This is a genomic window from Parabacteroides distasonis ATCC 8503 (assembly GCF_000012845.1).
GTDB lineage: Bacteria > Bacteroidota > Bacteroidia > Bacteroidales > Tannerellaceae > Parabacteroides > Parabacteroides distasonis.
The window spans coordinates 3,252,501-3,310,171 of sequence record NC_009615.1 but is presented as its reverse complement, the minus strand read 5'-3'; the positions used below and the strand labels follow the sequence as shown (position 1 = coordinate 3,310,171).

Genomic DNA, 57,671 nt, shown 5'->3' with positions numbered 1-57,671 from the left:
AGTCATTAACATTGATAGCCGGAACCAGCAACTCACCTTTCTCCATCATCTGATACAGACGGTGAACGCCGGTGGTCGTCTCTTCCGATACCCCTTTCATCTCGGCTACCGTACGGTGCCAACGGCTGTTATCTTCTTGAAGGATACGATTTAATGTATCCAGGATTACCTGTTCCTCATGATTTCCGCCTTTGCGGTTGATAGTCTCCGCATCGTTCTCCGCACGATAGCCCATGTGAATCAGCAAGGAAGCGTCGCCGCCATCGTCAACAATCATGTGAGGGCCTTTACCTTCCGGGAAACGAAGCGCCATGTCCGTACACCACCAATACTCCTCCAGCGTCTCGCCTTTCCAAGCGAATACCGGTACGCCGTCCGCTGCGATAGCGGCAGCGGCATGATCTTGTGTGGAGAAGATGTTACAGCTAGCCCAGCGAACGTCCGCTCCCAACGCAACTAATGTTTCGATTAACACCGCCGTCTGAATAGTCATATGCAGTGAGCCGGTGATACGTGCGCCTTTCAAGGGTTTCTGATCGGCGTATTTCTGGCGTAGCGCCATTAATCCCGGCATTTCGTGTTCGGCGATCTCGATCTCTTTGCGACCGAATTCAGCCAAACTCATATCTGCCACTTTATAAGGCAGATTAGTTGGAAATAATTGTGACATAAATTAATACTATAAATGGTTGAGACGCAAAGGTACGAAAAAGCGTTGATAGTAGGTGTTCTTTATCTATGAATTTCCATCTAGGGCAGAGGCTTGCCGAGGGGTAGGTGGGTTTGTTACTGCAACCTGCCTTGCAGTAGTTCTGCAACAGCCATGCAGCATTACTGCAACCTGCATTGCAGTATTGGACTCTCTGTAGTTTTGCGATTTAATGAATACTGAAGGCTCCATCTACCAATAGCGCGTGGCCATCTACGAAGCTCGCTTGCGGGCTGCATAGCTAAAGTACGGCGTTGGCGATCTCTTCCGGTTTGCCGAGCCGCCCTGCGGGAATGTCGCGCACCAGCTCCTTCTCCAAGGAAGGGTCACGCCGCATTAAGTCTTCCGCCATCGGCGTACGGATAACGCCCGGACATACGGCATTGATGCGGATATTCTTTGCCGCATAGTCGATAGCGGCGGTACGTGTCAGTCCGATAACGGCATGCTTACAGGCTATGTAGGCCGCTTGCCCCGGAAATCCCGTGACTCCACCTTGCGATGAGGTGTTGACGATGGCGCCGCCGCCTTGTTTCAGCATTTGCAGGATCTCATAACGCATGCAGTTCCAGACACCTTTCAAATCCACAGCCACGGTACGGTCGAATTCATCGTCGGTGATTTCCGCCATTGGGCGTTGCGGTGTTTGTATGCCTGCGTTGTTAAGAGCCGCATCCAGTCTTCCGTAGGTAGCTACGGTCCAGTCGATCATCTCTTTTACGGCTTGCGTGTTTGATACGTCGCACCGATATGCTACGGCCTTCTGTCCCTCGGCTACTAATTTCTCTACTTGTTCTCCCGGCTCACGGATGTCTGCCAATACGGTTATGTATCCAGCCTTGGCGAAGGCTTCAGCGCAAGCGAGTCCGATACCCATCGCTGAACCGGTTACTAAAGCTACTTTCTCTTCCATTGTCTTTGTCATGATCATTTGATTTACATTTTGTTATTATTTATGTCGCGAAGATAAGGAGGGAGTGGTATAGAGGCTTTGTTATGTGGTTCAAATAGCTTTGTTGTGTGGGCCATTATAAATATTATATATCCTCGGTTGGCGGTACGCCATACGCTATCTTATAGATTTTCGAGAAATGGGAAAGGTTCTTGAAGCCTACCTCGAAACAAATCTCCGAGACCTTACGCCCCCCCTTACGTATCAGCCCATGTGCGGCTTCAAGGCGGCGTCGGATGAGCCATTCCCGGGGCGAGAGAGCGCTACATTTCTTGAAATCACGTTTAAATGTGGAGAGACTGCGTCCCGTATAGTTGGCGATTTCTTCCATGGAAATATCGTTCATATAATTCCGCTCCATAAATTCCAGTATGTCTATCTTCCATGGATCGGTAAAATCGAAGATAGAGGCATATAGATTCTTGTCGGTATTGAGCAACACATAGACGCCCTCGACCATTTTTAGTTGAAGCAATTCGTCTGTCGGTTGGATCTTGGAATTGAAATAAGGGGTCATCGACTCAAACAAGCTTACGATATCGGGACGGTTGGACGGTAGCTTGTAAAGGCTTACCTGATCTCGCTTGGCGTCTTTAGGGAGAGTATTTCGATCTAATTTGCTGTAAAAGTCGCGTAGGAACTTCATGGTGAACATCAAGAAGATCGCCTTGAACTGCTCGCCATTCCATGCTTGTTTCGTCATCTGTACGCTGAAGTCCTTGCGGATGAAAGCGCATTCTCCTTTATGTAACCGGGTGATTTGGCCTTTCTCGTCGATTACCATCTCTCCGGAGTATACATACACCAACACATGCGAATGATTCCGGTGCAGGCAGCTCTTTCCGCCATCGAAATACATCGCTAAAAATAAATCCGAGTAACGCAGTGTGTTGATCCCGTCCATCGTTCTTTAGGAAAATGGGCGACACGGGAAGATCGTGCCGCCCATTATGAGGATTTTAAAGTAACTGTTAACTGTCCACTAAATCGTTAGGCCGGCGTGATACCTTGCTCTTGCAATAGTTTCAGCCCGAGGTCTTTCAACTTGAACTTCTGTATCTTTCCGCTTCCGGTCATCGGGAAGGTATCGACGAAGAAGATGTATTTCGGGATCTTATGCCGGGCGATCTTTCCGCGGCAGAAGTCTTTCACCTCTTCCTCCGTAGCCGTCACACCATCGTGAAGGATGATAAAGGCACCCACTTCCTCTCCATATTTCTTGGAAGGAACAGCAGCTACTTGCACGTCTTTCACGCCGGGGAAATGATAGAGGAACTCCTCCAGCTCACGGGGATAGATATTCTCGCCCCCGCGGATAATCATGTCCTTGATACGGCCGGTGATACGGAAGTTTCCATTCTCATCACGAACGCCCAAGTCGCCGGAATGCAGGAAGCCATCCTTGTCGATCGCCTCATTGGTGGCGGCTTCGTTTTTATAGTAACCTTTCATGTTATTATAACCGCGGTTACACATCTCGCCCTGTACGCCGACGGGGCATTCTTCGCCGGTCTCCGGATCGATAACCCGTACCTCGGTAAATTCGAACTCATGGCCTACAGTATTATAACGCACCTCGGCCGGATCTTCGATACGGGAGTGGGTCATACCCGGTGAGGTCTCTGTCAATCCATACACGCTGGTTACACGCATATGCATCTTCTCGTCCACGGTTTTCATGAGTTCAACCGGGCAAAGCGAACCTGCCATAATACCGGTACGTAACGACGTGAGGTCGAACATCTCGAACATCGGGTGGTTCAGCTCGGCAATGAACATGGTAGGCACGCCGTACACGGCCGTGCAACGCTCTTTATGTATAGAAGCTAATACCAATAGCGGATCGAATTTCTCGACCATCACTTGCGTACATCCATGCGTCAATACGTTCATGGAAGCTAATACCACACCAAAGCAATGAAAGAGAGGTACGCAGCAACAAAGCTTATCGTCGGCGGTGAATTTCATATGCTCACCCGTCAAGAAACCGTTGTTGGCGATGTTGTAGTGAGTCAACATGACCCCTTTCGGGAAGCCGGTCGTACCGGAAGTATATTGCATATTGACAACGTCGTGGCAATTTACTCTCGCTTTGGCAGCCTCTAAGGTCTCATCCTTGATATTTTGTCCGAGGAGCAACATCTCGGGCGTATTGTACATACCCCTGTATTTCTCCTGTCCGATATATACTACATTTCTCAAGCGTGGGAAACGCTTGCTTTTCAAATACCCCCGTTGAGAGGTCTTCAATTCCGGCAACATGGTATAGACCATGTCCACGTAACTTCCATCAAACACGCCGTCCGTGATACACATCGTATGGATATCGGCGTTCTCAACCAGATATTCCAGTTCGCTTTGTTTATAGTTGGTGTTGATCGTGACTAGTACGGCACCGATCTTGGCTCCGGCATATAAGAAAGTCAGCCAATCCGGTACGTTTGTCGCCCATACGCCGACATGTGTGCCATGAGTGATACCGATCGCCAGCATGCCTTTCGCCATGTCGTCCACACGCTTGTTGAATTCGCTCCAAGTGAAACGTAAGTCACGGTCCGAATAAACGATATATTCCTTGTCCGGTGTAGTCTCGGCCCAATGTTCCAGCCATTGGCCAAGGGTTCTGTTATGTAATTCCATAAAACGCTGGATTTAATAAGGTGTATAGACAACTCCTAGGATTCGGGCCTTGTTGTCGGCTGCCGCATGTACATGATGCGCCACGATGGAATCATAATAGATGCTATCGCCTTCCTCTAGGATATAGGTGTTCTTTCCGTAATTGATCTCTACGACGCCATTCAATACGTAGATAAACTCCTCTCCCTCATGCGTGGACAGGATGAAATCCTCGCCTTCCTCGGAGGGAGCGATCTCGATCAAGAAGGGTTCCATATGGCGGCCGGACTTATCTTGCGAGAGCGAGTGGTAATCCATATGCTTGTGCCCTTGTGTCGCGTTGTTCGTGAACCCGATACCATCGGCCTCGCTGTCCTTTTTGCGGCATACGACCGGGCCTAGCTCCGCTTGGTCATCCAAGAATGTACCCAAACGTACCCCTAATACCCGTGCTATTTTGATAAGAGGGGCCAAAGATGGAAAATCCAAGTTACCCTCGATACGTTCGATCTGTTCGATACCTAACCCGGAGCGTTCGGCTACCTCCTCGATAGAGAGTTGTTTCGATTCCCGGATATTTTTAATTTTCGCGCCTATAATTTTGTTGTTTCCCATGTGTATGATTTGTTATTTATAGTCCTGTAATGTTTGATAATTTGATACTAAACGGCGCAAATTTACATTAATATTTTATTATATCTAGGATTAAGACAAATAAAAAGGGCAATACCCATTTGGGATTGCCCTTTTTAATATTTTCGAGTAAGCTTTTTCTTACTTTCTGATACCAAGTTCTTTGATGATAGCGCGGTATCTCTCGATGTCAGTCTTGATCAGATAGTCCAATAAACGACGACGTTTACCTACCAACATCTTCAATGATCTTTCCGTAGCGTAATCTTTGTGATTCACTTTCAAGTGCTCTGTCAAGTGAGAGATACGGAATGTGAACAATGCGATTTGGCTCTCAGCAGAACCTGTGTTAGTAGCTGATTTGCCATACTTTTCAAATAATTCTTGTTTCTTTGCTGAATCTAAATACATGATTCTTTTTACTTTAATAAATTAATACTATGTTATCTAAGCGGTCGCAAAGGTAGGCATTCCTTTTTGATTTGCAATAGATTCTGCTATCTTTTTTGTGTTTTGAAGCATGAATGTCATATATATATCGTAAAAATATCGTATTTTTGCAGCCAATAAATTAGTCTTCAATGCAAAAGATCAGAAACATTGCGATTATCGCGCACGTAGACCACGGCAAAACGACGCTCGTGGATAAGATGTTATTAGCCGGTAAGCTTTTCCGTGAAGGACAGGCAGAACCGGATCAGTTCATGGATAACAATGATCTGGAACGGGAACGAGGTATCACGATTCTTGCCAAGAACGTGTCTATCAATTATAAGGGATATAAGATCAATATTATTGACACTCCGGGCCACGCCGACTTTGGTGGCGAGGTGGAGCGTGTCTTGAATATGGCGGATGGTTGTTTGCTATTGGTAGACGCCTTTGAGGGGCCTATGCCGCAGACTCGTTTTGTTTTGCAAAAAGCGATTCAACTGGGTTTGAAGCCGATCGTGGTAATTAATAAGGTGGATAAGCCGAATTGCCGCCCGTCGGAAGTGCAGGAAATGGTATTCGACTTGATGTTTAGTCTGGATGCTACCGAGGAGCAGCTTGACTTCCCTACTATTTATGGTTCCGCCAAGCAGGGCTGGATGTCCGAGGATTGGAAGGAGCCGAAAGAGGATATCGCGGCTGTGCTTGATGCGATCATCAAGTATATCCCCGAACCAAAGATGTTGGAGGGTACTCCGCAGATGTTGATTACTTCTTTGGATTATTCTAAGTATGTAGGTCGTATCGCCGTAGGACGTGTACACCGTGGCGAGTTGAAAGAGGGCCAAGATGTCATGCTTTGTAAGCGTGATGGTAGTATGGTGAAATCGAGGATCAAGGAAGTGGATGTATTCGAGGGCTTGGGACGTACGAAAGTTGATTCCGTGCAGTCCGGGGATATTTGCGCTATTATCGGTATCGATGGTTTCGAGATCGGTGAGACTATCGCCGACGTGAACGAGCCGGAGCCATTGCCAACGATCGCTATCGACGAGCCTACGATGTCTATGCTTTTCACGATCAACAATTCTCCGTTCTTTGGTAAGGATGGTAAGTTTGTTACTTCCCGTCATATTTTTGACCGTTTGCAGAAAGAATTGGATAAGAACTTGGCTTTACGCGTAGTTCCTACTGATTCCGCTGATTCTTGGTTGGTATATGGCCGTGGCGTGCTTCACTTGTCTGTATTGATCGAGACGATGCGTCGTGAGGGATACGAGTTGCAGGTAGGTCAGCCTCAGGTTATCATCAAGGAGATCGATGGTGAGAAATGTGAGCCGGTAGAGCAATTGACGGTGAATCTTCCGGAGGAATGCTCTAGCCGTATTATCGATATGGTAACGAAACGTAAGGGCGAGATGACCATGATGGAAAGCAAGAATGGTCGTATGCACTTGGAGTTCACGATTCCTTCCCGTGGTATTATCGGTTTGAACAACGCTGTATTGACCGCCTCTGCCGGTGAGGCTATCATGGCACACCGTTTCTTGGAATATCAACCGTGGAAGGGTGATATCGAACGACGTATGAATGGTTCGATTATCGCTATGGAGACAGGTCAGGCTTTCGCTTATGCCCTGAATAACTTGCAATCCCGCGGACGTTTCTTCATCGCCCCGGGCGAGGAGGTTTACGCTGGACAGGTGGTTGGTGAGCATACCAAGGACAATGACTTGGTGGTAAATGTTACCAAATCCAAGAAGTTGACGAATATGCGTGCCTCTGGTTCGGACGACAAAGTTTCCTTGGCTCCTCCTATCGTATTCAGCCTAGAGGATGCGCTTGAGTACATCAAGGGCGATGAGTACGTAGAGATCACCCCGAATAATATGCGTATGCGTAAGATCATCTTGGATGAGACAGAGCGTAAGCGCCAAGGTAGATAATATATTCTTCTATTAATAGATACAAAAAACGGCGGGCCTTTAAAAAGCCCGCCGTTTTTTATATGATGTTAGGATTTTAGAGATCCTTCAATGAGTGTGTATCCTTCATTCTTTATTTTCCGGATCTTTCTTCTCTTCATCCGGAGTGGTAAATTGTATCACTAACGATTCATCTTTAGGAGTCTCATACCAATCTCCATGTGCCTTTCGGTAATCTTGGTCAAAATTATAAGCTTCGTCGATGCTTTTATTCTCTATACACCAACGGAAAGGTTGACTTTCCGAATAAGGAATATCCAATACATATGGGTATAGATCCGTATTCTTGACGTTTTTACTTACCGGTCCCTTCCCGTTATCAATGTAAGGCATGATCAGCTGAGTCGCACTATATGTTAATGTCTTTGTAATCCCACTTTCCGGTTCCTTGTCGAATTTTCTCACATTGACATATCCATTGACATCGGAGAAAAAGGGAGTTAGTCCATTGGCGTCCTTAAATCCAAATTGGTTGTGGAATGTACAGCCTTTAGCCAGTAACTGGGCATAAACATCTGCGGTACTCTTATCGGTATATGCTGTGATATTATAATATATGACAGCGTCATTGAAATCGAAATCGCCTTGGTTTGGATAATTATCTTCGAACAAGAGGAATCCTTTCTTGTTCGTTTGCGATTCTATGACGGGAGGGGTTACCGGCTCTGCCGGCTCGATGGCAACGGGATTACTTTCGATTAGACAAAGCATATCGTTGTAGTCTCCATCATAGGCCCTATAGTTTGGGCAGCGATTTTCCATTCCCAGTACATTTCCTTCAAAATCACCTTCTTGAATGTGGTGAATGAAGCCGTTTGCTACGTTTTTCTCTATTTTGAAAGAGGAATTACCATATTTTAAGGTATGGCCTACGTAATTATGGGAGAATGTCCCATTATCTGGTACTTTATTGTTATCCGGCCCATTTAATGCCGGAGTGGAGAACTGTGGACGGTCTGTGCCTCGATATACGAAGCCGACGTTGAGCCCCTTGTCGAATCTTCCCAAGGGTATTCGGGTATATTCTCCTGCTTGGGCCTTTGGCTGTTCTTCTTTGGAGTAGAATATATAATTATCGCCTTGGTTGATCGTATTGAAGTCAGTGACTTGGATAGCACCATTAGTTTTTCCATAGAAGGTGCAGTCATCTAAAGTAAGGTTCTCCATCTTCTCGGAGGGATATGTATAGAACCAAATTTTACCATGCATATTACTGTTGCCTTTGGACATTCCTCCGTCGCTTATATAGGTTAGCCAAATATCCGCTTTCTCAAAGCTACTGGTAAAAACGGTTTCCGTGATTTTTAGATCAGAACATCTATATAAATCTTCGCTTTTCACATTGTATGACTTTTCCGGGAAGTATTTGTTATTGATCAGATGAAGGACTTCATCACTGATCGCATTTGTAGCCCGTAAACTGCTTTTGGTTCCGCTACCGATCGTGATATCCTTTACATCGCTCTCGATAAGTTCCCCATCCCCTCTTAGGATATAGAGTTTCTTTACGTGTGTAGGTACTTCCAGAGCCATAAGGATCGGAGTTTTACCAATTAAATAAGGATCTTTGACTAAAGAGCCTTCCTCATAAGGATATTCATAATAAATAGAATATAGGGTCCCTTCATGCTGAGAAGATATGTTAACCTGTATGTTCTCGAAATTCTCGAACTGGGCTATGTAATCTTCTTCTTTGGTAGGTTCTTGAGGATCTACCGAGGGGTCTTCTCCTTGATAAATGTCATGCTTAACGCATGATTCCATAAGGAAGAGCAGACAAAATACCCACACCATTTGTTTCCAGATTTGTGATCTCATAATTTCTTTACCCTATTTGATTAATATTTACAACAACTTTATTGAATTTTGCAAATCTACGGATTTATTTTATAAAAAGTCATTGATAATCAATATTTATTTTGAAGTGTTGCAATATTCTGAAATATAGGCTTGAGTGGGTGGAATATAAAAAAACCCCATCCAAAAGGATGAGGTCTTTTTCTTATTTAGAAAGAATATTTTCTAATTATTTTACTAAAGCTGAGAAGTCAGAGTTAGTCGCATATTTAGCGAACTCTAAGTCGATAGCAGCTTCCTTAGCCAAGCTCTTGTCAGCAGCGATAGCGGCCTTCAAGTTGCTTACTACACCGTTAGCGTCGTTTGTACGAGCAGCAACAACAGCCTTCAAGTAAGAGGTGATAGCATCAGGTTTAGCAACACCGTTCAAAGTCTGAGAAGCCTTGCTGTAATCCTTAACCAAGATCTGAGCCAAAGCAGCGTTGTTAGTCTTAACAGAACCGAAAGAGTTAACAGCCTTAGCATATTCGCCTTGCTCTAAGTAAAGAACGCCAAGAGCCTCGCTCAATTCGTTTACGCCGGCAGCGTTACCGAACAATTGTTGAGCCTTAGCTTGGTCACCCTTCGTTAATGCGATCAAACCTAAGTTCATGTTAGCGGAAGCGTTATTCTTAACAGAGTTAGACTTGTTAAACATTTGCTCAGCCTTAGCCAAATCACCAGCCTTGAATGCCATCATACCGATGTTGTTCCAAGTGCGGTAGCAGTTAGGATACAATTCAGAAGCTTTTGTATAGATAGCCATCTTCTCACCGTCGTTGTTAGTCAATGTAGCGGCGTAAAGGATTTCCTCGATATTCAACTCAGAAGGATTGCTCTTAGCCAAAGCGCTGATCTCGTCGTCAGACTTACCGATGATCTCGATGTTAGCGGTCAAACGAGAACGACGTAATTGCGGAAGGATAGTCTCAGCCAAGTCAGAGTAAACAGCGGAGATATTCTTGATTTCTTTCTCTCTTGTCTCAGGATCTTGGTACATAGAGATCACACGCAATACTAAGTCTTTATCTTGCAAGTTAGAAGCAGAAACTAATTCCTTGAAGCCTTCCCAGTCTTGAGCTGTGTAACGAGCGTCAACCGGAGCGTCAACTTTCATCTTCTTCAATTCCTTGTTCAAATATTTCGTAGTGTTTCCTTCACGATTCTCAGCCAACGTGTTGTTCAATTTGAAACCACCATCAGGAGAAGCGTAAGCGCTGATCTCGATAGCTACATTCTGGTTCGGAGCCTCGTCTGCGTTCTTAACAAGATCTTTCCATTCTTTGATAGCGTCAGAATTCAATTCTTGAGCGCGAAGGTTAGCTTGTTGGATCAAGAACATGATGTTAGCGTCATGAGCCTCTTTGATAATACGTTGGAATTTATCAGCTGCGATAGCTGCTGTAGCAGTAGCTGCGTCTGCCAATTCGGAAGTAGCGATAACGCCTTCACCGATCTTTACGTCCGGCAATTTAACAGTCTTGTTTTTGATCTTCGCGTCGAAAGTCAAATACAATTCTGATTTTTTCATCTCGGGTTTGTAAGTGAAAGAAGACTTCATAGTTACGTTAGCGCCTTCTTTTTGAGGGATTACTTGGTTGTTACCTTTTACTTTCTCACCTTGGTAAGTGTAAGAAGTGCCCCAAGCTTCGCCACCCTGGTAACGCAATACCGGAGTTACAGTTACAACAGCTTTCTTGTTGAACCATTTAGCGGGGAAAGTCGCGTTGATCGTTACAGGAACTTTGCCTCCGATAGCCTCTAGCGGCTGCGGCTCTGCTTTAATGTACTGTTCTGCCAACGGTTTCAACTTGTTTGAACAAGAAGAAAGAGTTAAAATGGCTGCCAATACGAAGAATGGCAATAAAAACTTTTTGTTCATAATCTTGATGTAAGTTTAAAATGTTACTATGTTAATATATTCACTTCCAAATTATCCCTTAGCCATTATCGTGCAAAACTAAAGTATTTTTTTGTTATGGATAGCAAAGAAGCGATAAAATCTTTTTAATTAATACTTATTAATGAATCCTAGGCTTGTTTTATACATAAAATATGGGTAGAATTATTGAAAAAATATGGCTGTGTACCTCTTGCCATTCTTTTCAATGGATGGTTTCCCAGAACTCTTATTGTATATTTTTTGATTAAAATATAATCTTTTGTGTATAATGCTCCTCGCCATAATGCACGGTTAGAAAGTAGACTCCAGATGTTAATTTTAGGAAATGGAGTGTAGCTTGCCTGTCCGTGATCTCTCCGTTTTCCGACACTTTTCCTTGTGCCGAGTGCAATGTATAAGTCGCTTTCTCCATTCCATCCGGCAAAACAAGGTGTACCATGCCTTTCTCCGGACCGAGATGAATGAGTACCTGCTCGTTCGCCTCGAGCTTTTCGTTGCTGATGGGGTTACCGTATTGAATGACGGGATCGATAAACAAGGAGGTGCTAAAACCTGCTTGCGTATATTCGGTAGCTTGTCTCCAGCCGTTTTTATCATGAACCCAAGCCGTATTCCGGGTCGTTTTGCCTTTGGGCAAATTGTAAGCGGAGAAATACGTGTTCTCCGGGACGCTCTTGAGCTTATAGCCGATGTAGAACTTTCCGCTGACGTTCACGGGCTTGGAGAAATGGATATAACTTTCCTGTGACCGATTTAGGGATTTAGCGGTCTCAATAAACGTATCGTCCAATATCGATTTATTGCTATAGGTGGGTTGGAATGTCTCCGTATATAATAATGTAGAGGGCTTAGAGTCGCCGCTGTAAACGGTAACTTCCACTTCCATCTGTTTGTAATTCGCTCCGGCAGGCGGTGTTACGAAATAAGCTCCGTATAAGGTACCCGCTTCGGCTACTTGGTAAGCTTCCGCATATTCAGTGATATTGGCGGGGTTGTTCCCGAATAAATACGCTTTTTCAGACCCGGGATAGAGCGTACATTCGGCGTTTTCTTGATTACCGGAGTCATAGATGTTGCTCAACCGGAAACAAGGGGCTGATTTATACGGATCAAGTCCCTCACAAACCTTGGTCTCGTCATTGGACGGGTTCAGCCAATATTTGAGCTGTCTCTCGGGGGTATCGATTGCGTCCCATGGTTTCATCAAAGAGAAGAAGTAATCATCCTTCGGGCTATTCTCGCTGGACTGCCCGCCGGATAACGCTCCGATAATCTCTCCGTCGGCATTGAATAAAGGAGATCCGGAGGAACCGCTGGCCGTATAACCTACTTCCCAAGTCTTGACATGCCAATGAGCGTTCTTGTAAAAAATCATGTTTGGATCTGTCAAGGTAAAGGGAGCCAGATCCTCATCGGATATACTGATTCGCTTTACCGAGTATTGGGGATGTTGGATGCACGTATAGGGGGCAGGTCCTACCTCTTGTGCGTTCCAGCCCGCGTAATAAGGCCTGTAATAAACCGGAGGTGTGGCGGTAAGTTCCAACAAGGCCATGTCTGCCATTTCATTAACCGCCTTGAAGTAAGTGGATGCGGTAGACATCTCTTCTGTTCCCCTTAGGATCGGGTCGCAGAAAGGACTGTTGAAGTTGAAAAAGCAGACGATGCTTCCGGCTATTTTCTCATAATCGGGGTTTTTCATCGTGAATTGCTTGTTCAGGCAATGGGAGGCGGTGAGTAGATAAGGCTTTCCGTCATTGTCCGTATTATTTATCAGGGTGCCCGTGCACCCTACGCTTCCGTCTATGATCAGGAGAACGACGCTTTGCCCCCATTGGGCGTAATCGTTTGTCCCATCTTGATAGCAAGCTAACGGTGGAATTTTACCGATCAGTGAGGTGTTGTCTCCCGGTTCTAACCCCCGCAAGCTCCGGTAGCCATGGTTGACTTCCCCGACGGTCAGTCTTCCTTGAAAAGAGGCGTTAGCCGGTTCTTGATATTCTATGATCAGGCGATCCCCTTGGATAGGAGAGACCGGCAATAGGTTTAACTCCGAGTTGTTTAGGTGATTGAACGAGCCTAATATCTGTGTCTGGTCCTCATTATATAGGAAGAGCTGGGCGCCTTCGGGCAGTTCATATTCCGTGAAGAGCACGTTGATGGAAAGGGCCCCGGGCGAGTAGATCCCGAGTCTCCATACACGTGTCCCATCCGGCCCGGTGAAAGTTACGCCCGAGTTGTACCGATTGTAATCCGTTATGAATTTATAGGCAAAACGGAAACCGCTTCTTAGGTCGCTCTCATTCAGCGAGTCGATACGCAATTCCTCTTGAACGTCGAACGGAGGCATTTCTTTAAACATCTGTCCGTTTGTACTTCGCATGAGCGATAGCGGAAGCGGGCGGCCTCCGTGGCTAACCTGCGCTTTCAGATTTCCTTGAAAACCGAGCATCGTTAGCAGGAATATAATGTATAAAGAGGTCAACTTTTTCATATCGGGCAAATATAACTATATTTCTTTACCCCATGATCTATATATCAAGTTTTTTCGCTAAGTTTGCCAATCGAAAAGTACGGACAAACTTAAATAAAACCAATATATAATTAAATTCTAAAGATATGGCAACACCTCCGTTTCACTACGAGCCGATGTTCCAAAAGGGACCGGACACAACAGAGTATTATTTGCTTACAAAAGATTATGTTTCCGTTTCTGAGTTTGAAGGAAAACCGATCTTGAAAGTCGCTAAAGAAGGTTTGACCGCTATGGCTAACGCCGCTTTCCGCGACGTATCATTCATGCTTCGCCGTTCTCACAACGAGCAGGTCGCTAAGATCCTAAGCGATCCGGAAGCTACGGACAACGATAAGTACGTGGCCTTGACATTCCTTCGCAACGCCGAGGTAGCGGCTAAAGGCGTACTTCCTTTCTGCCAAGATACCGGTACGGCTATTATCCACGGCGAGAAGGGCCAGCAGGTCTGGACCGGTTACTGTGATGAAGAAGCGCTTTCCTTAGGTGTTTACAAGACCTACACGGAAGAGAACCTTCGTTACTCCCAGAACGCTCCGCTGAATATGTACGATGAGGTAAATACGAAATGTAACTTGCCGGCCCAGATCGATATCGAGGCTACGGAAGGCATGGAGTATGAGTTCCTTTGCGTGACAAAAGGAGGTGGTTCCGCCAATAAGACTTATTTATACCAAGAGACAAAAGCGATCTTGAATCCGGGTACATTGGTTCCCTTCCTCGTAGAGAAGATCAAGACATTGGGTACGGCCGCTTGTCCTCCGTATCATATAGCGATCGTGATTGGCGGTACTTCCGCTGAGAAGAATTTATTGACGGTGAAGTTGGCATCTACCCGTTTCTATGATAGCTTGCCTACGACCGGTAGCGAGGGTGGCCGTGCTTTCCGCGACGTGGAGTTGGAGAAAGAGGTATTGGCCGCCGCCCAGAATATTGGCTTGGGCGCTCAATTCGGTGGTAAATATCTGGCACATGATGTTCGCATCATCCGTTTGCCTCGCCATGGCGCTTCTTGCCCGGTAGGTTTGGGTGTAAGTTGCTCTGCGGACCGTAATATTAAATGTAAGATCAATAAGGAAGGTATCTGGATCGAGAAGTTGGATAGCCATCCCGGCGAATTGATTCCGGAGGAACTTCGCCAAGCGGGTGAGGGCGACGCTGTCAAGATCAACTTGAACCAACCGATGGCGGATATCTTGAAGGAATTGGATAAATATCCGGTATCTACTCGTTTGTCATTGAACGGAACGATCATCGTGGGCCGTGATATCGCTCACGCTAAACTGAAGGAGCGTCTGGACCGTGGCGAGGATCTCCCCCAATATATCAAGGATCATCCTATTTATTACGCGGGCCCGGCTAAGACTCCGGCAGGTATGGCTTGTGGCTCTATGGGCCCGACGACCGCGGGTCGTATGGACTCATACGTTGACTTGTTCCAGAGCCATGGCGGTAGCATGATCATGTTGGCGAAGGGTAACCGTAGCCAGCAAGTTACGGACGCTTGTAAGAATCACGGCGGTTTCTACCTAGGATCTATCGGTGGCCCCGCGGCTATCTTGGCTCAGAACAATATCAAGAGCATCGAGTGCGTGGAATATCCGGAATTGGGTATGGAAGCGATCTGGAAGATCGAGGTAGAGAACTTCCCCGCGTTTATCTTGGTAGATAACAAGGGTAATGACTTCTTCAAGCAGATCAAGCCTCGTTGCTGATTCCTTGATCGGTAAAGATAAATGAAAAGCGGTATCCGGCGGCAAGCTGGATACCGCTTTTTTCTAAAAAAAAAGTCGTACGTGTTTTTTTAATAGGTTAATCCCACGATCCACAGCGGTAGTTTCTTGCCGGTGGCGAACTCCATATTGTCAGCCAAGATGAAGGAATCGGGGAGATCCGCTATTTGCTTGAATGTTTTATCCGCTCCTCCTACCTCGAAGGTATAGGTATGGTCTACGATAAAGTCACCTTTTGTTTTTCCATATTCCACGTTATGATTTACGGATAACTGGTTGACGACAAAAGTTTCCCTTGCCGTCCCGATCTGTACGGGAGCGGAAGCTATGGCGTACAATAGGTTGGGATTCTGTAGGTAAATCTTATCCGGTTTTTGCATCTTTTTGACAGATAGTAAATCCGAGTACAATAACTTGAGCAATTCCGCCTTGTCCAAATTCTGTAAGTAATTGATGACAGAGTTTCGGGAAAGTCCGATCATTCCCGCTAGTTTCGTGATGTCCAGCTCATAAGGAACAGAGGTAGCTAAGATACCCATCAAAGCCTTTAGCTTCCGTGTATAGGCAGGATCTACGCCACACAGCAACGGGAGTTCCTGCTCAATAATGAGATTGACCACATTCTCGATATTAATATAATAATCTTCTCTGTTACCCGTAAAAAAGGGGTAATACCCTTCGTGGAGATATTCGTTAAACATTTGTACGGGGCGACATTTCTCATTTATTTCCCGGCAAATGTTTCCTGGATTTTCCAGTATCGTTTGTAGGGAATAGACAGGTATATCAATTTGCTTATAGAACATGAGAAATTCCCGGAAAGAAAGTCCGTACATATTATATGGTAGGCAACGTCTGGAAAGATCGGCATCCGCATTCAATATATTCAATAGGGAAGAACCGCTAAAAACAATTCGTAGAGATGGATACAGGTCGTAGGCCTCTTTTATCTCTTTACTCCAAGTGGGATATTTATGTACTTCATCAAGGAATAATTGTTTTCCTCCTTGCAAATAGAACCGCTCAATCAGTTCAGATAGGGTGTGATTACTGAAATAGATGCTGTCGAGCGTGCAATAAAGTACCTCCCTGCTTCCCGGCTGGAAATTCAGTTTGATGTATTGCAACATGAGTGTTGTTTTTCCGACACCCCTTGATCCTCTGATGGCGATCAGAGGATTATCCCAGTGAATTTGGTTCATGAGTTCCCTTATGATATGGGTACTCGTTTGTGCCAGTAATCGTTCTTGTTTAATAAATAGACTATCCATACGCTGATTGATTGAATGACAAATATACGATTTATTCAAGATAGATAGCAAAAAGTACATGGATTTGTTAAGGGCAAAAAGCAAATCTGGTATTTTTTTGTTAAGAGTAAAAAGCAAAACCTGTAAGTATCCGGTCGTAGCGTACTTTGCGTATTGGCTTTCAAAAGTTTGTATAAATATCAATGAAACTATTACACTTTAATTTTTTACCTTTGTTGCGTTTAAGTGATAAAACAGATTTCCAATGCCTCGTATATACATCCTCTTGATGTCGGTCTTGATCTCGGCTTTTTATGCTTGCGATCATCGGGGGAAGCCTTACCCCGCTACCCTGTCACGGATCGAATCCCTTGCGGATACAAATCCGGAGGAAGCCCGCCCTTTGTTGGATCGATTGCGGGATAGCCTTTCGTCCTTTGATGAGGAACAGCGTATGTATTATGACTTGCTCGACTTGAAGGTCAATGATAAGATGTATGTCCGGCATACTTCTGATTCTTTGATCAAACGAATCACCGCTTTCTATGAGACATATGGCGATCGAGACAAATTACTAGAGTCTTATTACTATATGGGCCGTGTCTACCGGGATTTGAATGATGCCCCGGAAGCGTTGAAGTATTTCCAAAAGGCATTGGATGTGGCGGGGGATACGAGAAAGTACCGATTATTGTCCAATGTCTATTCGCAGATGGGTACGCTTTATGATTATCAGAATGTATATGAAGAGGCGATCCGTATGTATGAGAAAGCGGCTGAGTATAAATTACTGAAAGGAGATAGTACTAGTTTTTCTCTTGTGCTGAGAGATATTGCCCGAGTATATGATATGGTCGATAAGAATGACAGTGCGCTTCTCTATTTTCAAAAAGCGGCAATTATAGCGAATGAAACAGGAAATAGACATCGATATTCCGGTATATTGACTGAGCTGGGTGATCTTTACCGGGAATTGGTAATGTATGATAAAGCTTTGGAATGTTTGTCTGAATCATTAAAAGATTCCGTAGACCGGAATATGTATCCTACTTATTCGGTTTTGGGGAATACTTATTTAGAACTCAATAAATTGGATTCTGCCGATTACTATTTAAGAAAGTGCCTGGATAGTCCTAACTTACATGTTAGAGACGCTATTTATGAGTACTTGTCGCTTTTGTATGAGCGTCGGTTGAATTATCGGGAGGCTATTCGCTATGTCCGTCTTGGCCAGCAAGTGCAAGATTCCATCCGCAAGATAACCGATTCGGAGGAAATCCGTAAAATGACCTCTTTATATAATTATCAAAAGCGGGAAACTGAGAATTTACGGCTAAAGGGCGAGAATGACCGGATGCAGATTCGTATTTACCGGATATTATCCTTGTTCGGATTGGGGCTTTCGATAACCTTATTGTTTATATATAGACTGAAACGGCAGAAAGAGCGGTTGGCTAGGCAGTTTGAGGCGCTTCAGCGGGAAAAGCAAGAACAATATGAGAGAAGTTTTCAATATGTAGAAGCGAATAACGCGAAATTGAATGAATTGGGAACCTTACTATCTAAAGACCATGAAGATACAAATTCATTGCTTCATGTGCGAAAAGAACTTTTGCAAGTGACCAATGAACAAATACAGTTGCGGCGTACCGAGCGTGATTTGTTAGAGTCGGATTTAAGGCATTCGGATATCTATATGAAATTCCATTCCACGAATGAGGCAGATCAGATAATCAGGGAAGAAGATTGGAATGCTTTACGGAAGGAGTTAGATAAGACATACAATAATTTTACGAATCGTCTATATCAGTTATATTCGGGAATGTCATTGATAGAACTCCGGATTTGTTACTTGATAAAGATATCAGTCAAGGTAACTGATATGGCAAAAATCTTGGGTCGCTCCAAACCCTCCGTATCCTCATCCCGTAAACGGCTTTATAAAAAAATAAAGGGAGAGGATGGAACCCCGAATGAACTGGATGAATTAATCGCTGGTCTTTAGCCTTATACAACTCTGCGAACAAAAAGCGAACAAAAAGCGAACAGTGTTTTAGCCCCGAATCCAACCTTATCGGATACTTTTGCAGTCAAAAAATGAATGGGATGAAAAGAATTTTACTTTTGACTTTGTTGAGTTGCGTGGGCTTGTGTACACAAATATTGAGTGTTTTTGCCCAACAAGGAGAGAAAAGTGTCGGGATAAATGTGGGTTACGGCACAGCAAGTAGTTTTGAGTCGTTTCGCTTAGGTGCTGAGTTCAATTGGAACGCAACGGATCATATTCGTTTGTCGCCTTCTTTCGATTGCTATTTTGCCAGTAGTACCTCTTATGTGGTTAGTGCGGATGTACATTATTTATTTCCGATAAAAAACACATGGCAGGTTTATCCTTTGCTGGGAGTCACTTATACTCATTTCATGACTAATGAATTTGGGGGAAATATTGGAGCTGGTGTGGAATATCCGATTTCCTCGTCTTTTTATGTAAGTGCCGAAGGGAAATACCAGCTTACGAAGGATTTCCAGCAATTTGCTTTGGCGGCAGGTGTAGCCTATAAGTTTTAATAGGTCATTTGATACATCGTTCGACGGAGTATAAAGACTAAATTCGTTGGGAGAACGAGATATAAGAACTTCTTAGGAGATGGTAACGTCCTATAAAATAAAATCCCGGATAGCGTTTAATCTACCCGGGATTATATATTAATGTATAAGACCTTACTTAGTCTCTGTACTCCCTGCGAGGTTCGCAATCATTACGATCTTGATGAGGACCACGGTCTCCAGACGCTTCCAGCCGATCTCGGAAATGTGAAGCAGATCATCCTTGCCCGATATAAACTCAACGAACGTACCGTAAGGTATAAGAGAAGCGTTATCCCTCAAAAGGCATGTTTGGCAACATGATCCTAAATTATCAGTAGTACTTACCTTGCCAACGCAGTATATCTTCTATGCCACTTGCAGTATATATCCCATGGATAAGTAAGTAGTACTGACTTTTCCGGCATGAGAAAAGCGTTTCCCTTAGGCGAACAAATAGTTTCTCCTAGGGAAAACTAAAGTTTCGTAAGCACAAAACTAAGGTTTCCTCATGAGGAAACAAATGTTTCCATAGCGGAAAACTTTTGTTTTATACCAAGAAAAACTATAAATGTCAATTAATCAGTTTTTTAGATGATATATGAAGCATGACCAAATAGATAGCTTGCCGGCTAAGCAATGTCTCCGTCTTCGGTCGCTTCTTGAAAAAGATAGGACTAATAATACGGTTGGCGAGTAGGGGACGGTGGTGTTTTGTGATTGAAAAGTAGTAAATGGTGGTAGATACGAGCCGATAGTGGTAGATGCTATTTATCTACCACCACCCGATAAATAACTTATGACCAATTGATTATAGCTATAGTTGTAGGTGTGGTAGATGATTTGATAAAAAAATCCCGGATAGTGTTTAATCTACCCGGGATTATATATAATGTATAAGACCTTATCTTAGTCTCTGTACTCCCTGCGAGGTCCGCGATCACCACGATCCTGACGAGGACCACGGTCTCCACGATCTTGGCGAGGTCCACGCTCACCTCTTTCTGGTCTTGGCGGACGTTCCTCGTAACCTTCCGGTTTCGGAAGCAATACCTTGCGGGAAAGTTTGAACTTGCCTGTCTTCGGATCGATATCAACCAACTTGACAGAAACCGTATCGCCTTCCTTCAAGCCGGCTTGCTCAACGGTCTCCAGACGTTTCCAATCGATCTCGGAAATGTGAAGCAAACCATCCTTACCCGGCATGAACTCAACGAATGCACCATAAGGCATGATAGAGGAAATCTTTCCTTCATAAACCTCTCCGATCTCAGGAACAGCGACGATAGCCTTGATCGCCTTGACAGCCGCGTCGATCGTAGCCTTATTCGTGCCGGAGATCTCGATCTTTCCTACGCCGTCTACCTCATCGATAGATACCGTAGCTCCCGTTTTCTCTTGGATACCTTGGATGATCTTACCGCCCGGGCCGATTACCGCACCGATGAATTCCTTACCGATAATCATCGTCTCGATACGAGGTGCATGAGGTTTCAAATCCTCACGAGCTTCCGGTTGAGCCTCCAATATCTTGCCCAAGATATGCATACGACCCTCTTTAGCTTGAGCCAAAGCATTCTCAAGGATCTCGTAAGACAAACCGTCTACCTTGATATCCATCTGAGTTGCCGTGATACCGTCTTTCGTACCCGTTACCTTGAAGTCCATATCACCCAAGTGATCCTCGTCGCCTAAGATATCAGACAAGATCGCGTAGTTCGTACCCTTGTTCTCGGAGATCAATCCCATAGCGATACCGGATACCGGTTTCTTCATCGGGACACCTGCGTCTCTCAACGCCAAGGTACCGGCGCAAACCGTAGCCATAGAAGAAGAACCGTTAGACTCCAAGATATCGGAGATTACACGTACTACATACGGATAGTTGTCCGGGATCATACGTTTCAGCGCACGGTGAGCCAAGTTGCCGTGTCCGATCTCACGACGGCCTACGCCACGTGTTGCTTTGGCCTCGCCTGTGGAGAATGGGGGGAAGTTATAATGTAAAAGGAAACGCTCGTATCCATGGTTCAATACGTCGTCTATCATTTTCTCATCAGACTTCGTACCTAAAGTTACCGTAGATAAAGACTGTGTCTCTCCACGTGTAAAGATAGCGGAACCGTGAGGACCCGGCAGGCAATCTGTCTCGATCCAGATCGGACGGATCTCGGTAGTCTTACGACCATCCAAACGCTTACCCTCATCAAGGATGGCACGGCGCATAGCCTCTTTCTCTACATCGTGATAGTAGCGACCGATCATTTCCAGTTTCTCGTCCGTCAACTCCTCCTCGGAGAATTGAGCCTTGTATTCTTCTACGATTTTCTCGAATGCCTCGCTGCGTTCGTGCTTGCCGCTACCAGATGTGGCTACGGCGTAAGCCTTGGCGTAACATTTGTCGTGTACGTCCTTGCGCAACTCGTCATCGTTTACCTCGTGGCAATATTCACGTTTTACCAATTTGCCGCAAGCCTCGGATAATTCCAATTGAGCCTTGCATTGTACCTTGATAGCCTCGTGAGCGACCTTGATAGCCTCAAGCATCTCAGATTCCTGAACCTCGTTCATTTCACCCTCAACCATCATGATGTTGTCTATGGTAGCGGCAACCATGATGTCGATATCAGCTTTCTCCAATTCTGCGGAAGTTGGGTTGACGATGTATTTTCCATCCGTACGAGCTACGCGAACCTCAGAGATCGGTCCGTTAAAAGGAATATCAGAAACTGCCAAAGCGGCGGAAGCGGCCAAACCTGCTAATGCGTCCGGCAAATCTTCGCCATCAGCGGAGAACAATATAATATTTACATATACCTCAGCGTGGTAGTTGTCTGGGAAAAGAGGACGCAACGCACGGTCTACTAAACGAGATGTGAGGATTTCATAATCAGAAGCTTTTCCTTCTCTTTTTGTAAAACCTCCGGGGAAACGTCCAAAAGCGGAGTATTTCTCTTTGTATTCTACTTGCAACGGCATGAAGTCAACACCCGGGTTCGCGTCTTTAGCGGCACAAACAGTGGCGAGCAACACGGTGTTGTTCATACGAACGGTAACCGCTCCGTCCGCCTGTTTGGCCAATTTCCCGGTTTCGATGGTAATGGTTCTTCCATCACCTAACTCGATCGTCTTGTTAATTGGATTAAGCATAATCTTTTTTCTTATTTTTCTATCTGTCAAAAATTGGTGCAAATGTAATGAAAGTTTACCTGTAATTGCATGAAAATGAAAAGAAATAACAGTCTTAAAGCACTTTTTTTGAAAAAAGCCTTGAAGAAATACGGAATAATAGTGCCACAATTGTAAAATAATGTATATTTGCACCGGATTAGTAATATAGACAAACTGGAATAATGAAACAAATATCTACGAATTTACTCGCTGTGCTGTGTGTTATGTTGCTTTTGTTCACGGCTTGTAAGAAGAATTCTGATTTTACGGTGGAAGGTGTAGTGTCCGGCGCAGACGGCCAGATGATGTATCTGGAGAATGTAGGTGTGTCGACGGTAGAGTTGATGGACTCCGTAAAACTGACGGCGGCCGGTAAATTCAGCTTTACGAAGCCTCGTCCGGCATTCCCGGATTTTTATCGCTTGCGTCTGAATAACCAATTGATCAACTTCTCGGTAGATTCTACGGAGACGATCTCATTCGTGGCCGATGCCGGGACTTTCGCTACTTCTTATAGCGTGGAGGGCTCAGAGAATTGCAAGGCGATCAAGAATATTACCTTGGCTCAATTAGATGCGAACCAAGCGATCCATCGTTTACGGAAAGAATCTGAGTCCGGTCTGTTGGCGGATTCCGTATATTCCCGCCATGTGCTCGAGGCCGCCGAGGCTTATAAGGACGTGGCTCGTAAGTATATTTATTCCGCCCCGATGTCCGCTGCCGCTTACTTTGCCTTGTTCCAGCAAATTGACGGCTTGCTGTTCTTCGATTTGTATGACAAGAACGACTCGAAGGCTTATGGCGCCGTAGCCACCAGCTTCGATCACTATTATCCGGAAAGCCCTCGTGCTAAGCATCTGTATAACTTGGCTCTTCAATCGATAAAGGTGATTCGTAGCCAGCGCCCGATGGACTTGGATAAGGTGGAGAAGAAAGAGGTTAGTTTCTTGGATATCGAGTTGCCGGATGTACATGGGGAAAACACGAAATTGTCTTCTGTCGCTACAGGTAAGGTGGTGTTGATCAACTTCACGGCCTATATGTCCGAATGGTCTCCTGCCTTGAATATGGAATTTGGCGATTTATATACGAGGTACCACGATAAGGGCTTGGAGATTTACCAGATCTCTTTGGATAGTGATCTTCACTTCTGGAAGAACGCCGCTTCTAATTTACCTTGGACTTGCGTGCGTGATCCACAGTCGGTTTACTCTCAGACCGCAGCGTTGTATAACGTGAAACAGCTTCCGGCGATCTTTATCTTGGATCGCAAGGGAAACTTGGTTAAACGGGTGGACGACGTGAAGAAACTTGAGGCTGACATCAAGTCCGTATTGTAAATTGTTCATGATTTAATCATCAGATTTATATGTTATAAAGCACTTTCGTAAACTTGTTCATCTTAGAAAGATAACCTAACTTTGCGGAGTCTTGAAATGATAAAAAAGGGGAGTTCCGGCCATATGACTTGGTCGGGATTCTTTTTTATTATGCGATAATCAATCAATATTAATATAAAGAATAAGGAGGATTTAGTATGGCTGTTAGTTATATGACAAAGGACGGCTACGATAAGATTTTAGCTGAAATCAACTATTTGGAGACCGTGAAGCGCCCTGAAATATCAGCCCAGATCGCTGAGGCGAGGGATAAGGGTGACTTATCCGAGAACGCTGAGTACGATGCCGCCAAAGAGGCTCAAGGTATCATGGAGGCTAAGCTTGCGCAGTTAAAAGGTTTGATCTCAAACGCCCGTCTGATCGATGAGAGTCGTGTGAAAACTGATGAGGTTCAGATTTTGAACAAGGTGAAAATTAAGAATACGAAGAATAACGCTGTCATGACCTACACGTTGGTATCGGATTCGGAGGCTAACCTAAAAGAAGGAAAGATCTCCGTAAGCACGCCGATCGCCCAAGGTTTGATGGGAAAGAAGGTAGGGGATGTCGTTGAGATCCGTGTGCCTTCCGGCTTGATGACGTTTGAGATTATGGATATTTCAATTTAAAAACAGAAAGACGTATGGCAACTATTTTCAGTAGAATCGTGGCGGGTGAGATCCCTAGCCACAAGGTTGCGGAAGACGATGAGTTTTTTGCTTTCCTCGATATCAATCCGGTAGCCTTGGGGCATACCTTGGTAATTCCTAAGAAGGAGGTCGATTATATCTTTGATATCGATGATCCGATGCTGGGACGGATGGTAGCTTTCGCTAAACGGGTAGCTCGTGCTCAAGAGACCGCTATCGAGTGTAAGCGTGTAGGATTGGCTGTCATGGGTTTGGAAGTGCCCCATGCGCATATCCATTTGATTCCTATCACGAAGGAGTCCGATATGTATTTCGGCGGGAAGAAATTGGCTGTAAGTCAAGAAGAATTGGCCGAGATCGCCGCTAAGATTAGAAAAGAATTCAAATAATTGAATATAATTTTTTAATTATAAAAAATTGGTTATATTTGTACCCGCTGTTTTATGCGTGACAATATCATGCAAAGGGGACAGCAAATCATTAATATGATTCATTAGTGGTTTTTACTCATAAATTTGTTAACCTTAGAAGAAAGGCCCCTCTGTGACAGAGCGGCCTTCTTTTTTTAAACACACAATAAACATTATAAACTACTAAATTGATATCTTCATCTTACATCTTCGAATAGGATTAGGGGAGCCAAACGGCATGCCTGTTCCAACCGTGTACACCGTTCCAGTAATCATGCCAGTCATATAGCATACCGGATTGATGGATATATACGCCACATAATACAAGGGAGATAAGCCATAAGGCTAATAATATCCATCTTGCTTGCGTCGGTAAGGGACGTACCTTGAACAATTGGCAGCAAATCGCGTATATCAGGGAGAATATGGGGATGCCGATGAATAAGATCGTCCCTATGCATCCCATGATTGCCATTGACAGCGGTGCTCCGTTTATCAAGTCCGCTCCGAACGGAGAGAGATTATAGATGAATCCGGCTCCACCCATGAGCAAAGCGAATGTTACGACTACCAGAATGAATACGACTAGTACTAGCGGCGGCAACAAGAAGATTCCGGCTAATATGATGAAAAACTTCAAGATGAACCCGATGACCAGAACGAAAACATCCGCCAGCTTTTGGAAGAAGTTCCTCGGCTTATCCGAGCTGATGAAGTCGTTCACGTTATTGCTGACTTTCTCGAATCCATCTGTCACGGTCTTTCCGATATTCTCCACCGTCACGCTTTGCCCGCGCATCTCGAGTTTCTCGGTCGCCGTGCGTGCCATCGGTACTATGATCCACAACAAGAAGTAAAGCGGAACCGTGATTCCATAGAAGAACATCAGAAGGAAAAGCACGATACGTACGGCAGTCGGGTCCCAATCCATGTAGGCGGCGAAACCTCCGGCGACACCTCCCAGAATACGGTTGTCCGGGTCACGCATCAAGCGTTTCTTGGTCGTCTGGGCATGAGTCTCCTGTTGTTGCGTCCGGTAATTATCCTCGTGGTCGGTGCTTTTCTCTTCCTCCTCGAAAATCTCTTCCGGCTTACCCATCCGTTTGATCACTTCCTCTACCTGCTCGATCGTGATGACTTCGTAGCCTAAGCGGATACGCTCGTTAAGAAGCTCCGAGATACGCATCTCGAAATCATCCATGATCTCATCCGAACCTTCTTCTTTGCGGAAGTGGATACGCAGGTTCGACAGATATTTGTCTAATAATTGGTATGCGTCTTCGTCAATGTGGAAAACTGTGCCTCCCAGATTAACAGTAAGTGTCTTCTTCATCACTCTTTCGTTTTAATTGTTTCTGATGTGGTTTATTGTATTATTTAGTTCCTGCCATGAGGTCTCCAGCTCGCCGAGGAATAGTTCTCCTTTCTCGGTCAGTTGGTAATACTTGCGTGGCGGTCCTTGCGTAGATTCTATCCACTGATAACTTAATAGCTCGCTATTCTTTAATCGGGTTAAAAGAGGATATAAAGTGCCTTCCACAACGATCAACTTCGCTTCTTGTAACTTCTGAATGATATCAGAGGTGTAAGCGGGTTCTTTTTTGAGAAGCAGGAGGATGCAATATTCCAGCGTCCCTTTCCTCATTTGTGATTTTACGTTCTCTGCATTCATCTCTTTTAATTTTATGCTACAAATGTATGTATTACATATGTACTATGCAATACATGCTACTATGAATTATTATTATTTAACCGAATACTTGCACAAAAAGAGCAATTATGTGTAAAAAAAGGACTGATGTCGTGTCTTTTAGAAGAGAAAAGCGTACTTTCGCGGTATCAATTCAAAATAAGGAATTATGATTTATTATCATTTCGCCGAGTTAATACACCGTCAGGCAGAGAAATATGGGAACCGTACAGCGTTGAAACATAGAGATAACGCTACGGGGAAATGGTTGAAGATTTCTTGGAGGGAGTTTTCCGATAAAGTTATGCTTACGGCCAAGGCGATGGCTGAGTTCGGGATAAAGGTACAAGAGAATATCGGAGTTTATTCCCAGAATATGCCTCAGTGTTTATATACGGACTTCGGTGCGTATGGTAACCGGGTGGTTTCCATCCCGATGTACGCGACGAATTCTCCGGGACAAATCGAGTACATCATCAATGACGCTAAGATCCGCACGTTGTTCGTGGGTGAGCAATTGCAGTATAATAACGCTTTCAAGGTACAGAAGGACTCTAAGTATCTGGAGCGTCTGGTTGTCTTTGATCCGGCGGTCAAGATGAATCCGGAAGATAAGACGTCCATTTATTTTGATGATTTCTTGCGCTTGGGGGATAACGCGCATGCGGAGAGCACGGTGAAAATACGTATGACGGAAGCCGTTCCGGAGGATCTGGCTACCATTATATATACGTCCGGTACGACAGGTGAGTCGAAAGGCGTAATGCTTCCTCATTCTTGCTATCTGGAGGCGATGCGGATACATGATGTCCGTCTGCCTCTGGTAACCGACAAGGATCTATCCATGAGTTTCTTGCCAATGACTCATATCTTCGAGAAAGCTTGGTGCTATTATTGTCTCCATAAAGGGGTTACGATCGCTATCAACCAAGACCCGAAAATGATCCAGAAGACATTGCCGGAGGTTCATCCTACTTTGATGTGCAATGTGCCTCGTTTCTGGGAGAAGGTGTATGCGGGCGTACACGAGAAGATCAACTCCGCCTCTCCGGCCATGAAGAAGATTTTCTTGGATGCTATCGAGACCGGGCGAAAGTATAATCTGGAGTATAAGAATAAAGGTATTCCGGCCCCGTGTGGTTTGAAGTTGAAGTTTCAATTTTACAATAAAACGGTTTTCACCTTATTGAAAAGGGTATTGGGTATTGAGCGTGGACGGTTTTTCCCGGTGGCGGGCGCTCCGTTATCGGATACGGTTAATGAGTTCTTGCAGTCCGTGAATATCCCGATCGCTTATGGTTATGGACTGAGCGAGACGACGGCTACGGTTTGTTTCTACCCGGAGATCGGATTCCAGTTTGGTTCTATTGGTGAGGTAATGCCGGGAGTTCAAGTGAAAATAGATCCGGGGAATAACGAGATCTTGGTGAAAGGCAAGACCGTGATGTCCGGATATTATAATAAACCGGAAGAGACGAAGAGGGCTTTCACCGAAGATGGTTTCTTCCGTACCGGCGACGCTGGTCGTTTGGAGGGTAATACGTTATTCTTTACGGAACGAATCAAGGATTTGTATAAGACTTCAAACGGAAAATATATCGCCCCGCAAGCGATCGAGATGGTGATGAGCGGTGATAATTATATCGAGCAAATCGCTGTTATCGGCGATCAACGTAAGTTCGTGAGCGCCTTGATCGTGCCGGCTTATCCATTGTTGGAGAAGTATGCCGGGGAAAAAGGCATCTCGTTCGAGAGCCGGGAGGAGTTGGTGAAGAACAAGGATATCATTCGTTTCATCGAGGCTAGGGTAGAGGAGCATCAGAAGAACTTGGCTTCTTACGAGAAGATCAAGCGCTTTACCTTGTTGCCGGAACCTTTCATGATGGGATGTGAGCTGACGGATACGCTAAAGTTGCGCCGTCCGGTCGTATTGCAGAAGTACGCTACCGAGATAGAGGCGATGTACGAGGAATAACGAGTTTGTCGGCTATCAACTATTTCTTATCTTTGCGGTAAATTTAAAAAAGAAAAGAACATATGATCACATCAGACCAACTACATGACGTGTTGGAGCGCGATAAGGCGCTGAGGGGGTATCTTTGACATCGATAGCAAGACCATTCAGTTAGAAGAGGAGGAGCTACGTACGCAAGACCCCGGTTTCTGGGAAGACGCCAAACGTGCGGAAGTCCAGATGAAGAAAGTAAAGGAGCTAAAGAAATGGATCGAGCTTTACGGTGAGGTACATGCGGCGGCTGAGGAGCTAGAGTTGGCTTACGAATATGTAAAGGAAGAGATTATCACCGAGGAAGAGGTGGACGCGGCTTATAAGAAGGCCCTTCATTTACTGGAAGACTTGGAGTTCCGCAATATGCTTCGCGACGAGGCTGATCAAATGAGCTGCGTGCTCAAGATCAACTCGGGTGCCGGTGGTACCGAGAGCCAAGATTGGGCTTCCATGTTGATGCGTATGTATCAGCGTTGGGCTGAGAATAACGGTTATAAGATCTCTATCGCCAACTATCAGGAAGGGGATGAGGCCGGTATCAAGACCGTGACCTTCAATATTGAGGGCGATTATGCCTATGGCTATCTAAAGAGCGAGAATGGCGTGCATCGTTTGGTACGTGTATCTCCTTACAACGCCCAAGGTAAACGAATGACCTCTTTCGCCTCCGTATTCGTCACCCCGTTGGTGGATGATACGATCGAGGTAAAGGTAGAGACGGCGGCTATCTCTTGGGATACGTTCCGTTCGGGCGGCGCCGGAGGACAGAACGTGAACAAGGTGGAATCCGGAGTTCGCTTGCGTTATCAGTTCAAGGACCCGTATACAGGTGAGGAAGAAGAGATCTTGATCGAGAATACCGAGACTCGCGACCAACCCAAGAACCGTGAGAACGCTATGCGTCAATTGCGTTCCATCCTTTACGATAAGGAGTTGCAGCATCGCATGGCCGAGCAGGCCAAGGTGGAGGCCGGAAAGAAAAAGATCGAGTGGGGTTCGCAGATCCGTAGTTACGTATTCGATGACCGTCGCGTAAAAGACCATCGTACGAACTACCAGACTTCCGACGTGAACGGTGTGATGGATGGAAAGATCGACGATTTCATCAAAGCATACTTGATGGAGTTCGCCGGAGAAGAAAGTGCGGAAAAATAAGTTTTTCCCTTTAACATTTGCATATCTCGATAATAAATCGTAATATTGCACCCGATTTCAGAGCCTAGCTCTGAACAGGTCCTATAGCTCAGTTGGTTAGAGCACCTGACTCATAATCAGGGAGTCCTTGGTTCAAGCCCAAGTGGGACCACGACGGATGATCGCTAAATAACGTAATATTAGTTATTTAGCGATTTTTTATTGTACCTGCATGAACTAAAAAAGAATATGAGTGTTTGAGGTCACAATTTGTGATCTCTTTAGAGAAACGCCGCCGCCCTCGTGAATATGGAATGAAAGGCTTGGTTGATCAGGCCCGGATCGATACGGGAGTGTGTAGGGAAGGGGATTTGATGGGAGTAAGCGAACGGGAAATCCAGTTCTTCCAATATCTTGCCGGACGCTTTTCCTAAAGCCTTGATCACCCCGCCAGTAGGCATAACGATATCTTTTTTCAATGAGATCGCCCGAATACGATCGCAAGTCCGTTGGAAGAACGACTCCCGGTAATCTCGTAACACATCCTCACGTACCATGGCCTTAAAGGCTTGCTCCAGAAAATCATTCTTGAACGAGGTGGGAAGCGTACGATTCTCCAAGAAATCATGCCGGAAGTAATGGCGTACCTTGGCGAACGCCTCCTTGTCCATGATATCACGGGCGTTGCCATCCATCTCACTGAAGATGGAGCCACCGCAAAACATGAATAAACGGGTGTCCGTAAACATCTTGTCCGGATTCGCTAATAACAAGACCTGCGAGAGTAACGCCCCGATGGAATAAGCGAATAAGTTGATGGACGTATCTTCCTTGAACAAAGGATGCTCGCCGTTCTTGATCTCATGAACCAATTGCCACATATTATAAACGGATTCTCTGCCCGAGGCGTAAAAGCGTAACGGGTTTTGGGATAGCCGGCTGCTGAGGGCCACGTTGGCGAAGGTGGAGTTCGTCACGTTCGCTACCTCCTCCTTGCGTTTGCTTACCCAAGGGAGGATCGCGCGGGGATTGGCCCATAATCCCGGGGTACGGTTCATATGGAAAGCGATCGGGAACAGGATGACCGGCTTACCGGTCGTATGGGTGAGGTATTCCGCCCATGTGAGGTATTTTTCCCAAGTCCGCTCGTTCAGGCCATGCAACAGGATAATCGCCTCATTATTCTTTTTACGTCCCGAGGGCGTGAATATGGCATACGAGAAAGATTTGTTCTCTTGGATACGATCGTCTGTCATCGGACAGAATCCGGTGGGGGTAAGTCCCTTCTGGAACTCGTCGATCTCGCTGGCGCCACGGGTCTGGGTGAAGCGAAACGGGATGATCTCCAGATGGCTCTCTTCCAATTCAGTCTTTTTGTCATAAGAGAAAAGACTGTTCAGTTGCTTAGTACGAAGTGAAATATCCATAATCCTCTGATTTTTTACTGCAAACAAACAATAGAAAAACATCTCTTCAAAATAAATGGTTTAAACAGGCTTTGTTGGGGACATAAAGTGTTATTTAGGGGTGAAATCTTTTATAGAGGGGTGAATTTCGTCTGGGAAAATGATTACATTTGTTCCAAAATAGAGGCAAAAAGATGGGAATGTGGGATCAAAAAATACCAAGTTACATATACGGTAAGCAGAATATCGTGAGGCTGATTCTGTGGACGGCCTTGTTTGCGTTGGTGTTTATCAACATCTACAAGCCGTTTAGCTCCACCTCTTGGTATAAGGTCTCGGAGTTTAAGTTCTTCGTATTCTCTAGCTTGATTATCTTGACGGGAGTATTGGTGGTTGTCTTGAGCCGTATTATTCTGTTCCATTGGGGGAAGCGGCATGCTATCACGGTCCGGACTTATGCGATCTGGATCGTGCTGGAGATATTCTTCATGTCGCTTTTCTATACGATTTATACGTTGGTACTGAATCCGGAACGAGAATATATGGAAGTTTTTAACGATTCGGCGGTGAATACCAGTCTGGTTTTATTGCTCCCTTATTCCGTGCTGCACCTGTATTTCTCTTATAAAGAGAAAGAGCGGCAATTGCGATTGTTGGAGGAGAACCAGACAGAAGCGGCGGTTCGGCAAAGCGTTTTCTCTTTCTATGACGAGAAGAACGAGTTGCGCCTTTCCGTGAAGCGAAGTAACCTGCTGGTTCCAGACCTATTCTTCCTAGCGGGCTATTTCAATTCGATATTATTTTCTTTTGCGTATTGCGAGGGGCTCATGTTGAATTGCTTGGAGAAGGCCCGGCTGAAATAGGATTGCGAGTTGAAACCAACCGCCTCGGCGATCTCGTAAATCCTCATATCGCCTTGAAGGATTAACTCGGCGGCTTTCTTTAGCCGGCTGATCTTGATCAACTCGTTGGGCGTTACGTTCGACAGGCCGTTGATTTTACGGTAAAGGGTCGGACGGCTTAGATTCATCAAGTCCGCTATCATGTCCACGTCTAGGTTCACGTCGTTTATATGGCTGTCGATGATATCGTTCAGTTTCTTCAAGAACTTCTCGTCCGCCTTCGTGTAAGCCATGGATTTGATATTGGCAATCGGCGAGTTGAAATAATAGGCACGCATATTGCTCCGGTTGTTCAGCAGGTTCGTCACTTGGGTAAGCAATAGATCCATGGAGAAAGGTTTGTCGATGTAAGCGTCCGCCCCCAGCTCAAGCCCTTCCATGCGAGATTGCAAGGTGTTCTTAGCCGTTAGGAGGATGATCGGGATATGGCTGAACTCCAGATTAGTCTTTATCTTTTTCAATAAGGTGAAACCATCCATGACAGGCATCATGATATCGCTGATGATTAATTGGATGCCATATTCCTGAAGACGGGCAATCGCCTCCTCGCCATTACCGGCGGTGACAACATTGTAATGGACATTGATCTCTTGACCGATGAAATGGAGCATTTCGGTGTTATCTTCCACCACGAGAACCGTCGGGCGGGATTCTTGGGTGACATATTTCCGCTCGCTGGCAGGGTTGGTCAGGACCTCTGCTTTCTCTTCCTCTAGTTTTAATGAGTTCGGTTGGTTCACCGGCAAACGTAATCTAAAGATGATAAGCCCGGCCGGAGATTTCTCCAACGTCAACGATCCCTCGTGCATCTCCGCTAAAGAACGGGCCAAGGGTAGTCCGAGCCCGGTCCCGGATTTATGGATAGAGGAGTCATCCCGGTAGAAAGGCTCGAAGATCTTTTCTTTTATCTCCTCCGAGATGGGCTTTCCATCGTTCATGATATCGATCGTGAATCGCTCGCCATCTTGCGCCTCGAACCGGACGATGATCTTGCTTCTTGCGTATTTAATAGCGTTCGATAGGAGGTTGCTGAGTATCTTCGTGCAAGCCTCCTTATCGATAAAGGCGTAGAAAGATTTCACGTTACACTCGATAATCATTTGCAATGCCTCCTGCTCCGCCGTGTCGTGGAAACGCTCAAAGGTCTCTTGCATCAATGCGATGATGTCCGTATGTATGAAGTTTAGTTTATATCCCTCGATTTCCGTCTTCCTGAAATCCAGTAGTTGATTCACCAGATCCAGTAGCCGGTTCGCGTTTTTATCCACAATTGTCAGATAATTCTTTGCGCTGGGAGATAGCTTGATGTCCCGTGTTACTTTCTCCAGAGGACTTTTAATTAAAGTCAGGGGCGTACGTATCTCATGAGCGATATTGATGAAGAAATCAATCTTAGCTTGATAAAGCTCCTTCTCCTTTTCATTCTCGAACTCCTGCATTTTCTGCTGTATATTGGCCTTATTATGCCGGGAAATGATAAAGATCAGCAACACTACGCATCCGATAGCGATAATCCCATATAGGATTAACGCCTTGGTAGAGAGCCACCATGGGGGAAGGATCGTAATCTGGAACATCGCCGGCTCATCATTCCAAATACCGGACAGGTTCGCCGCCTTCACCTTGAACGTATAATTACCGGGCGGTAGTTTCGTGAAATAAACCCGGTTCTCGCCCACCACATGATACCATTTGGAACTTAACCCTTCCATGCAATAGGCGTATTGGGTGAGGTTGGGGGCTTGGTAGCTTAATGATGTGTAGTCGATGTAGAATGCGGACTGATTATGTTCTAAGGTGATCCCTTTTTTAAAAGTGATAGCCTCTTGGTGTAAGAAGTTATGATCTGGATCATTATAATTAATCTGTGATATATATACTTTCGGTTGAATGGAAAATTCTTGGATACTATTAGGTTGGAAGCTAATCATCCCCTTTAGTGTCCCAAAATATAATTTGTCATTATCTGTTTTTAAAGAAGAGTTATAATTGAATTGATTTGAAGTTAATCCATGTTCTTTTTTGAAGACTTTTATTTTATGGTTTTTAGGGTTGAGTCTTGCGAGGCCGTTAGCCGTACTGATCCACATGTTTCCTTTTTTATCTTCTTCAATACGGTAAATTACATTGCTAGGTAAGCCATCTTGCATATCGTATTTGGTCGTTTGTTGAGTACTACGGTCATAAATTTTGATTCCGTCACCAGTTGCGAACCATAAGTTGTTCTTACGATCTTCATAAATATTGTTTATTGTTCGGCTTGTATTTACTGTATCTAATTTAAATTCTCCGTGTTGGGAAGTAGCAGGATTATAATAATATAGTCCTTTACTCGATGTTCCAGCCCATATTACTCCATCATGATCTTCAAAAAGAGTTTGTATCCTACAATTATTAGGAAATTGGCTTAATTGCTCAAAAATGTCTTTTTGAGAATTATATTGATAGACACCAAGAGCGGTAGCTACCAGCAAATCATTGTTTTGGAGTTTATAAAGGTATACGATGATGTCGTTTTTGTTTGCATAAGGATTTACGGAAATCGTGTAATGTTTGATTATTTTCTCAGTACGGATATCCATTAAATCAATACCATTAGCGTGTGTCCCTATCCATAGGTGATTATCTATAGACGCTAATCCATGTATACAATTTTGTGAAAGGCCTTTCATGTCATTAAAAGATGTATATGAATGGTCCTTCATGTTTAGCTTATTCAATCCAGCGTCTTCTGTGCCAATCCATAGATTATTATTTTTGTCTATGCAAATATCGTGTATAATATCTCCATTGAGCGTTCTTTGTCCAGGAATATTATAGTGCCTTTTGAATTTTGAATAAGGAGGAGAGTAGCTGATACCGCCATTATCAGTACAAACCCAGATACCTCCTTCTTGATCTTTGTAGAGTTCTTTGATAGCATTGCTGGATAATGAATAGAGGTCACTTTTATTTTGCTGGATAGACATTATCGTATCATTTTGAATATCATATAAATATATGCCATTAAAAGTGCCAATCCATACTTTCTCCTTTGTCATACGAATGATATTTCTAGTATAAAGTGGAGATTTTTTTTGTTGAGGTAAAATATCTTTATATGTTTTTGTCTGTATATCGATTCGTTTTATACCATTATCTTTAGTTCCAATTAATAATATATTATCTAAAGGAGAGGCCCATATTGCTGTCATATCATCGATAGGATGATTTTTATCTAGATTCTTGATATCTAAGGCTATGAATTCATTTTTGTCATCATCTAGGAAAACGACATTACCATTCGCTGTTGTTGCCCAAATTTGGTCTTGAGGAGTTATATAAAAGGAGGTAATAGGATCACTTCCTTTATACATATAATTAAGATGCATACCTTGACTTTCATTGTATTTTACGAGTGAGTACCCATTAAGAATCATCCAGAGATTTCCTTGCTGGTCAAATTGTAGTGAATAACAGTTGATTCCTTTGGTGAAATCAATGAGTGTGAAGGAATCTGTTTGATAGTCATATTTTTGTAGCCCAAGGTTGGTACTTACCCAAATTTGTCCGGTGGGACTTTTCGCTAAGTCAAGAATATAACTGCTCATTAAAGAGCCTTTTTCTGAAGAGTAGCTCTTGAATGTATAGAATTTTTTGCTGTCAAATCTATTGAGCCCATCTCTGGTACCAAACCACATAAAGCCATAGTCGTCTTGTACGCAACATGTGACATGATTATTACTTAATCCGTCTTCCATGTCATAGGACTTAAAGTAGAATGGGGTTGCATTCAGTTCTACTAAGAAGAATAAGCATAATAGCACAATTTGAAATTTCATGAGTTGTTGATGTTTTCCATGTTTCGTTTGCAAGATATCAACTTTTTTGATTTTTGCTTTTGTAAATTAGTTTCATTCTTTTTCATATAGTCTCAATATTGATTTTCAGATTCCAATTTCTTCTAATTCTAGTTGGTTTATAGGTGTGTTGATACGAAAAGTAACAATTTTGATATGATTGAATGGTTTGTTTTTCAATATCAATGATACATTTGCGACAAGTTCTTTAATGAGATAAGACTAGTAACGTTAAATTAATACTATGTTAATATGAAGAAAGTAATTGTTTTAATCAGTTTTTTATGTGGAGCGTTCTTTGTAAGTGCTCAACAAGGTAATCAACAACAAAGGCAGCAAGAGCGGTGGAAACCGGAAAGTACAGAATGGTATCATCCTGTACCTCCAAAAGTAACCCCTGGAGTTGGAACAAGTGCTCCTTCTGATGCAATCATCCTGTTTGATGGAAAAGATCTTACAAAATGGGAAGCTGCTGGGAAGGATGGTGGATCTGCAAAATGGGCTATAAAGGATGGGACGATGGTTGTAGTTCCCGGTTCTGGCTCTATCCGTACAAAAGAGTATTTTGGTGATTGCCAATTACACATAGAGTTTAAGACCCCGATACCAGGTAAAGATAATACTTTACAAATGAAAGGAAATAGTGGCATTATGCTACAAAGTCGTTATGAGGTACAAGTCCTAGATTGTGAGGATAATCCTACTTACGTAAATGGCTGGGTTGGTAGTGTTTATAAGCAAAGTGCTCCTTTAGCAAATGCTTTTACAAAGACGAATGAATGGCAAGTTTATGATATATATTGGAAAGCTCCTCGTTTTGGAACAAATGATGAGTTGGAATCTCCTGCGATGATAACAGTCGTCCTGAATGGGATTGTTGTTCAGAATAATTATGTGCTGAAAGGGAATACCCCATATACAGGGTTACCTAAATATGTAGCTCATGGCCGTATGCCTTTAAGTTTACAAGACCATGGGGTAGAAGTTGCTTTCCGAAATATTTGGATTAGAGATTTGTAGAAAGAAGTTTAACCTTAAAGAATGATAACTTATGACTACACGTAGAAATTTCTTGAAAAATACAACAATGCTGGCGGCAGGTTTAGGAGTATCTCCTCTTTTGTCTTCGTCACCCTTACGATCTTATCAGAAAGAAGAGGTCATAAATGGAAAAGTAAGAATTGCCGTGATTGGAGTTGGAATGGGATGTCGAGATTTGCAAGGAGCGTTGACTGATAATCCATGGGTACATTGTGTCGGTATGTGTGATGTGAATAAAGTCAGACTTGAAGAGCAGCTTGCACGTTTTAAGAAAGATTTTCCAGAACAGACGGTTTCTATAAAAGCTTATACTGATTTTCGGGAGGTACTGGCCAATAAAGAAATTGATGGGGTTATTATTGCCACGCCCGACCATTGGCATCCTTATATTTTTGCAGAAGCCTTGAAGGCGGGAAAAGCTATTTATGTAGAGAAACCTGTTGGTAATTCAATTTCTGAGTGCAATGCGATGATGGACTTTCAGAAAAAGTATAAAGGTGTTGTGACAACGGGATTATGGCAAACAAGCCAACGCTATTTCAGGGCTGCGAATGAAATATTAAAATCTGGTGTGCTAGGGGATGTTTATAAGGTACAATTATGGCTTTGCCAATCTACAAATCCTCGTCCTTCTGTTGAGGATTCAGAGGCACCATCCACTTTGGACTATGATATGTGGTTAGGACCGGCTCCGGAACGTCCTTTTAATAATTCCCGTTTTCGTGGTTGGCGTGGTTTTTGGGATTATGGTGGTGGCCAACAGACTGATTGGGGGGTGCATTGGATTGATTCTGCTTTTGACGGATTAAAAGCATTAGGCCTATGTGATAGGGAATACCCTGATGCGGTCTTTTCTACTGCATATAAAGATCCGGCATCGTTTAATGAAACTCCAAGTTGCCAAACAAGTATTTTCCAATATAAGAATTTCCATATTGAATGGGCTCAACAAGTTGCTTACCTTTATAATCGGAATCAAGGGGTCGCTTGGGTCGGAAGTAAAGCCACTCTGGTATGTAATCGTGAAGGCTATGAGTTGATACCGGAGAAAACCCGTGATGGTATCCTTTTGGCCGATAGAGCCCAATTGGTTGGTAAATTTGAAGATGGGGGAGTAGAGGCTCATGCGACGAATTGGTGTAAATGTATTTTGAATAAATCGATTGAGACAAATAGTCCGATAGAAAAGGGGGCTTTTGCTACAATATTGGCTCATATGGCCAATATCTCGTATCGGACAGGAACTCGTGTGGTATACGATCCTCAAACAAGGAAATTTGTGGACAATCCTAAAGCAGATGCATACTTGAACAAAACATATAGAAGCCCTTGGCAATTTCCGAATATAAAATGAATGAAATTATGAAAAGACTATTATTGTTTACCATTTGCTTGTTGTGCGCCAGTTCTGTATATGCTATTGATATTTCACGGTTAGAACCTGCTTGCTGGTGGGTAGGGATGAAAAATCCGGAATTACAGATTATGGTATATGGCAAGAATATCGCAAGCTCTCAAGTTTATATTGATTATCCGGGGGTAAGAGTCAAGGAAATTGTTGGAGTCGAGAACCCTAATTACTTGTTCCTTTATTTGGATATCTCCAGAGATGCCTCTCCCGGTACAATGAATTTGATATTTCAAAAAGGGAAAGAGAAAGAAATCCGGGCCTTTGAGTTAAAGGAAAGAAATAAAAAGGTTGGAGCTGCTGGATTTTCACCTGCGGATGTGATGTACTTGATTACTCCAGATCGTTTTGCAAATGCGGATCCATCTAATGACAATCTAGATGATGTGAAAATAGATCGTTCGAGAGGGGGAGCTCGCCATGGAGGTGATTTACGTGGTATTATTAATAAATTGGATTATATCCGTGATTTAGGCTTTACGACAATTTGGTTAAATCCTGTATTGGAAAATAGGATGCCGGGAGGTTCTTATCACGGATACGCTATTACTGATTTTTATCAGGTAGATCCTCGTTTTGGAACGAATGAAGAATATTGTGAATTGATAGATAAGGCCCACGAAAAAGGAATGAAAGTCGTGATGGATATGATTTTTAATCATTGCGGAAGCTCTCATTGGTGGTTAAAAGATTTTCCTTCCTCGGATTGGCTGAATAATCAAGACAACTTTGTTCAAACAAATCATTTTAAATGGACTCTTATGGATGTTCACGCTCCTCAGTCGGAGAGAGAGATCTTGGTAAATGGTTGGTTTGGTAGAGGTATGCCAGATTTAAATCAGAAAAATAGGCACTTAGCCCGATATTTGATTCAAAATAGCATTTGGTGGATTGAATACTCACGGATTGATGGTATCCGTCAAGATACACATCCATATGCAGATTATGATTTTATGGCAACTTGGTGTAAGGAGGTGGAAAATGAATATCCGGATTTCAATATTGTGGGAGAAGCTTGGTATCCAAGAGGGACTGCTTCGGCTTGGTGGCAAAGAGATTCTAAAATGAATGAATCTAATAGTAACTTAAAGACAGTGATGGATTTTGATTTGACCTTTACTTGCCAAAAAGCGTTTGGAGATGCATGTTCTAGCCGTGAAGGATTCGAAGCAGGGTTATTTAAAATTTATGAAGTTATCGCACAGGATTTTTTATTCCCGGATCCTAATAATGTACTAGTCTTTTTGGATAATCATGATTTAGGACGCTTTATGCAGAAAGGAGAATCTGATTTAAGAAGGTATAAACAGGCTATTGCTTTTTTATTAACAACTCGAGGGATTCCTCAGATTTATTATGGGACAGAGATTTTAATGTCTGGGACAAAAGCAGAAGGAGATGGTATTATCCGCACTGATTTTCCCGGAGGTTGGGCAGGAGATCCAAAAGATGCTTTCACTCGTGAGGGACGTACGGATTTGCAGAATCAAGCTTGGGATTATATGAGAAAATTATTGAATTGGAGACAGCGATGTGATGCTGTTAAAGAAGGTAAGTTGATTCATTATACTCCTGATAAATCGGGTTGTTACGTATATGCTAGGGTAAAGGATAATAAAACGGTACTTGTTTTAATGAATGGAACAGATCAAAACCAGACATTAGATATGAATCGTTTTCATGAAGTCGTAAAAGATTATAGATCTGGGAAAGATATTATAACAGATACGATCGTTGCGATAGACACGGCGGTTCATATTCCGGCTCGTGGTGTTTATATTTTAGAACTTGTCTAACTTTAAATTTAATATGTCATGAGATGTAAAAGTATTAGTGAATTTATTATGTGCTTTATGCTTTCTTTGTTTTCATTGACAGCGTTTGCGCAAATCAAGATCACAGGAACTGCTTCTGATGCGGAGACAGGAGAGCCTTTATCTTTTATCACCATACAGGTTAAAGGTACCACTGCGGGTACTACTTCCGATATGGATGGAAATTATTCAATTGAGGTACCTAATAGAGATGCCATTTTAGTGTATTCTTATATTGGTTATCGTTCCCAAGAGATAAAGGTCGGAAATCAGACTCATATTAATGTTCGTCTATCGGAAGATGTGGAAACATTAGATGAAGTGGTCGTTGTTGGCTATGGAGTTCAGAATAAGAGAGATGTGACAGGATCGATCGCTAAAGTTGGAAGTGAGGAACTAATGTCTGTTCCAACAAGCTCTTTCGATGCCGCTTTACAAGGGCGTGCCGCTGGTGTACAAGTAACCCAAACATCGGGTTTGGCTGGCTCTGGTGCAGCCATTCGAGTGAGAGGTATCGCTTCTATTACCGCTGGAGGTGATCCATTGATTGTTGTTGATGGAATACCCATCATGCAAAATGCCGGAGATCGAGTGGGTGCAGCACAAGATAATCCAATGTCATCTATAAATGCGAATGATATTGAAAGTATTGATATATTGAAAGATGCCTCGGCAACGGCTATTTATGGATCCAGAGGTGCGAACGGTGTTGTCTTAATAACAACTAAACGTGGTAAATCAGGAAAACCTCAAATAAATTTTAGTTCTAAAGTTGCATTTTCAACAACTAATAGGAAAGTTGATATGTTGGAAACTAAAGATTATCTGGATATTTATAAAGAAGCATTGGAAAATGATTATAAGTTTAATCCCTCTGGTGCGACAGATCCTTCTACTGTATCATCATATCCCGGTGGTTATTCAGAAGAACAAGCTTTATTAAATAATACGGATTGGCAAGATCTTATTACGAGAACAGGAATTTCTACCTACAATGATTTATCGGTATCGTGGGGTAATAAGAAAATACAGACTTATTTAGGGGTTTCTAATGTAGAAGAGAATTCATATTTGGTGAATGATCATTTCGGAAGGACGAGCGTACGCCTTAATATTGATTATAAGCCTATAAACATTTTAAAAATAGGTGGAAATTTTAGTTTCTCTCACACGGATCATCGACCCACTCCTTCAAGTTGGGATGGTGGTTGGGGACGTGCCATAAGTACGGCTTTGCCTTATTTCCCAGCCTATAATTCGGATGGTAGTTATTATGTTTTTCCTAAATCAACAAATCCGGTGACGGAGGCAAATGAGAAAAGACGTAGAATATTTACCCAACGTACAATGGCAAGTTTATATGCTGACTTACAGATAATCAAAGGATTGTCATTGCGGCTAGAAGGTAATATAGATTATCGAGATAATGAGTCTAATTATTTACGAACGAAAGAATTATCAACAAAACCGAATAGTAATGTGACAAATCGTTATGAGACAAATTGGAATGCGAAAGCACTCTTGAATTATAGCTTGTCGATTAATGAAAAACATCGTTTTCATTTCTTGTTGGGAACAGAAGCATTGAAATCTACACGAGTATCGAATTATACGAATGTCGTATTTGAGCAAGGAAAAGAAGATTGGTTATTTAATAATCCGGCTTATGATGAAACGAATAAGACTTTTACGAGCTATCCTAATCAAGATTTCTCATTTATATCCTTTTTCGGACGTATAAATTATACATTTAAAGACCGTTATATGTTCACTGGTACTTTCCGTAGAGATGGTTCGTCACGATTTGGGGAGAATAATAAATTTGGTAATTTCCCTGCGGCTTCTATTGGTTGGATGATCACGGAAGAGGACTTTTTAAAAGATAACGAGGTTGTAAGCTTGTTGAAATTGAAAACAGGTTTTGGTATTACTGGTAATGCGGAAATTCCTAACTATGCGCAATGGGGGGCAGTTAGCGTGAATACGAATCAATTGTATGTAGGGGATAATTATTGGTATATCAATTCTTTGAAAAACCCAGATTTGAAGTGGGAAACAACCTCTACTTTTGATGTAGGTTTGGAGTATGGTTTCTTAAAAAATCGGATTTCAGGTGAAATCGGATTTTATAATAAGAATTCCAAAGATCTATTTTTGAATGTAAGTGTTCCAGCATCTGTGGGATATACGGCATTCTTGGCAAATATCGGAAAAGTCAGAAATACGGGTGTGGAGTTTAATATTAAATCCGTGAATATTACAAATAGAGATTTTACATGGACTACTGATTTTAATATCAGCTATAATAAGAATAAGGTTTTGGATGTTGGTAATGCAGGACCAGACGCATTAAGTGGAGAAGGTGATACACGTGTGTTAGTAGGACAGCCTATTGGCGTAAACTATTTGGTTAAGGTTCTACGTGTTGATCCTCAGGATGGTATGCCTGTTTATGAAATGCTTGATGAGAATAAGAAACCGGTTGGTGAAACTAAAGAATATAATGCGGATAGAGATCGTCAGCCTGTAGGCCATCCTTATTCCGATTTTGTAGGAGGTTTGAATAATACGTTTACATATAAGAACTGGGATTTCGGTTTTATGTTTACATTCCAAATAGGCGGCAATATTTATGACGATGGTGAGAAATTTCAGATGAATAATGTTGGCACTTGGAATCTGAAAAGTAATGTTCTTGATAGATGGCAGAAACCTGGTGATGTGACAGATGTACCTCGGGTAAGTTTAGGAAAAAGTGGCATTGAACTGGCGAGAAATACAACTGAATATCTACATGATGCAGGATTCTTACGTTTAAAAAATGTAAATGTGGGTTATACTTTCAAAGGTATTAGAATCAAGAAGTTTAATATAAGGGATATTCGATTATATGCTCAAGCAACTAATTTATTGACTTTATTTAGTGAATACTATAATAAATATAGTGGTGAGCCTGAGATTATGCGTGATGTCGATTCAGCTCAGAAGAGGAATTTGAGTTTGAATGTGACTTATTTAACACCTCCTCAAGCTCGTACATATACTATCGGATTAAGTGTTAACTTTTAAATGAATAAGATTATGAAAGTAAAATATATAGCAGCAATATTACTCAGTACCCAATTAGTCTATACGGCATGTGATGACATGGGATTTCTACAAATAAAACCAGATAGTTTAGAACTGACAGATGATCGTATTAAGACGGTAGATGATTTGGAGAATTTATTGTTGGGTGCTTATAATGGAATACGTTCTTCGGGCTTTTGGGGAGGCCGGACGTTGCGTGGTTTTGATGTGATCGCAGATGATGGTGTGGCAGATGTGGCTACTTTTGAATGGGTTCAGATGAGTGCTCATACAATGAATTTGGTAAATGCGGTTGGACGTGATACCTGGACTGCGACATATAATGCCATAAATATGGCGAATCAAGTTGCGTTTAGCGATTTAGGGGAAAGTATCTTGGCGAGTGATCCTCAGAAAGAAGCTCAATTTAAGGCTGAGGCATCTTTTATTCGTGCATTAGGATATTTTCATTTAGTAAGAGCCTTTGGTCTTCCTTATGCAGAGGAGACTAAGGATATCGCAGAGATGGGAGTTCCCCTTCGTTTAAGGGGGGTGATGGATCGTGCTACCGCATTTGAGGTCGTACAACGTTCAACGGTCTCTGAAGTTTATTCTCAAATAATCTCAGATTTGGAATATGCGATCGGGAATTTACCTGGAGAGAACAAAGTAGAGTCTGGTAGAGCGACTGTTGATGGCGCAAAAGCGTTATTGGCAAAAGTGTATTTTTATAAACATGATTTTGGCAATGCGGCTAAATATGCGGAACAAGTTATTAATACTCAGAAGTATGATCTTGATGAGGATTTGACTGCTAAATTCGGTAGAGCGGAAAAAAAGACTGTTACGCAAGAAATTGTAGCGATGATACCTTCTGCGTCATTGATTGAGGATTCTTGGGGTGGTTTAAGAGATTATCGTACGAATGGATTGGCTTTACCCACAAGCAGGCCGTCTAATGAGTTGATTGCTGCTTATGACCAACAAAATGATAATCGTTTTAAAACGTTTTTTAAAAATATAGACGGTTCATGGTATACTCTGAAGTTTGATTATGAGTATATGGATGGTATTATTATTGGATATAATGAGTTGTTACTACTTTATGCCGAGTCTTTAGCTGAATCGAATGGAAATATGAATCAAGCTTTGAATGCTTTGCAAAAAATAGAAAAAAGGGCTTATGGCAAAGCTAATACTACAACTACGGATAGGGCTTCTTTTATTAAAGCAGTACAGAAGGAACGTCGTTTGGAAATAGCTTTACAAGGTGAGAGATTATTTGAATTGAAGCGTATCAAACAGTCGGTTCGTGGTGAAGCTTGGGATTCTCATAAAGTGATGTTTCAGATTCCGGATGTTGAGCAGAATGGTAATCCTGATGTTAATATGAATTAACTTGGCTGTTTAAAAAGGGTGAGTTTGGCTCACCCTTTATTTGCTTTTACATCTAAATGATTATAGCTATGATTAGAAAAATAATAATATTTACTTCATTTCTGTTATTTGTACTTGGGACAGTGGCTGCTCAAACGATAAATAAGGTAGAGCCGTTGTTTTGGTGGGCAGGAATGAGAAATCCAGAATTACAGTTGATGGTATATGGGGATCATATTTCTGAATATCATCCTGTTATAAATGAACCTGGTGTTTATTTAAAAAGTTGTGTAACGGTAGATAGTCCCAATTATTTAATATTATATTTAGATTTATCACAAGCTCATTCTGGAACATTTGATATAACTTTTGTGAATGGGGAAAAGAAGTTCGTATATGCTTACGAGCTGAAAGAGCGCAAGGAGAGTACAGATGATATACAAGGATATGATTCTTCGGATGTGTTGTATTTAATTATGCCGGACCGTTTTGCTAATGGTGACCAATCGAATGATCAGATTTCTATGTCAACGGAATATGTGATGGATCGTAGTAAGCCTGGGGCTCGACATGGAGGTGATTTGAAGGGGATCGAAGATCATTTGGATTATTTTGTGGACCTTGGGGTAACAGCTATATGGTTAAATCCCGTGTTGGAGAATGATGGGAAAGGAGGTTCTTATCATGGCTATTTCTCAACGGATATGTTTCATGTGGATAGGCGTCTAGGATCAAATGAAGATTACCTTCGATTGATAAATAAAGCGCATCAAAAGGGATTACGGGTTGTTATGGATATGATTTTTAATCATATTGGAGCAAATCATCCTTGGGTGCTAGATGTGCCATCTAAGGATTGGTTTAATGTAAGTCCTTCTAAAAGGGGGAATCATGCTAAGGCTATTTTCTATGACAATTATGCATCAACTTATGATTCTGAAGTAATGAAATATGCAGGATTTGGAATAGATTTGAATCAAGCAAATCCTCATGTTGGTAAATATCTTATTCAGAATTCTATATGGTGGATTGAGTATGCTCGGATTGATGCGATTAGGCAAGATACATATCCATATTCCGATTTTGATATGATGCGTGAGTGGAATATCCAAATCATGAATGAATATCCTCAGTTTAATATAGTTGGTGAGATTTGGACTAATTATACGATTGGTACGGCTTGGTGGCAAAAAGGGTGTAAACTTAATTTTGGAAAAGATACGGAACTGAAGTCTGTGATGGATTTTACTCTGATGAGTATTGCAAGTGATATCTTTAATGACAAGTCTTCACCGGAAGGGCGATTAGATAAAATCTATGATCATTTGTGTTATGATTTCGTGTATCCAGATATTAAAAATGTTTTGCGTTTTTTAGATAATCACGATACTGATAGGTTTTTACGTTCGGAGCCTAAAGACTTAGATGGTTATAAACAAGGGGTTGCCTTTTTATTAACAATCCCTGGCACTCCTCAATTATATTATGGACATGAATTGTTAATGTCTGGGACGAAAAGTCGCCCGGGTGGGGATGGGAATATACGTTTAGATGTTCCAGGAGGGTGGCCTGGAGATTCTCAGAATTGGTTTACGAGGGAAGGACGTTCCGACCTACAGAATAAGGCTTGGGATTATTTACAGACTTTATTGAAGTGGAGGAAGGGCAATAAGATCATTTCCGAAGGTAATATGAAACATTATATGCCACAATTAGGAGTGTATGTATATGAGCGTTATCTAGAGGGTAAAAGTGTCATGGTCATTATTAATGGAGCTAATCATGAAGTTGATCTTCCACTTGCCCGTTATAAGGAATCTTTAAAAGAGGGAATAGAAGGAAAGGATATAATAACGAAACGAACGATCTTATTTAAGGACAGCTTGAAGCTGGCATCTAAAGAGGTATTGGTCGTTGAGATGAATTAAGAGATTATGAAAATAAACAGACGACAATTCGTAAGAAACTTAGGATTGGGCACAGCCTCGTTGAGTATGGGAAGTTTGATATCGACTTCTTCTTGTGCCCCTTCTGGGGATTCCCGTGATAAAAGAGGGAAAGTGAGTGATGACGATCAATTCCTATTTATCGGTGACGATATCGCCATCGCCCAGACAGAGTATGGGAAGGTGCAGGGATATCTGCTGAATCATGTATATACGTTCTTGGGAGTTCCTTATGGGGCTGATACGTCGGGAAAAAATCGCTTTATGCCTCCCCAAAAGCCAGAGCCGTGGACAGATGTGAGACCGGCGGTTTTTTATGGGAATACGGCGCCGCAACGTATGGAGAACCGGTGGCCCAATAATTACGGAACTTTTGCCGATCATTGGAACTACTGGGATGTGAGTGAGGATTGCTTATATTTAAATGTATGGACACCGGGCATTGCGGATGGTAAGAAACGTCCCGTATTGGTGTGGCTGCATGGCGGTGGTTTTACAAATGGTAGTGGGATCGAGCAGGATGGATATCATGGAGAGAATATAAGCCGGGAAGGAGATATCGTATTCTGTTCCATTAATCATCGGTTGGGGCCGATTGGCTTCTCTGACTTATCTGGTGTTGGTGGAGAAGCGTATAAGGATTCCGGAAACGTGGGGATGTTAGATATTATTGCCGCCTTGCGATGGGTACATGATAATATCGCCAATTTCGGTGGAGATCCCGGGAACGTAACGGTTATGGGACAATCCGGAGGAGGTTCTAAGGTCTGTACGGTAGCCGCTATGCCGGCGGCAAAAGGTTTGGTCCATAGAGCCGTGGCTTTAAGTGGATCTACGGTAGGAGCTTCCGATCAGGTGATGACCCGGAAGGTGGGAGAATATATTTTGAGAGAAGCGGGGCTGACCGCTTCCCAACTGGATAAATTGCAAAGAATACCTTGGCGGGAATATTTGGATATAGCGGATAGGGCTTGTAAAAAGTGCTGGGAAGATCAAGGGATTAGCATGAGACGGACTTTTGGTCCTGTTGCTGATGACCGGAATATTCCGGCCGGTGTATTCTACTCCGGTGAGAGCCATTTGGAGTCTCCTGTCGTGCCGATGATATTCTGTACGACTTTCCATGAATGGAACCCGAACAGGGCGGATGCGGCTTTGGAAAAAATCACTCAAGACGGTGTGATCGAGAAACTGAGAAGTCAATATGGTGATAAAGCGGAATCGATCGTGAAGGCTTTCGCCAAGAATTTCCCGGATAAGACTCCGATGGAGCTTTGGGCGATGATTTTGTCTTCCCGTCAACGAGTGGTTGAGGCGGCTAACGCAAAATTAAAGCAAGGCCAGCCTGTGTATGTAGCTTGGTTTGGCTGGTGTCCGCCCTTGTTTAATAACCGTATGCGTGCGTTCCATTGCTCGGATATCTGTTTCTGGTTTAAAAATACGGATCGGATGTTTACTCATACGGGTGGAGGTAAGGTACCTCGTGCGTTGTCAGATAAGATGTCTGGCGCTTTGTTGAATTTCATGCGGACAGGAGATCCGAACGGAGGAGAGTTACCCGCTTGGCCGAAATACACGGAAGAAAATGGAGAGGTGATGATCTTGAATAATACGTGTGAGGCTCGGAATGATCCGGATCGGGAGGCCCGTAAATCTTTGGAGGTTTAATTTAAAACGAGAGTGTTATGCTTGAGAAAAAGATTTCAAGACGTAATATGCTTCGGACTACCGGTTTGGCGGTTTTGGGCAGTACGTTCGCAGGCTTGGCTTCTTGCGCTCCGAAGAAAAAAGAGGAGCCATCACCCGAAGCATCCTCTTCGAAACGTCCTTTCCGTGTCTGTCTCAATGTCTCTACGATAGCGGGTTATAAACTTCCTGTTCAAAAACAGATTGATTTATGTGCCGAGGCTGGTTTTGAGGGAATTGAGTTATGGACCCGTGATGTGGATGCGTTCGTAAAGCAAGGGGGAACTTATGAGACACTCAGGCGTCAGCTGGAAGGCTCCGGACTTTTATTGGAGAATATGATCGGTTTTGCCTCGTGGTTTGCCGATGATCTTTCGAAACGGAAGGAAGGGCTAAACCAAATGCGGCATGATATGGAGATGGTAGCGGGATTGGGCGGTAAATTTATCGCCGCTCCTGCTCAAGGAGTTACTCAACTGGATCGTACACGGTTGCCGGAGTATTCCGAACGCTATCGGGCGATACTGGATTTAGGGGATGAGATGGGTGTCACTCCGATATTGGAACTATGGGGAGCCGGGATTCTGAATCAATTATCGGATACCATGGCGATAGCGATCGCCTCCGGACATTCGCGGGCTTCTGTCTTATTGGATTTCTACCATTTGTACAGAGGAGGAAATAGTTTTGATAGTTTACGCTTGATAAATGGGAAGATCCTTCCGGTTTTTCATATCAACGATTATCCGGAGTTGCCTCCTCGTACGGAGTTGAGAGATTCGGATCGGGTGTTTCCGGGAGATGGTATTTGCCCGTTTAATAAGGTACTTCCTTTGCTATACGACTCCGGTTTCCGGGGTGGGTTATCCGTAGAGCTTTTTAATAAGGGATATTGGGAAACCATGGATGTAAAGGAGGTCTTAAAGAAGAGTTTTGAGAAAACCACACAGGTAATCAATAGTTCGATGGGATAAAAGTTTGTTGGGATTTAGGAAAGGGACTGCTTCGAGGTGTTTTACCTTCGAGGCGGTCCCTTCTGTTTTTATAGTATCTTCTCTTAAAAATCAATTATTTTATAATCCGCTGTGATATAAAAAGTAGTATATTTGCGTACATCCAAAATAAACAGTTGTTTTGCGGAGGGTTATAGGGGTTGTTATCATCGGAAAAGCCGGTAATAAAAGATATACATTATAATGAACTTACTTCAGAGATATGTGAGTCATGGTATAGCTATAGGTTTGTTAGTATTTATAATGCTAGCGTTTAATTTGTCTGTGTTAGCGCGGACAAGTGAAAAACGTGTACTTAGGGTTGCCTTTCCGCAGGTAGATGGCATGAGTTGGACGGCCGAAGATGGTACTCATCATGGTATGCTCGTAGACTATCTCAATGAGATCGCCAAATATACCGGTTGGGAATACGAGTACATAGATACGAAGGGACCGGCTATGTTGAATGAATTTGTTGAGGGTAAGTACGAGTTGATGGGTGGAAACTATTATATACCCGCTTTAGAGAAATATTATGCTTATCCGAACTATAATATGGGATATAGCCGTTCATTATTACTTGCCCGATCTGATGATCGCTCTATCCATAGTTATGATTTGGAGAGTATGAATGGTAAAACCATCGGTGTGTATGAGAATGCAAGGGAAAACATTCGCCGTCTCAGAGAGTTTATGGCTATCAACGGATTGTATTGTAATATCCGATATTACAAACAGGAAGATATGGTGGGGAAAATCGGGTTATATCCCTATATGGCTAAAGGTGAGATCGATTTGTTACTAAATAATGTTGCCCATATTAGCGATTCTGTCCGTGTAGTCGTGGCATATGACTCTCAGCCTTATTATATCGTGACCAATCCGGGTAATAAAGAAGTCTTGGATGGTTTGAATATGGCTTTGGAACGGATATTGGATGCCAATCCTAATTTTGCGGCGGAACGTTATGCCGTTAATTTCCCAGACCGGCTCGTAAACATCCAACTGAGCGACCGGGATCTGGAGTATGTCAATGAGAGGAAAACGATCACGGTAGCCGTACCTGAGAATTGGTATCCTTTGTATTGTAAAGAAACGCCGCTGAAGAACCATACGGGTATCATGGCGGATGTACTGGATGAGATTAAAAGTTTCACAGGGCTACGATTCTCGTATGTATATGCGAAAAATTATGCTGATGCGATCCGTTTGATACAGCAAGGGGATGCCGATATCTTAGGTTTTTTCTTGGGAGATGAGAACGATGCGGCCCAGCTAGGACTTGCGCTTTCAGCCTCTTATGTGAGTGCTAACAATATCATAGTGCGCAATAAAGCATGTAGTTATCCCGCACCGGGTCTGGTTGGAGCCTTAGTGGAAAATCAACGATTGCCGAGTGGTATATCGGTGGAGAAGATACGGTTCTATCCGAGTATTAAGGAGGCGTTATTTGCTGTCAATAATGGTGAGGCTGATTTTATTTATGGTTTGTCCTCTAGGATGGAACAGGATATCTTGCGCTATCATTTTACGAATCTTGCTCCCGTAACGTTGGTCAATGATCAGAGTACGATAAGTTTCGCATTGCCTATCCCGGTCGATCCGGATTTGCTTACCATACTCAACAAGGCGATCAATAATCTTTCTGAGTCCGAGAGGACTGTTATACGCAATCGGAATCTGGAATCTATCGGCGTGAGTGAATTTTCTCTTACGGACTTTATATATGCGAATCCCTTACAATTCATGTTTATCGTGATGTTTGTCCTGTCGGTGCTATTTACGGCATTACTGCTGGCTATAGGGGCCCGGATGAAAGCGACCGTGATACAGGGCAACCTGAAACGGGCTGAGGCGGCTAACTTGGCGAAGAGCGAGTTTCTTTCCCGGATGAGTCATGAGATCCGTACGCCGATGAACGGAATTGTAGGTATGAGTACTATCGCCATGCAAAACATAGATAATACCGATAAGATAAAGGACTGTCTTGAGAAAGTAATCATGTCTTCCAAGCATCTTCTCGCTCTCATTAACGACGTGCTGGATATGTCGAAGATAGAAAGCGGAAAAGTGGAACTTCGACATGAGAGCTTTAATTTCCGGGCATTCTTGCAGGACTTTGAAAATCTGTATGGCGAGCAGGCCAAGAGTAAAGGGATCAGCTATGAGACGATATTGGCTAGTGATCTGGAAGTACAGATTATAGGAGACTCCTTGCGCTTGAATCAAGTTCTCTCCAACCTGTTATCGAATGCGCTGAAATTTACGCCGGCCAAGGGAATGATTAAACTTCGGGTATCTAAAACAGGTGAGGATCAAGAGAATGTTTACCTTCGTTTCGAGGTAATCGATACGGGATGTGGTATAGCCGAGGAGAACTATGATAAAATCTTCGAATCGTTCGAACAGGAAAATGTGGATGTTACTTATAAATATGGAGGTACAGGATTAGGGCTTTCTATCGTTAAGCGTTTCACAGGGTTGATGGGTGGTGGCATACATGTGACGAGCGTGCAGGGGAGTGGCAGTACATTCACCGTTGATCTGCCTTTCGGCAAAATAAAGGAATCGGGTAAACCCACTCGTTTTTCCGATATTAATGGGAGGAATGACCTTGCGAAGGATTGTTATGCTGTTGATTATGACTTCAAAGGTAAACGGATCTTATTGGTTGAGGACAATGAGCTTAACCGGGAGATAGCGGAGGAATTGATCGGAGTTACCGGTGCGTCGGTGGAGAGCGCTGAGGACGGGGTACAGGCCGTAGAGATGTTTAAGGAATCTGCCGAAGGATATTATGATTTGATATTGATGGATGTGCAGATGCCTCATATGGATGGCTATGAGGCTACCCGATGTATCCGGGCATTAGGGCGTTCTGATGCTCAAAAGGTTCCTATCTTCGCTATGACAGCCAACGCATTCGCTGAGGATGTGCAGAAAAGTAGGGAAGCCGGTATGAATGCTCATATATCTAAGCCGTTGGATATACGTGCCGTGTATAAACAAATGAACCGATACCTTCAAGGATAAATAAAGGATCGATGAATAAATAAAAAGGGACCGCCTCGGGAAATTAGGTTTTCGAGGCGGTCCCTTCTGCTTTTATTAGATATTCTTTATTTTTCCGTAATTACCGAGAATTCACCGATACCCGCTTGCTTTTTATTATCTACGATACGGGTTGCGACCAAACGGATTTGGTTACCTTTCGTTATTGGGAAATGTACGACTTGCTCGATCGGGTTAGCCTTGATATTGGAGAATTCGCCTTCGGCCACCTTCTTTCCATTAATATATAATTGATAGTTGGAGATATGACCGCTTGCGTCACGTCCTTGGTTCGGGGTGTAGCGGAATCCGGATATAGGCATTTCTTTCGCTAATTGTACGACTAACTCTTGTTTCCCTTGTGGCAAATAGTAGGTCGTGTAGCCGTTTCCGTCTAGGATCAGGCTGGTTTTCTCATCTTTCGGTGATACGATCGTGTAATCACAAGCTGGAATATCGAACGTTTGCGCGGAAACCGGACTGACTGTATCGAAAGTCGGATCATAGGCAATCGCCTTGACAGTTCCTTTTTGAGCGAAAGCGAATGGCGCCTGATAAAGCGGTGAGTCCTTGGTCGGATCTGAGCCGTCGGTGGTATAATGAACCTCGGAGCCTTTATCCCCGGCCTGTATGGTTACCTCGTCATTGATATTACGGGCAATCGTTGGCTCGGTCACCAAGGCGGGGGCAAGGTATGCCTCCACGTTATTGATACAAAGCGGTCCGCGGGCATCCGTGAAGTTGATGCGTATCTTCTCCGCTTTCTCGGTCTGGAAACGGACAATTCGTTTATAGCCGACAGTTGTCGTAGAATCCACGGTCTGTGCCGGAATCCATTTACCCTCTTGCTCGAGTTCGATATTGAACGAGCGTACTCGTTGTCCTAATGGGATATATTCTTGTATGACCAAGCGGTTTACATCGGTAGGATGGGTTAACGTGAAAGTCAATGAACCACTGGTTACGCCATCGTCCGTAGCCCAATAGGTATCCCAATCCCCATCTACTGCCTTATTGGGACTAAAATTACGTCCTCTTTTATTGCTCGCTTGTACGTAACATCCTTTCAAAAGATTCTCCTTAAAGTCATTTTGGATGGTTTGATACCATTGTACGGCACGGGCGGAGTCTACCGGACTTATTTTTCCGTTCAACGCTACGGGGAAGTTCAATAGGAAATTGGCGTTATGCCCGACGCTTCGGTAATAAAGATCGACTAATTTTGCCAGCGACTTGACTTGGTGATCTTCCCGGGAGTGATAGAACCATCCCGGACGGATAGATACATCGCATTCTCCACCTAGCCACATCGGTCCGTTCTCATCTCCCCATACACTCTGTTGGAAAGTAGGCATGGAGGGTTCCGGGGCGAAGATGCTCCATTGGGTATCACCGGCCCAACCTTCCTCGTTACCGATCCAGCGGATATCGGGTACTGTCCCTCCGAAAACCATGATGTCCGGGTGGTGCGCCTTGATCGTGTCGCATGCCCGCTCATATTGATAATAGGTCTTGGCGTCTATAGCACGGGTTTCATTCGTGCCGCCATACCAGCCATTGCCACCGTTTGCCCCATCAAACCAGTATTCGAACAACGGGCCATAGTTGGAGACTAATTCATGTAATTGGGCATGGAATTTCTCTACATATCCCGGTTGTCCGTAATTCTCACTGTTTCTGTCCCAAGGGGAGAGATAGACACCGAATTTCAGCCCGTGTTTCTTACAAGCGTCGGATAGTTCTTTTACCATATCCCCTTTGCCATCTTTCCAAGGAGAATTCTTTACGCTATATTCGGTTGTGGCGGTAGGCCATAGACAGAAACCGTCATGATGCTTGGTAGTTAAGATTACGCCTTTCAATCCGGCGGCTTTGATTGTTTGCGCCCATTGATCGCAATCCAGATCCGTTGGATTGAATGTGGAGGCGGGAGTGTTTCCGTAACCCCATTCCAGATCATTGAACGTATTTAATCCGAAATGGACAAAGGCATATGTTTCCATCTTATGCCATTCAACTTGTGCCGGCGTGGGAACGGGCAGGATAGGGGCGGGCGCTGTCGCTTCTTTACAGGAGAAGAAGGAAAACAAGCCAAGCCCCAATAAAATAGAGGAACTCAAGTGCTTCATTATTTGTTTATATTTAGATGAGACCTCAAATATATGAAAAAAAACGGCAGATTTTTATTCTGTCTTTAGATATCTAGATAAAAGATAAAGTCTCCTGTCTTTTAGATGTCTCCTCTGGGGAAATTTTCATGCTAGCATATATTTGTTTATCAATTGTTTGCAGTGCCAGTTTATTTATCGCCTTTGGCACGGTCGTGCCATCACAGTGGCAACGCTGTGCCATCCGTGTGGCAGGGCCGTGCCATCGTAGTGGCACAGTATTGCCGCTATGATGGCAAGGGTACCGGCTATATCGTTTACGTGAGTAGTCGGTATTTTTGCGTGTGCTATATTATAATGTACCCGATATCCGTTGCCGTAAAAAACTTGAAAAATAATGCCCGATAAATTTGGACCGTATGTTTTATAGCATTACTTTTGCACCCGCATTCGAGAGAGAACGGCGCTTCAGAAATGATGGAAACGTGGAGGTATCCTTGGGTAGGGGATGAGGTTGGCTGGGCCAAGCGATAATTTCCAACCGCCCGGAGATTGGCTTGAGAAAAAAAACTTGAAAATTTTTCACCGAAAAATTTGGAGGTTAAGAAAAAGTCCTTACCTTTGCAGCCGCAATCGAGAAACGATAGCGAGAGGGTTCTTTGAGAGATTTACATAATTCAACAAGTAGTACAAGTATTAGGAAAAGAAATTTTCCGGATCGATACCGTCAAAAGAAGTATGACTTTGGACTACGATAAACGGATTCCGGAGCGAGGATATTAAGAAACAATTTAAACAACGAAGAGTTTGATCCTGGCTCAGGATGAACGCTAGCGACAGGCTTAACACATGCAAGTCGAGGGGCAGCGGGGTGTAGCAATACACCGCCGGCGACCGGCGCACGGGTGAGTAACGCGTATGCAACTTGCCTATCAGAGGGGGATAACCCGGCGAAAGTCGGACTAATACCGCATGAAGCAGGGATCCCGCATGGGAATATTTGCTAAAGATTCATCGCTGATAGATAGGCATGCGTTCCATTAGGCAGTTGGCGGGGTAACGGCCCACCAAACCGACGATGGATAGGGGTTCTGAGAGGAAGGTCCCCCACATTGGTACTGAGACACGGACCAAACTCCTACGGGAGGCAGCAGTGAGGAATATTGGTCAATGGGCGTAAGCCTGAACCAGCCAAGTCGCGTGAGGGATGAAGGTTCTATGGATCGTAAACCTCTTTTATAAGGGAATAAAGTGCGGGACGTGTCCCGTTTTGTATGTACCTTATGAATAAGGATCGGCTAACTCCGTGCCAGCAGCCGCGGTAATACGGAGGATCCGAGCGTTATCCGGATTTATTGGGTTTAAAGGGTGCGTAGGCGGCCTTTTAAGTCAGCGGTGAAAGTCTGTGGCTCAACCATAGAATTGCCGTTGAAACTGGGGGGCTTGAGTATGTTTGAGGCAGGCGGAATGCGTGGTGTAGCGGTGAAATGCATAGATATCACGCAGAACCCCGATTGCGAAGGCAGCCTGCCAAGCCATTACTGACGCTGATGCACGAAAGCGTGGGGATCAAACAGGATTAGATACCCTGGTAGTCCACGCAGTAAACGATGATCACTAGCTGTTTGCGATACACTGTAAGCGGCACAGCGAAAGCGTTAAGTGATCCACCTGGGGAGTACGCCGGCAACGGTGAAACTCAAAGGAATTGACGGGGGCCCGCACAAGCGGAGGAACATGTGGTTTAATTCGATGATACGCGAGGAACCTTACCCGGGTTTGAACGCATTCGGACCGAGGTGGAAACACCTTTTCTAGCAATAGCCGTTTGCGAGGTGCTGCATGGTTGTCGTCAGCTCGTGCCGTGAGGTGTCGGCTTAAGTGCCATAACGAGCGCAACCCTTGCCACTAGTTACTAACAGGTTAGGCTGAGGACTCTGGTGGGACTGCCAGCGTAAGCTGCGAGGAAGGCGGGGATGACGTCAAATCAGCACGGCCCTTACATCCGGGGCGACACACGTGTTACAATGGCGTGGACAAAGGGAGGCCACCTGGCGACAGGGAGCGAATCCCCAAACCACGTCTCAGTTCGGATCGGAGTCTGCAACCCGACTCCGTGAAGCTGGATTCGCTAGTAATCGCGCATCAGCCATGGCGCGGTGAATACGTTCCCGGGCCTTGTACACACCGCCCGTCAAGCCATGGGAGCCGGGGGTACCTGAAGTCCGTAACCGCGAGGATCGGCCTAGGGTAAAACTGGTGACTGGGGCTAAGTCGTAACAAGGTAGCCGTACCGGAAGGTGCGGCTGGAACACCTCCTTTCTGGAGCTTCAGGATTCCGTACCGAGGTCATACGAGGTATTGATCCCTTGTGCTGCTGTTGAGATTATGTTTATTATATAGATCAATGACCGGAAGGCCGGTCGGAGAGAAAAAGATGACGCTGGGACGTAAGTCTTGGCAAAGTTGACAGTCCTATAGCTCAGTTGGTTAGAGCGCTACACTGATAATGTAGAGGTCGGCAGTTCAACTCTGCCTGGGACTACTCCGAATGAGGGGGGATTAGCTCAGCTGGCTAGAGCATCTGCCTTGCACGCAGAGGGTCAACGGTTCGAATCCGTTATTCTCCACACATCCCGCAAGGGAAAAAGGATCTTTGACATATTGGACATCAAAAAGAAGAAACAAGTAGAGCGAGCTTAAGATATATCAACCCGTACGTAAAGTACGAGGTGAGAGAAAGTAAGCAAGGGCAGACGGTGGATGCCTTGGCTCTCGGAGGCGACGAAGGACGTGATAAGCTGCGAAAAGCTCGGGGGAGGCGCAAATAGCCGTTGATCCCGGGATATCCGAATGGGGCAACCCGGCAGGCTGAAGGCCTGCCATCCCGTAAGGGAGGCGAACGTGGGGAACTGAAACATCTAAGTACCCATAGGAGGAGAAAATAAACAATGATTCCGTAAGTAGTGGCGAGCGAACACGGAAGAGCCCAAACCCATGTCGTCTAGGCGACACGGGGGTTGTAGGACCACGACGTGGCAAGAAGGAAGGGAAATGGAACGACTTGGAAAAGTCGGCCATAGACGGTGAAAGCCCGGTACATGACTCCCTTACGAAGCCTAGTGGCATCCTGAGTAGCGCGGGGCACGAGAAATCTTGCGTGAATTAGCGGGGCCCATCCCGTAAGGCTAAATACTCCCGAGAGACCGATAGCGAACCAGTACCGTGAGGGAAAGGTGAAAAGAACCCCGAGCAGGGGAGTGAAATAGACCCTGAACCCGTCTGCCTACAAGCGGTCGGAGCGTCGTAATGACGTGACGGCGTGCCTTTTGCATAATGAACCTACGAGTTACCTTCCCCGGCAAGGTTAAGTACCTAAGGTACGGAGCCGAAGCGAAAGCGAGTCTGAACAGGGCGCC

The 57,671-nt window shown here is 43.9% G+C and carries 35 protein-coding genes, 3 tRNA genes, 2 rRNA genes and 1 pseudogene (2 of these 41 cut by a window edge); 24 read left to right on the top strand and 17 right to left on the bottom strand.

Annotation, left to right across the window (positions count from 1 at the left end; all coding sequences use genetic code 11):
- The 6 genes and pseudogenes from ahcY to rpsO all read right to left on the bottom strand — a co-directional run.
- On the bottom strand, window positions 1-670 hold the beginning of the coding sequence (gene ahcY, locus BDI_RS13870; protein ID WP_011966979.1) for an adenosylhomocysteinase. The gene continues 749 nt to the left of window position 1, outside the view; only the first 670 of its 1,419 coding nucleotides appear in the window; the start codon lies at window positions 668-670; its stop codon lies off the left edge, out of view.
- 208 nt (window positions 671-878) lie between these two features.
- Window positions 879-1,634, bottom strand: a pseudogene (locus tag BDI_RS13865) (glucose 1-dehydrogenase).
- Window positions 1,635-1,746: 112 nt separating this feature from the next.
- Window positions 1,747-2,565, bottom strand: coding sequence for a helix-turn-helix domain-containing protein (locus tag BDI_RS13860; RefSeq protein WP_005860794.1), 819 nt, complete (start codon window positions 2,563-2,565; stop codon window positions 1,747-1,749).
- Between the two features lie 86 nt (window positions 2,566-2,651).
- A complete protein-coding gene (locus BDI_RS13855) occupies window positions 2,652-4,301 on the bottom strand; it encodes an AMP-binding protein (protein WP_011966977.1) in 1,650 nt (549 codons plus the stop codon).
- Between the two features lie 12 nt (window positions 4,302-4,313).
- Complete coding sequence (locus BDI_RS13850) at window positions 4,314-4,895, bottom strand: helix-turn-helix domain-containing protein (protein ID WP_005860798.1); 582 nt, start codon at window positions 4,893-4,895, stop codon at window positions 4,314-4,316.
- Window positions 4,896-5,054: 159 nt separating this feature from the next.
- Entirely contained in the window at window positions 5,055-5,324 is a 270-nt protein-coding gene (gene rpsO, locus BDI_RS13845) for a 30S ribosomal protein S15 (protein WP_005860800.1), read from the bottom strand.
- Window positions 5,325-5,494: 170 nt separating this feature from the next.
- Here rpsO and typA point away from each other — a divergent pair, with 170 nt between their 5' ends.
- Window positions 5,495-7,291, top strand: a complete 1,797-nt coding sequence (typA, locus tag BDI_RS13840) for a translational GTPase TypA (protein WP_005860802.1) — start codon at window positions 5,495-5,497, stop codon at window positions 7,289-7,291.
- A 105-nt stretch (window positions 7,292-7,396) separates the two neighbouring features.
- On the opposite strand, the gene BDI_RS13835 is transcribed toward typA, so the two are convergent.
- The 3 genes from BDI_RS13835 to BDI_RS13825 all read right to left on the bottom strand — a co-directional run bounded on the left by BDI_RS13835 (window position 7,397) and on the right by BDI_RS13825 (window position 13,563).
- Window positions 7,397-9,148 carry an LruC domain-containing protein gene (locus BDI_RS13835; protein ID WP_011966976.1) on the bottom strand — a complete coding sequence of 584 codons (1,752 nt, stop codon included), beginning with the start codon at window positions 9,146-9,148 and terminating at the stop codon, window positions 7,397-7,399.
- Between the two features lie 208 nt (window positions 9,149-9,356).
- Window positions 9,357-11,048 (bottom strand): hypothetical protein, encoded by a 1,692-nt coding sequence (locus tag BDI_RS13830; RefSeq protein WP_011966975.1) that lies wholly within the window; start codon window positions 11,046-11,048, stop codon window positions 9,357-9,359.
- Between the two features lie 265 nt (window positions 11,049-11,313).
- Complete coding sequence (locus BDI_RS13825; RefSeq protein ID WP_005860808.1) at window positions 11,314-13,563, bottom strand: trypsin-like peptidase domain-containing protein; 2,250 nt, start codon at window positions 13,561-13,563, stop codon at window positions 11,314-11,316.
- Between the two features lie 125 nt (window positions 13,564-13,688).
- On the opposite strand from BDI_RS13825, the gene BDI_RS13820 reads away from it, so the two are divergent.
- Complete coding sequence (locus tag BDI_RS13820; protein ID WP_005860810.1) at window positions 13,689-15,317, top strand: fumarate hydratase; 1,629 nt, start codon at window positions 13,689-13,691, stop codon at window positions 15,315-15,317.
- Window positions 15,318-15,406: 89 nt separating this feature from the next.
- Here the strand turns inward: BDI_RS13820 and BDI_RS13815 are convergent, their stop codons facing one another.
- Window positions 15,407-16,606, bottom strand: a complete 1,200-nt coding sequence (locus BDI_RS13815) for an ATP-binding protein (RefSeq protein WP_049762390.1) — start codon at window positions 16,604-16,606, stop codon at window positions 15,407-15,409.
- A 244-nt stretch (window positions 16,607-16,850) separates the two neighbouring features.
- Between BDI_RS13815 and BDI_RS13810 the strand changes: the two genes are divergently transcribed.
- Both BDI_RS13810 and BDI_RS13805 read left to right on the top strand, forming a co-directional pair.
- Entirely contained in the window at window positions 16,851-18,590 is a 1,740-nt protein-coding gene (locus tag BDI_RS13810) for a tetratricopeptide repeat protein (protein WP_005860814.1), read from the top strand.
- A gap of 101 nt (window positions 18,591-18,691) precedes the next feature.
- Window positions 18,692-19,153, top strand: a complete 462-nt coding sequence (locus BDI_RS13805; RefSeq protein WP_005860816.1) for an outer membrane beta-barrel protein — start codon at window positions 18,692-18,694, stop codon at window positions 19,151-19,153.
- 153 nt (window positions 19,154-19,306) lie between these two features.
- Here BDI_RS13805 and BDI_RS20930 read toward each other — a convergent pair whose 3' ends face one another.
- A complete protein-coding gene (locus BDI_RS20930) occupies window positions 19,307-19,474 on the bottom strand; it encodes a hypothetical protein (RefSeq protein WP_011966973.1) in 168 nt (55 codons plus the stop codon).
- A 606-nt stretch (window positions 19,475-20,080) separates the two neighbouring features.
- Window positions 20,081-22,321 (bottom strand): polyribonucleotide nucleotidyltransferase, encoded by a 2,241-nt coding sequence (pnp, locus tag BDI_RS13795; protein WP_005860818.1) that lies wholly within the window; start codon window positions 22,319-22,321, stop codon window positions 20,081-20,083.
- A 203-nt stretch (window positions 22,322-22,524) separates the two neighbouring features.
- Between pnp and BDI_RS13790 the strand changes: the two genes are divergently transcribed.
- From BDI_RS13790 to BDI_RS13780, 3 genes are all read left to right on the top strand, one after another.
- Complete coding sequence (locus BDI_RS13790; RefSeq protein ID WP_011966972.1) at window positions 22,525-23,682, top strand: TlpA disulfide reductase family protein; 1,158 nt, start codon at window positions 22,525-22,527, stop codon at window positions 23,680-23,682.
- Between the two features lie 197 nt (window positions 23,683-23,879).
- The gene (greA, locus tag BDI_RS13785) at window positions 23,880-24,350 is read left to right on the top strand and encodes a transcription elongation factor GreA (protein ID WP_005860822.1); all 471 of its coding nucleotides are present in this window, start codon (window positions 23,880-23,882) and stop codon (window positions 24,348-24,350) included.
- A 14-nt stretch (window positions 24,351-24,364) separates the two neighbouring features.
- Window positions 24,365-24,760 (top strand): HIT family protein, encoded by a 396-nt coding sequence (locus BDI_RS13780; RefSeq protein WP_005860824.1) that lies wholly within the window; start codon window positions 24,365-24,367, stop codon window positions 24,758-24,760.
- Window positions 24,761-25,001: 241 nt separating this feature from the next.
- On the opposite strand, the gene BDI_RS13775 is transcribed toward BDI_RS13780, so the two are convergent.
- Entirely contained in the window at window positions 25,002-26,114 is a 1,113-nt protein-coding gene (locus BDI_RS13775) for a PspC domain-containing protein (RefSeq protein WP_009018681.1), read from the bottom strand.
- 12 nt (window positions 26,115-26,126) lie between these two features.
- The gene (locus BDI_RS13770; protein WP_009018680.1) at window positions 26,127-26,453 is read right to left on the bottom strand and encodes a PadR family transcriptional regulator; all 327 of its coding nucleotides are present in this window, start codon (window positions 26,451-26,453) and stop codon (window positions 26,127-26,129) included.
- Between the two features lie 187 nt (window positions 26,454-26,640).
- Between BDI_RS13770 and BDI_RS13765 the strand changes: the two genes are divergently transcribed.
- From BDI_RS13765 to BDI_RS13755, 3 genes are all read left to right on the top strand, one after another.
- Complete coding sequence (locus BDI_RS13765) at window positions 26,641-28,446, top strand: AMP-dependent synthetase/ligase (RefSeq protein WP_005860830.1); 1,806 nt, start codon at window positions 26,641-26,643, stop codon at window positions 28,444-28,446.
- Between the two features lie 62 nt (window positions 28,447-28,508).
- A protein-coding gene (prfB, locus tag BDI_RS13760; RefSeq protein ID WP_121956209.1) for a peptide chain release factor 2 occupies window positions 28,509-29,634 on the top strand; the annotation gives its coding sequence in 2 pieces (ribosomal slippage) (window positions 28,509-28,571 and window positions 28,573-29,634; 1,125 coding nt in all).
- A 77-nt stretch (window positions 29,635-29,711) separates the two neighbouring features.
- Window positions 29,712-29,785, top strand: a tRNA-Ile gene (locus tag BDI_RS13755).
- Between the two features lie 109 nt (window positions 29,786-29,894).
- Here the strand turns inward: BDI_RS13755 and BDI_RS13750 are convergent.
- Window positions 29,895-31,040, bottom strand: a complete 1,146-nt coding sequence (locus tag BDI_RS13750) for a DUF6051 family protein (RefSeq protein WP_011966971.1) — start codon at window positions 31,038-31,040, stop codon at window positions 29,895-29,897.
- Between the two features lie 179 nt (window positions 31,041-31,219).
- On the opposite strand from BDI_RS13750, the gene BDI_RS13745 reads away from it, so the two are divergent.
- On the top strand, window positions 31,220-31,882 hold the full coding sequence (locus BDI_RS13745; protein WP_227742503.1) for a hypothetical protein: 663 nt from the start codon (window positions 31,220-31,222) through the stop codon (window positions 31,880-31,882).
- On the opposite strand, the gene BDI_RS21420 is transcribed toward BDI_RS13745, so the two are convergent.
- Window positions 31,801-35,742 carry a two-component regulator propeller domain-containing protein gene (locus BDI_RS21420; protein WP_011966969.1) on the bottom strand — a complete coding sequence of 1,314 codons (3,942 nt, stop codon included), beginning with the start codon at window positions 35,740-35,742 and terminating at the stop codon, window positions 31,801-31,803. The genes BDI_RS13745 and BDI_RS21420 overlap by 82 nt on opposite strands.
- A gap of 270 nt (window positions 35,743-36,012) precedes the next feature.
- Here BDI_RS21420 and BDI_RS13735 point away from each other — a divergent pair, with 270 nt between their 5' ends.
- The 9 genes from BDI_RS13735 (at window position 36,013) to BDI_RS13695 (ending at window position 52,126) form a co-directional block, all read left to right on the top strand.
- Window positions 36,013-36,780, top strand: coding sequence for a 3-keto-disaccharide hydrolase (locus BDI_RS13735; protein ID WP_005864187.1), 768 nt, complete (start codon window positions 36,013-36,015; stop codon window positions 36,778-36,780).
- Window positions 36,781-36,811: 31 nt separating this feature from the next.
- Window positions 36,812-38,155: a Gfo/Idh/MocA family oxidoreductase gene (locus BDI_RS13730; RefSeq protein ID WP_011966968.1), complete on the top strand. Its 1,344-nt coding sequence runs from the start codon at window positions 36,812-36,814 to the stop codon at window positions 38,153-38,155.
- An 8-nt stretch (window positions 38,156-38,163) separates the two neighbouring features.
- Window positions 38,164-40,005 (top strand): glycoside hydrolase family 13 protein, encoded by a 1,842-nt coding sequence (locus tag BDI_RS13725; RefSeq protein ID WP_011966967.1) that lies wholly within the window; start codon window positions 38,164-38,166, stop codon window positions 40,003-40,005.
- Window positions 40,006-40,023: 18 nt separating this feature from the next.
- A complete protein-coding gene (locus tag BDI_RS13720) occupies window positions 40,024-43,092 on the top strand; it encodes a SusC/RagA family TonB-linked outer membrane protein (protein WP_011966966.1) in 3,069 nt (1,022 codons plus the stop codon).
- A gap of 12 nt (window positions 43,093-43,104) precedes the next feature.
- A complete protein-coding gene (locus BDI_RS13715; protein ID WP_011966965.1) occupies window positions 43,105-44,490 on the top strand; it encodes a RagB/SusD family nutrient uptake outer membrane protein in 1,386 nt (461 codons plus the stop codon).
- Between the two features lie 68 nt (window positions 44,491-44,558).
- On the top strand, window positions 44,559-46,397 hold the full coding sequence (locus tag BDI_RS13710; protein ID WP_005864194.1) for a glycoside hydrolase family 13 protein: 1,839 nt from the start codon (window positions 44,559-44,561) through the stop codon (window positions 46,395-46,397).
- Between the two features lie 6 nt (window positions 46,398-46,403).
- Window positions 46,404-48,083: a carboxylesterase/lipase family protein gene (locus BDI_RS13705; RefSeq protein WP_011966964.1), complete on the top strand. Its 1,680-nt coding sequence runs from the start codon at window positions 46,404-46,406 to the stop codon at window positions 48,081-48,083.
- Window positions 48,084-48,100: 17 nt separating this feature from the next.
- Window positions 48,101-49,075 (top strand): sugar phosphate isomerase/epimerase family protein, encoded by a 975-nt coding sequence (locus BDI_RS13700; RefSeq protein WP_011966963.1) that lies wholly within the window; start codon window positions 48,101-48,103, stop codon window positions 49,073-49,075.
- Between the two features lie 222 nt (window positions 49,076-49,297).
- Window positions 49,298-52,126 carry an ATP-binding protein gene (locus BDI_RS13695; RefSeq protein WP_011966962.1) on the top strand — a complete coding sequence of 943 codons (2,829 nt, stop codon included), beginning with the start codon at window positions 49,298-49,300 and terminating at the stop codon, window positions 52,124-52,126.
- An 86-nt stretch (window positions 52,127-52,212) separates the two neighbouring features.
- On the opposite strand, the gene BDI_RS13690 is transcribed toward BDI_RS13695, so the two are convergent.
- Entirely contained in the window at window positions 52,213-54,273 is a 2,061-nt protein-coding gene (locus BDI_RS13690; RefSeq protein ID WP_011966961.1) for an alpha-L-fucosidase, read from the bottom strand.
- A gap of 774 nt (window positions 54,274-55,047) precedes the next feature.
- On the opposite strand from BDI_RS13690, the gene BDI_RS13685 reads away from it, so the two are divergent.
- The 4 genes from BDI_RS13685 to BDI_RS13670 form a co-directional block, all read left to right on the top strand.
- Window positions 55,048-56,574, top strand: a 16S ribosomal RNA gene (locus BDI_RS13685).
- A gap of 149 nt (window positions 56,575-56,723) precedes the next feature.
- Window positions 56,724-56,797 (top strand) — tRNA-Ile (locus BDI_RS13680).
- An 11-nt stretch (window positions 56,798-56,808) separates the two neighbouring features.
- Window positions 56,809-56,882 (top strand) — tRNA-Ala (locus BDI_RS13675).
- 106 nt (window positions 56,883-56,988) lie between these two features.
- Window positions 56,989-57,671: ribosomal RNA gene (locus tag BDI_RS13670) — 23S ribosomal RNA — on the top strand; it runs 2,197 nt beyond the window's last position.
- The 16S and 23S rRNA genes sit together here with 2 tRNA genes alongside, the layout of an rRNA operon.

Coding starts and splice junctions, on each gene's coding strand:
- BDI_RS13860 (WP_005860794.1), bottom strand. CDS start 2,565: ATGGACGGGATCAACACACTGCGTTACTCGGATTTATTTTTAGCGATG.
- BDI_RS13855 (WP_011966977.1), bottom strand. CDS start 4,301: ATGGAATTACATAACAGAACCCTTGGCCAATGGCTGGAACATTGGGCC.
- BDI_RS13850 (WP_005860798.1), bottom strand. CDS start 4,895: ATGGGAAACAACAAAATTATAGGCGCGAAAATTAAAAATATCCGGGAA.
- rpsO (WP_005860800.1), bottom strand. CDS start 5,324: ATGTATTTAGATTCAGCAAAGAAACAAGAATTATTTGAAAAGTATGGC.
- typA (WP_005860802.1), top strand. CDS start 5,495: ATGCAAAAGATCAGAAACATTGCGATTATCGCGCACGTAGACCACGGC.
- BDI_RS13835 (WP_011966976.1), bottom strand. CDS start 9,148: ATGAGATCACAAATCTGGAAACAAATGGTGTGGGTATTTTGTCTGCTC.
- BDI_RS13830 (WP_011966975.1), bottom strand. CDS start 11,048: ATGAACAAAAAGTTTTTATTGCCATTCTTCGTATTGGCAGCCATTTTA.
- BDI_RS13825 (WP_005860808.1), bottom strand. CDS start 13,563: ATGAAAAAGTTGACCTCTTTATACATTATATTCCTGCTAACGATGCTC.
- BDI_RS13820 (WP_005860810.1), top strand. CDS start 13,689: ATGGCAACACCTCCGTTTCACTACGAGCCGATGTTCCAAAAGGGACCG.
- BDI_RS13815 (WP_049762390.1), bottom strand. CDS start 16,606: ATGGATAGTCTATTTATTAAACAAGAACGATTACTGGCACAAACGAGT.
- BDI_RS13810 (WP_005860814.1), top strand. CDS start 16,851: ATGCCTCGTATATACATCCTCTTGATGTCGGTCTTGATCTCGGCTTTT.
- BDI_RS13805 (WP_005860816.1), top strand. CDS start 18,692: ATGAAAAGAATTTTACTTTTGACTTTGTTGAGTTGCGTGGGCTTGTGT.
- pnp (WP_005860818.1), bottom strand. CDS start 22,321: ATGCTTAATCCAATTAACAAGACGATCGAGTTAGGTGATGGAAGAACC.
- BDI_RS13790 (WP_011966972.1), top strand. CDS start 22,525: ATGAAACAAATATCTACGAATTTACTCGCTGTGCTGTGTGTTATGTTG.
- greA (WP_005860822.1), top strand. CDS start 23,880: ATGGCTGTTAGTTATATGACAAAGGACGGCTACGATAAGATTTTAGCT.
- BDI_RS13780 (WP_005860824.1), top strand. CDS start 24,365: ATGGCAACTATTTTCAGTAGAATCGTGGCGGGTGAGATCCCTAGCCAC.
- BDI_RS13775 (WP_009018681.1), bottom strand. CDS start 26,114: ATGAAGAAGACACTTACTGTTAATCTGGGAGGCACAGTTTTCCACATT.
- BDI_RS13770 (WP_009018680.1), bottom strand. CDS start 26,453: ATGAATGCAGAGAACGTAAAATCACAAATGAGGAAAGGGACGCTGGAA.
- BDI_RS13765 (WP_005860830.1), top strand. CDS start 26,641: ATGATTTATTATCATTTCGCCGAGTTAATACACCGTCAGGCAGAGAAA.
- BDI_RS13750 (WP_011966971.1), bottom strand. CDS start 31,040: ATGGATATTTCACTTCGTACTAAGCAACTGAACAGTCTTTTCTCTTAT.
- BDI_RS13745 (WP_227742503.1), top strand. CDS start 31,220: ATGTGGGATCAAAAAATACCAAGTTACATATACGGTAAGCAGAATATC.
- BDI_RS21420 (WP_011966969.1), bottom strand. CDS start 35,742: ATGAAATTTCAAATTGTGCTATTATGCTTATTCTTCTTAGTAGAACTG.
- BDI_RS13735 (WP_005864187.1), top strand. CDS start 36,013: ATGAAGAAAGTAATTGTTTTAATCAGTTTTTTATGTGGAGCGTTCTTT.
- BDI_RS13730 (WP_011966968.1), top strand. CDS start 36,812: ATGACTACACGTAGAAATTTCTTGAAAAATACAACAATGCTGGCGGCA.
- BDI_RS13725 (WP_011966967.1), top strand. CDS start 38,164: ATGAAAAGACTATTATTGTTTACCATTTGCTTGTTGTGCGCCAGTTCT.
- BDI_RS13720 (WP_011966966.1), top strand. CDS start 40,024: ATGAGATGTAAAAGTATTAGTGAATTTATTATGTGCTTTATGCTTTCT.
- BDI_RS13715 (WP_011966965.1), top strand. CDS start 43,105: ATGAAAGTAAAATATATAGCAGCAATATTACTCAGTACCCAATTAGTC.
- BDI_RS13710 (WP_005864194.1), top strand. CDS start 44,559: ATGATTAGAAAAATAATAATATTTACTTCATTTCTGTTATTTGTACTT.
- BDI_RS13705 (WP_011966964.1), top strand. CDS start 46,404: ATGAAAATAAACAGACGACAATTCGTAAGAAACTTAGGATTGGGCACA.
- BDI_RS13700 (WP_011966963.1), top strand. CDS start 48,101: ATGCTTGAGAAAAAGATTTCAAGACGTAATATGCTTCGGACTACCGGT.
- BDI_RS13695 (WP_011966962.1), top strand. CDS start 49,298: ATGAACTTACTTCAGAGATATGTGAGTCATGGTATAGCTATAGGTTTG.
- BDI_RS13690 (WP_011966961.1), bottom strand. CDS start 54,273: ATGAAGCACTTGAGTTCCTCTATTTTATTGGGGCTTGGCTTGTTTTCC.